This window comes from Stenotrophomonas sp. STEN087 (genome assembly GCF_056759115.1).
This window is the reverse complement of record NZ_JBRRCR010000012.1, coordinates 1-57,671: the sequence shown is the minus strand read 5'-3', so window position 1 is coordinate 57,671 and position 57,671 is coordinate 1. Positions and strand designations below refer to the sequence as shown.

Genomic DNA, 57,671 nt, shown 5'->3' with positions numbered 1-57,671 from the left:
CACCTGGGCCAGCGACTCTTCGCCGGTTACATAAAGGACCGGCAGCACCGCCGCCATCTTCGCCACCGCCTGCAGCAGCAGGGTGGACTTGCCGATGCCCGGGTCGCCGCCGACCAGCACCACCGCGCCTTCGACCAGGCCGCCGCCCAGCACGCGGTCGAACTCACCGATGCCGGTACTGACCCGGCGATGCTCGGTCTGCTCGACGTCCTTCAGAGCGGTGATCTTCGGCGGGTCGATCTTGCCGGCCCAGCCAGCCCGGCGCGACGCAGGCGCCTTGGCTGCCGCTGCGCTCTCCAGCACGATTTCCGACAAGGAGTTCCAGGCGTTGCACTCGGTGCACTGCCCCTGCCACTTGCTGTACTCGGCGCCGCATTCGTTGCAGACATAGGCAGTGAGGCGGGCTTTGGCCATGGGGCAGGACTTCGGTGCGGGGAGGTGAAGGAGGATAGCCGAGCCCAGTCGCAGGCGCTGCGACCCCCGGCATGAGGGCGCCCCGGTCATGACATCTCCTAATATGAGATGAACATCACACTTTGATGCACTAAAGTGCAGCACCCCGCGGCCGCTATAGTCCGCGCCTCCGTGCCCCCAACTCCGCCCCCGAAGGACGTTCAATGACTGGCACCTACAGCCAGAGTCTGGTTGTTTTCTCGCTGCTGGTCGCCATGCTGGCGTCCTATACCGCACTGGACATGGCCGGCCGCCTGGCCACGACCGAAGGCCGCGTGGCCCGGTGGTGGCTGACCGGCGGCGCCCTGGCCATGGGCCTGGGCATCTGGTCGATGCACTTCGTAGGCATGCTGGCGTTCAACCTGCCGATCCCGATCGGCTACGACCTGGCCATCACCCTGTACTCGCTGGCGGTGTCGGTCTGTGCTTCGGCCTATGCGCTGTGGCTGGTCTCGCGCCCGCAGCTGCCCCGCCGCCGCCTGCTGGCCGGTGCGGTGCTGATGGGGCTGGGCATCGCCACCATGCACTACCTGGGCATGGCCGCAATGCGCATGCAGCCGGGCATCGATTACGACCCGCTGTGGTTCATCGCTTCCATCCTGATCGCCATCGGTGCGGCGGGTGCCGCGCTGTGGATCGCCTTCCGCCTGCGCAAGGAGGGTGAGCGCACCCTGCGCCTGCGCCTGCTGGCCTCGCTGGTGATGGGCCTGGCTATCGTCGGCATGCACTACACCGGCATGGCCGCCGCCCGCTTCCCCGATGGCAGCATCTGCGGCGCAGTGATCGACGGCGGCATCGACAGCCGCTGGCTGGCGGTGCTGGTCATCGTCACCACCCTGGGCACCATCGGCATCGCCCTGGTCGCGTCGCTGTTCGACCGCCAGATGCGCGAGCGCACCGGCCTGCTGGCCGAATCGCTGGAAAAGGCCAACGACAAGCTGCTGCAGGCCGCCCTGCACGATCCGCTGACCCAGCTGCCCAACCGCATGCTGCTGCAGGATCGCATCGAACAGTCCATCGAGAAGGCGCGCCGCCGCAACCACGGTCTTGCCGTGATGTTCTGCGATCTGGACGGCTTCAAGGCGGTCAACGATGCCTATGGCCACCAGCTGGGCGACCGCCTGCTGGTGCGCATGAGCGAGCGCGTCAGCAACCTGCTGCGCCCGCAGGACACCTTCGCCCGGCTGGGCGGCGATGAGTTCGTGATCGTGCTGGCCGTGGATGAGCCGGACGATGCGGTGGTGGTCGCCGAGCGCATCATCGCCGCCGTGGCCGAGCCGTTCCTGATCGATGCGGCCGAACTGCAGGTCAGCGCCAGCCTCGGCATCGCCCTGTACCCGGACGACGGGGCCACCGAGCGCGAACTGATGGCGCACGCCGACGCGGCGATGTACCACACCAAGGACGGCGGCCGGAATGGCTATACGTTCTTTACCCCGTCGATGCAGGTCAGCGCCAACCGCCAGCTGCGGCTGCTGCAGGACCTGCGCCGCGCTGCCGACCGTGGCGAGCTGCGCCTGCACTACCAGCCGAAGTTCGTCGCCGCCGGCACGCCCGCGGTGGGCGCCGAGGCCCTGCTGCGCTGGGAGCACCCGGAGCTGGGCATGCTCGCCCCGGATGTGTTCATCCCCATCGCCGAGCGCAGCGGGCTGATCCTGCCGATCGGCGACTGGGTGCTGGACCAGGCCTGCGCGCAGCTGCGCGCCTGGCACGATTCGGGCCACCCCGAATGGACGATGGCGGTGAACCTGTCGCCGCTGCAGTTCTCCTCGCCCTCGCTGGTGGACAACGTGCGCGACGTGCTGGCCCGCCATGCGATCGCGCCGAAGCGGCTGACCCTGGAGATCACCGAAACCACGGCGATGAAGGACGTGGAAGCCAGCCTGGCCATCCTCAACGACCTGACCGCGATGGGCGTACACATCTCCATCGATGATTTCGGCACCGGCTATTCCAGCCTGCTGTACCTGAAGCGCATGCCGGCCACCGAACTGAAGATCGACCGCGCGTTCGTGCGCGACCTGGAGCAGAACGCCGAAGACGCGGCCATCGTGTCGTCGATCGTGGCGCTGGGGCGCTCGCTGCAGCTGCAGGTGGTGGCAGAAGGCGTGGAAACGCGCGAGCAGCAGGAGTACCTGAGCGGGCTGGGCTGCGACTAGCTGCAGGGGTACCACCTGGGCCGGCCGATGGACCCGGACGAATTCCTGCGCAAGGTGGGGTAAGGCGGGGTCGGATCCCTTTCCGCAGGAAAGGGCTCTGACCTCCAAGAGGCATCCACGCACGGCGTGGATCTACCAGGTCGCAGGGGTCGGATCCCTTTCCGCAGGAAAGGGCTCTGACCCCCAAGAGGCATCCACGCACGGCGTGGATCTACTGCCGGCCAGCGGCCGGCACTACCGATCCGCGACCACACCACCCAAACAAAAAGGCCGCCCCGAAGGGCGGCCTTTTAGCGTGTGGCAACGTCGCGAAGACGTCAGTGCATCATGTGCACGTTCATGTTGTGCATGACCCACAGGGTGCCGACCACGATGATGCCGATCACCACGATGGTGAAGGCAGCAGCGTTGACGTTCCAGCGGCTTTCCGAAGAGCGGTCCAGGTGCAGGAAGAACACCAGGTGGACCAGCATCTGCAGCACCGCGGTGACCGCGATCACCACACCGCAGGCGGTGCGCGAGAAATCGCCGGACATCACCATCCAGAACGGGATGACGGTCAGCACCACCGCCAGCACGAAGCCGATCAGGTAGGACTTGACGCTGCCGTGGCTCTCGCCACCCGCTGCGTGGTCATGTGCATGGTTGTCATGTGCCATTACAGCGCTCCATTGAGGTAGACGACGGAGAACACGCCGATCCAGATGAGATCCAGGAAGTGCCAGAACAGGCTCAGGCACGCCATGCGGGTCTTGTTGGTCGGGGTCAGGCCGTACTTCTTCAGCTGCACGAACATCACCAGCAGCCACAGCAGGCCGGCGCTGACGTGCAGGCCGTGGGTACCGACCAGGGCGAAGAACGCCGACAGGAAGGCACTGCGGTCCGGACCATAGCCCTGATGGATCAGGTGCTGGAATTCATAGACTTCCATGCACATGAAGCCGAAGCCCAGCAGCCAGGTCACGCCCAGCCACAGGAACATCTGGCCGACCTGCTTGCGGTGCATGGCGATCATGCCCAGGCCGAAGGTCAGCGACGAGGTCAGCAGCAGCGCGGTTTCCCACGCCACGAACGGCAGCTCGAACAGGTCCTTCGGACCCGGGCCACCGTCGGTGCCACCGGCCAGCACCACGTAGGTGGCGAACAGCGAGGCGAAGATGAGGCAGTCGCTCATCAGGTACACCCAGAAACCGAAGACGGTATTGCCGCCGGTGTCGTGGTGCTCGTGGTCGTCATGGCCATGGGCCGCCGCGTGCGCGGCGTGCCCGTGGCTCAGGGTCGAGGTATTGGTGCTCATGCCTTCAGCTCCGACTTCACCAGGCCCTGGGCTTCCAGGTGCTTGCGGTGTTCGTTCTCGATGCGTTCCACCTCGGCGGCCGGGACCCAGTAGTCCACGTCCTGGTCGAAGGTGCGGTAGATGAACGTGGCGATCATGCCGACGAAGCCGATGATGGCCAGCCACCAGATGTGCCAGATCATCGCGAAGCCGAAGACCATGCTGAATGCGCCGATCACCACGCCCGTGCCGGTATTGCGCGGCATGTGGATGTCGGTGTACTTGGCCGGCTTCGGCCAGGCTTCACCACGCTGCTTGCGCTCCCAGAAATCGTCCAGCTCAGTGACTTCCGGCAGGGCGCCGAAGTTGTAGAAGGCCGGCGGCGAAGAGGTTTCCCACTCCAGCGTACGGGCATCCCACGGGTCGCCGGTCAGATCGGCCGTCTTCTTGCGGTCGCGGATCGACACGGCCACCTGGATGATCTGGCACAGGATGCCGGCACCCACGATGAAGGCGCCCACGGCAGCAACCAGCAGGAACGGCTCGTAAGCCGGGTTCACGGTGCTCTGCAGACGACGGGTCATGCCCATGAAGCCCAGCACGTACATCGGCATGAAGGTCACATAGAAGCCGATGAACCAGCACCAGAAGGCGCACTTGCCCCAGAACTCATTGAGGCGGTAGCCGAACATCTTCGGCCACCAGTAAGTGATGCCGGCAAACATGCCGAACACCACGCCGCCGATGATGACGTTGTGGAAGTGGGCGATCAGGAACAGGCTGTTGTGCAGCACGAAGTCGATGGCCGGGATCGCCAGCATCACGCCGGTCATGCCGCCGATGACGAAGGTGACCATGAAACCGATGGTCCACAGCACGGGCGTGGTGAAGTGCACGCGGCCACGGAACATGGTGAACAGCCAGTTGAAGATCTTCACACCGGTCGGGATCGAGATGATCATCGTCGTGATGCCGAAGAAGGCATTGACGTTGGCACCCGAGCCCATGGTGAAGAAGTGGTGCAGCCACACGATGAACGACAGCACGCCGATGCAGGCGGTGGCGTAGACCATGCCCTTGTAGCCGAACAGTGCCTTGCGCGAGAAGGTCGCGATGACCTCGGAGAACACGCCGAAGGCCGGCAGCACCAGGATATAGACTTCCGGGTGACCCCAGATCCAGATCAGGTTGATGTACAGCATGGCGTTGCCGCCACCATCATTGGTGAAGAAGTGCGTACCCAGGTAACGATCCAGGGTCAGCAGCACCAGGGTGATGGTCAGCACCGGGAAGGCAGCGACGATCAGCACGTTGGTCACCAGGGCAGTCCAGGTGAACACCGGCATCTGCATCAGCTTCATGCTCGGGGTGCGCATCTTCAGGATGGTGATGAAGAAGTTGATACCACTCAGGGTGGTACCCAGGCCCGCGACCTGTAGGCCCCATATGTAGTAGTCCATACCTACATTGTTGCTGTACTCGATACCCGACAATGGCGGGAAGGCCAGCCAGCCGGTGGCGGCGAATTCACCGATCCACAGCGACAGCATGATCAGCACCGCGCCGGACACGAACAGCCAGAAGCTGAGCGAGTTGACGAACGGGAACGCGACGTCGCGCGCACCGATCTGCAGCGGCACGGCCAGGTTCATCAGGCCGGTGATCAGCGGCATCGCCACGAAGAAGATCATGATCACGCCGTGGGCGGTGAAGATCTGGTCGTAGTGGTGCGGCGGCAGGTAACCCTCGGACCCGCCGACGGCGATGGCCTGCTGGGTACGCATCATGATGGCGTCGGAGAAACCGCGCAGCAGCATGACGAAGGCGACGATGAGGTACATCACGCCGATCTTCTTGTGATCCACCGAGGTGAACCACTCCTTCCACAGATAGCCCCACAGCTTGAACTTGGTGACCAGGGCCATGACGCCCAGGCCACCCAGCACCGCGCCGACCAGGGTGGTCAGTACGATCGGATCGTGGGGGATCGACTCAAGAGAGAGTTTTCCCAGCATGTTCATTCTCCCGAACCCATGTGGCCTTCATGGCCACCGTGTTCGTCTGCGTCAGTGGCATCCAGGTTCTTCCCGGATTCCTTGGAATCATGCGCCTCGGTCGGGGCGTGCCCCTCGTGCGCTTCATGGGTAGACGCATCGGCGGCTGCGGCACCCGCGTGGGAATGCTTCATGCCGTAGTGCTTGTTGTCACCCATGTGCTTGGCGAGGACCCAGTCGAACAGGCCTTCTTCCACGGTGCCGTAGTAGGTCACCGGGTACCACTCGGAGTTCTTCGCTTCGCCCAAGGCCTTGAAGGAGGCCTGGTTCAGCGTCTCCTTGCCGGCGCGGACCTGGTCCAGCCACTGGCGGTATTCGGCATCGGTGACCGAATAGGCGGTGAAATGCATCTTGGCGAAGCCCAGGCCGCTGTAGTGCGAGGACATGCCCGGGAATTCACCAGTCTCGTTGGCGATCAGGTGGAGCTTGGTCTCCATCGCCGCCATCGAATAGATCATGCTGCCCAGGTGCGGGATGAAGAACGCATTCATCACCGTGTCGGACGTGATCTTGAAGTTCAGCGGGGTGTTGACCGGGAACTTGATCTCGTTGACGACCGCAACCTTCTCTTCCGGATAGATGAACAGCCACTTCCAGTCCAGCGAGATCGCCTCGATGGTGACCGGCTTGACGTCCGATTCCAGCGGCTTGTACGGGTCAAGCGCGTGCGAGGACCGCCAGGTCAGCACCGCCAGGACCAGCACGATCATGCAGGGGATCGACCACACCACCACCTCGATCGCCGTCGAGTGGGACCACTTCGGCTCGTAGCGGGCCTTGGTGTTGGAGGCGCGATACTTCCACGCGAAGGTCAGGGTCATGATGATGACCGGGATGACGACCAGCAGCATGAGCACGGTGGCCGTGATCAGCAGGGTCTTCTCATCCTGGCCAATCTGGCCCTTCGGACTGAGGATGGCCACTGCATCGCAACCGGTGAGCATCACCAGCAACGACAGCAGCAGGCCCGGGCGCAACCAGCGCCCAAGGGTTTTCAACGGAATCATCGGTCGATCCAATTGCGAGGGAATGCCGTTCCCCGTCCTGCCCGCTCCGGCCAAAGCCGGTTCCGCCTGCGGTTGAGACAGGCAGTGAGGTGGGGTCGAGTCAGCCTTTCAATTTTAGGCCGTCACGCATCATTTAAGAAGAGCATTGACAATGATCCAGCGCAGGAAGTGGCCGGATATCGCTGCGACACGTTGTCGCACCGGGTGCGCAGGGTGCGCGGATGCCGGAATCGGCAAAGCCCGATGAACGTATTCAGGAATGGAGCCAGGGGGTGCCTGGCAGCCCCGCGAAGTCCTGGTCGTGCGCCTGCACCGCCTTCTCGATCGAATCGAACCAGGTGCAGCGCTGCAGCGGGCACTGCTCGCGCAGCAGCTCGACGAACTGCCGCTCGAACCGGGTGAACGCCGCCGGGTCATCATCGGTGAAGAAATCGGCACTCTGCACCGCGTACCGGCCGGTGCCCAGGTGGTGCAGCACCGTGTAGCGAACACAGGCGCCGTGCGGCAGGCGCTTCCAGAGGGCGTGGTGCATGTAGAGATCGTCCGGCTGCATGGCTGGCACCCCTACTGTCCCGCCGCGTCATGGACCGCCGGGTACTCGAAGCGCAGCTCGCGCTGGCCCTCGCCCACTACCGGCAGCAGCGGATCGGCACCCACGCAGCCCATGCGCAGCCACAGCTGATCCGCCGCAGGCGCCCCGCCGCAACTGCCGAAGCTGGTGATCTCAACCCGCGACAGCAGTGTCCTGAAGAAGGTTTCCGCCTCGCGGCGCGCCTGCTCGCGGCTGGCCGCGGTGGCCTCCACGCTGTAGCGCAGCTTGATGGCGTACATGCGGTCGATCGCGAAGACCATCACCGAGCTGTAGGCCGTGCCCTCGTGGCTGTAACGGAAGTCCAGCACGTTCGCATCCACCCGTGCAGGCCCACCGGGCCCGAGACTGGCGACCGGCACCACCATGGATTGCAGCGGGGACATGTCGCGCTCGCTGGCCATCTTTTCCCTGCGCGCGTCCAGCAACGCCTCGCGCTCGCCTTCGGCCGTCTCCCGCCGCTGGGCCGGTTCCTGCACGCCGGCGGGATAGAAGTACAGGTCGATCCAGCCGGTTTTGTCGCCCGGCCGCTCGAAGCGGACCGAAGCGCCACCCAGTACATCGTCGTACCGGCGCTCATTTACCGCCTGCCACTGGCCCACCTGCATCGGATAGACCACGCTGGTGCCGCGCAGGAAATCGCCCAGAAACACCGTGAGGTCCGACGGCGCTGCATCCTCCGCGTCCAGACTCAGGGTTTCCCGGGGAGCATCGGCGCCGCACTTCTCCTCGATGACCGCCGCCACATGCGCACGCAGGGTGCCAGCCTTCTTCAGCGCAGCCAGGTGATCCACGCCCGGGATCTTCAACGAGGGATCAGCCTTCATGAACACCGCGTAGGCCTTCAGCGCACTTTCCACGCCGGCCAGCTGCCGATCCAGCTCGTCGCCGTCGCTGCCTTCGGCGATCTGGTACGCCAGGTTTCCGAATGTCTGCTGCGCGAGTACTTCCGGCGCGATCGAGGTTTCCTCATCCACGGTCTCGGGCAGCCCGAGGACCGGGCAGATAATCGCCTGATAGTCCGGGGTTTCCAGCGCCCAGTTGAACAGCCACCGCCGCATGTCATCCGCGCCGGGCTGCAGCGGAGAAACTTCCAGCTGACGGGTTTCGCGCACGAAACGGGCGGTCTCGGCTTCCGGCGCGGCCCCTGCCAGCGCAGGCAGTGCAGCCGCAACCACGAGGGCTGCGACGAGGATGGACCGGCTCAACACATTCCCTGATGCCATGGCACACAATCCCTGGGGCCGCGCGGCGCGGCGTGCAGACGCAGCGTATCAGCTTGGCCTGACTTCCCTGCACACCAGTTCGGCCAGTTCGCGGCAGGCGAAGAACAGCCCCTCGACCACGCCCTCATCCAGATGGCGCTTGGGCGTCGCCACCGACTCGCAGCGACTGGCCGCGTGCAGCATCTCCACCGCGGTGAGGATGGCAACGGCCGCGCGGTCGATGCGCGCCAGCGACTGGCGCCGGCCTTCGGACAGGTTTTCTTCCGGCCAGAGCATGCCATCGGAGCCTTCGCCATCACGGATGCGCCGGAGGCAGCCCTGGAAGGTGCTCAGTTCGTCGGCCGGGTTGGCGTCGTCGTTGATGGGGTCATCGATGGGGAACGGCGGAGTCTTGCGGGTGGTCATGGCGTCGGCTTCCGTGGCTGTACTTAACAGCGCCACCGCGCGGAGGCGGGTGGCGGACGGTGCGGGTTCCAAACCGGGACGTTTAGCTGAGACCGGCGGATCCGAAGATCCCCACGCACCGCCCGCCATAAAGGCCGACGGATTGCCAGCCGGCACCGCTTCAGGACGGTGCCGACTGGCAAGCGTAAAAAACTAAACGTCTTCGGGTTTGGATGCCCGGCCACCCTTTTTCGGTGGCGCGCCATGTTGTTTACGCCTGCACGTTCGATTCAATGAGAAAAATCCGAAAGGTTCGGATGCGTCGAAGGAGCGGGAAGCAGTGTCGCATGCAACATTGATGGCAGTTGCGACAACGGAAGACGCGCATGGATCGTCGCGCGGGTTCGAACGACGCGCTATGGCGTTAACAGCCTGAAAGTCCGTGAGGCGCGTGACGTTCTCCGCTTAGTAGTAGTTGTATGGAATGCTTCGACCGAACGCGTGGTCGCCGCAAAGACTTGAGTGATATGACGCGACTGGCCGATCTAGGGTGCTGGAAGCGACATGTTGCTGGCTTCGATGCTGCCAGCCATGGGCCGGCACTGCCGGGCGCTGCTACCGATTGGCCTAAGGCCGTGAAGCGTCCGTGCAACGGCGCCGGAAACACGTGCTACATGCGGGCGGTAGTAGCCAACAGCATAAGCTCTATCAGATCCAGCCCTTCGTCCAACCAGCCCTCATCCAGCATCTCCATCGCAACAAAAGCGACGGCATCGCTCTCATGATCCAGCCCTAGGCGCGACAGCAGCGCGAGCAGCCCCAGCAAATCGGATCGGGCCAGGCGATCTTGCACAAACAGCCAGCGGACCGCGCGCATGTGCAGCGCGGGATGGGCACCAGACCTCGACAACTGGACTGAGAGATTTCCACGGACGCCGCCTTGTCCGGCACTGGCTTGGCATGCAGAACAACCGCGCTATCAACGCCACCGTTATCGCCCCGTACCTAAGGGACATAACCCTCAAATTTCCAGTTACTTCCACCAGCCTGCCATCCATTTCATCCCAACTTCTACGCGGCAGAGCGACGTAGTGGAGCGTCGACGTCAATAAGGGGACCGGGAAGGATCGTAAGGATCTCGACGCACGGCGGCCAGTGCGGCAAACGCCGTCGGGGAGTACATTACTCGTCCCCATCAATCGGCCAGCAAAAGCTACAGGGACTCGGCCGCCGTCCACCCTTGCTCGGTAAGCTCGTACGTCCCTTTTCCAACCGCTCTGACTAGGGACCACTTAAGTAGCGATTCAAGCGCACTTTCGTATCGCAAGAACTCGCGCGTACTGCTCCGCCCAAAAACTAGCCCACCGGCCTGCAGCTCACGCCCGCCAATGAAGTCACGACGCATGATGCTTCCGGAACCATCTTTAGCTGCCTGCTTCAGAAGCTCAACTTCCGCGGGCGAGAGCCGAGCGAACCAAGGCTCGCTATCCTGGCTCCTCGACTCGAAATCACGCCTCTGACGCAGGGCCTCCAGTTGAGCCTCAGCACGCTCCTTAACCTCAGCATCGCTGATCTTCTGGACTTCAACGTCACGCTTTGCCCGCTCGATAACTTCCGCCTCTTGTGTCGCCAAGAGGGCCGAGCGAGATTGTTCCAGCTCAGTTTTCCTGACGGTTCGACGATGCTCGGATTCAAGCTGAAGATCGTCTATGTGCTCGAACGGCCTCTTAGCTAGCCACGCGAAGACAAATCTGGTCCATGGTGTAGCTGCAGTAGCGGCGATCCCTACCGCCAAAGGCAAAGTGAACAGAGTCCAGTGGCTCGTGGCTGCGTCGAATGCAGCGAGCCGCATCTGGGGTGCACCTTCCGTCGTTGCCAGTAAAAATATGCCTCGCCAGTTGAAGGCAATGAATGCCAAGACGGCGTAGCCGAACCAAGGCGCTTTAATTCGAGCGCTCACTGCATCAAGAATGTCGTTCATCCCCCCCTCCGGCAGTACCGGTCCCGCCAGAGAAAGTACAGTAAAGCGCGGGGAGGCGCCACGCCCCTCAGCTGTGAGCCAGTGCCGCGCACCCGTAGCCGTAGCCGCAGCCGTAGCCGTAGCCGTAGCCGTAGCCGTAGCCATTAACAGTACGGGAGATCGGTGATCGATGTAACAATCCATGGGCAAATCCGGTAGGACAGCCTACAGATACCGGCGACGATAATCATCGTCAATCTCACCCTCAACCGTGGCACACATGGACCTTGCAAGAGCCTACAAACCGTACTAAACGCATTCAGCGGCGACTTATCAAACCTAGTTGCAAGGGCGATCAAGCGTCAGGTGTTCCGCCGAGCCAATGACCCAAATCTTGCCTTGTGCGTAAATCACGATCCAAGCCTTGAGACTCGATAGCTGCACGCAAGTACTTGGATCTCGAACCTGAGGTCTCATGCGGCCGATCTTCGGGCCCAGATGTAAAATTACGGCTTGGCACAAGCGATGAGATTGGCCGGACTGTTCATTATGTGCAGCAAGGTCAATTTAGAACAGAAAGTAAGCTTGCGTCTGGATGAAGATCGTCCCGCGGCCTCAAGAAGCGGCGGAACGCGGAGAAGATGCCCGATCCACTGGCTACACTTCAATTGAGCTATTGGGCATATCCATAATCACAACCTTTGAGTGTAATTCGCTATCTATCAACGGAAGGATCCACCACTTGCATTACGTCTCGAAACACAACTACTCGAAGTCGGTGAAACGCCTCTCTCGCGCCCGAGGGAAGAATCCCGACTCGTTCCAATATTGGGGACACCAAGGTCCGGCTCGCCATTGAGATTCTTGAAAAAAATACATCGAAATTCTTGATGGGAATGCACTGGGCACCAGGCTTGTCACAGGCGACCCGTAGCCGCTAGCGAGAGGCATGTTCTCGCGTCATACTAAGTTCTGAGCTTAGGGAATAATTCATTGGGAGCTAAAGGATGGTCAACGCCGCAAGTGTGTCCAAGGAAGATGTCCAACGGAGGGTGCTTGACAAGATGTCGGAGTACGAGGGTCGCCCACTTTTCGAGCAATACGCAATTTTCATGGGGAAGGCGCAACTTCTGGAACTTGCACTAAAAGGCCTTCTCACGCGCTTGTTCGACGTTCCCTTTGATAGCATGGAACGCTGGACACTCGGGCACACCAAGGGAGAGCTTGAGAGAAAAGGGCTTCGTCCCGATTTCATACATTTCCTAAAAAGCGTCGTGAGCCACCGTAATGGCATGGCTCATGAGTTTTTGGCTGACATGACCATATCAAGATCGATAGCTAGCTTCAGTGATCGCAAGATCCAAGGAGAGCTAAGCAAAGCCCTTTACGAACTAGAACAATTGATCCTTTTCTTCGACTGGTGCGAAGAACATGACGCTTGGCTCTCTAGAGCTTAATCGCCCCTTCAAGATCCATCTCCTTTCTTTTGCGATAACGGTGCCGATGCGAACACAGGCGCTGTCGCAAGAAGCACCCAAGTGCCGCGCCCACATTGGTCAAACTCGCTCTAATTCATGCACGCCTGACTAGGACATGACTGCTCTCGCATGCACAAAGGCTGTAGTTTATGCGATTCGCGCCCATGGGACCGAGTTGCTGCCCGCAGCCTCGAACAGAGCAATCAAGGCACGAAAGGTTAACTCCAGTGAGAATCAGCTCTGCAAAACTTTGTCTAGCATGCGCGGCCTCGTACCTGACGAGTTCCTTTTCCTCTCCAACAAATTCCACTGAAAACCAAATAGAAGGCTCCAATCAGGGCCAGGGCACCCTGCTATTTTGGCGGCGGGACCAAAATGTTCGGCTGGCGGGATCCTCCTACGCGGCCTCCCATTATGGGCGGATCTCGTCGGACCACCGAGGGGATACCTGCACCAACGGCAAAGCAGGCCCGTGCGTGAGCCTCCCGCGATTCCACTGGGGTGATCGGTGACGCGAGACTTGGACTAATTGGATGCACCAGCCGCCAAACCGCCAGCTTATTGCAACCCCCGCATGGCCGCCTTGAACTTTCGCCGCCTTAGATGTAAAAAGCGTAGACGCAATCAGGAAGGGAGCAAATGGCAAGGATCCTTGAGTTCGCGATTCGTAATTTCAAAGGGGCCGAAGACCTTTCCATTGATATGGAGGGCAAATCTACCAGTCCAGTCCTGACGCTCATCGGACTTAACGAAAGTGGCAAAAGCACGATCTTAGAGGCCATCTCTCACTTTGCTACTGGCGACAAATCCATTGCCAGCCTGTTTGACGGCCAGTATGCGCAAGCCTCGGCACTTAGCCTGATTCCGCTACACAGGAAGGCGGCATTTACCGGCAAAATTGAAATTTCAGCGACCGTTATTCTTGATGATAAAGATGTAAAGGAAATCGAGAAGATCGGAAGAATCCAGAAGCACACGATAAGTACCGCACATATATCAGAGCCTTTCCAAGTGACACGCACATTCGTGTTTGAGGATAGTGCGCTCAAACAGTCGGTGAACTATTGGAACTTCGATTTTCGCGTCAAGAAGGGAAAAGAGGCAAAGTTCAAGTACTACCGGCGACCGGCGTCCGGATCAGATAATGTAGACCTATGGACACTGGTTCAGCGCTATATAAATGAACACCTCGAACAAATTGCATACTTCCCAACATTTCTCGTAAATCTCCCGGAGCGAATTTACCTTAGGGAGCACGACGACGAAACCGGCGTAAATCGCCACTATCGCTTTGTCCTTCAAGACATTCTTGATAGCCTGGGTGAGGGACTAGACCTAGGAAAGCACGTATGCAAACGAATCGATGAATTTCAGGCGAAGGAGGCGAACGCATTTTGGCTCTCAAATCTTCTCGGCAGCGCCAGCAGAAGCCCGATCGATTCATTGTTTCAAAAACTATCAAACGCGATAACCAAGGAAGTTCTCGGAAGCTGGCAAAAAATTTTCCAGCGAGCTATCTCCGCCAAGAGCATTGCCGTCGAATGGAACATTGACGCAGAAAAAGGCGGCCTTCCTTATGCATCATTTTACGTTTCAGACGGTGAATCGCGATACGCAATCAACGAACGTTCACTTGGCTTTAGATGGTTCTTTTCTTTTTTACTTTTCACTGGCTTCAAACAGGCCAAGCAACGGAAGACTATATTCATCTTCGATGAACCAGCAGCGAACCTGCACGCAAAGGCCCAGGCAGAACTATTGACCAGCTTCTCTAGAATCGCGTCGAACGGCAACAAGATCATCTATTCGACGCATAGCCATCACATGATAAACCCAAGCTGGCTTGGGGCAGCATATATAGTAGAAAATGCCGCGCTCGACTATGAAAAGGAAGATAGCTTCGGCTTAGACACAAAGCCCACGAAGGTCTCGGCGACCCCCTACCGAAGGTTTGTCGCGGACTACCCGACTCGCTCGAGTTACTTCCAACCGGTAATTGAGAAGTTAGAGTACGTAGTTCCCGCCGTAATTGGTGCCGGTCCATATGTAATCATCGAAGGAATTTCCGATTATTACGCCCTAAAGATCGCGGAAAGAGAGAAAAAAATTAAACCGAAATTCAGCCTGATCCCGGGAAGCGGATCGGGCTCATCAGGCCCACTAATCAGTCAGATGCTTGGACAAGGCGTTCCCTTCGTTATTCTCCTTGACGACGATAAGGAAGGTCGAAAAGCGAGAGATAAATATATCAATGAGTGGTTCCTTCCGACCTCAGTTGTTTTGACTCTTGAGGACATTTCTGGTGAATTCAAGGGAATGGCATTAGAAAATGTTCTCGGGAAGGCCGCAATGGCGCACATACAGGAGGCACTCTCGATTGCCAAGGAACCAACCAAGAAGCAACTTGGATGGTATCTCGCAGAATCATTGGGTTCCGCCAAGGCAGACTCCCTGCCCAGTGAAACGATTGATCGGCTGTCTTTGGTACTAAAGGAAGCCGAGCGGCACCTACTCAACCTTCCTTAGCGACTGTTTCGATTACTCTTGATTAATCGAGGAAAAGCGCAATGGCCCTCAGCTAGCTTGGCTCAAAATCAAGATCAAGATCAAGAATCACTTGACCTCAAACCGCATCCTCGCAATTTGCCGGGATTTCTACTCAGAGACCCCGCGCTAAGAGCGCAGGCTCGATTCAAGTGTTGTCGTAAGCGATAGAGAAGCCAAGCGACTAGCCATGGCTAGTGACCTACCCCAGGTACGGAGAGTTCACAACGATAGATTGTGCTACTCATCCATATGGCAACAGGGATAAGCACCTTTTCCATCAATCGTTTACCACCGCCGCAAACAAAAAGCCCCGACCTGGGCCGGGGCTTTTCTACAACTGGTGCCGGAAACAGGAGCCGTTAAGACAAGTTCGGCAAAGCGTTGAGGCTACTGCCACAAGGCTTTCAGCTGTACCCTTTGTGCCCGCACCTTGTACCCGCACCACAATGCCCCTCCCCTCCGGCATCAAGCGCCGTGGCAACAGCTACTCCGCTCGCTATGTGCTTCCTCGCTCTGTGCAACGCATCGTAGGCAGGCATGACCTCGTGCAGGCGCTAGGCACCAACTCCCTATCTGACGCCGTGGAACTGGCTGCACCAATAATCGCGGGATGGAAGGCGTGGGCAGTCGCCATCGGCAAGGGAAATGCTGAGCATGGTCCTGAGGTCTACATAAGGCGCGCTGAGGTGGCCCAACGTTTGATCCGAGACGGCATCGACCAGTGGTCGCCAGAACTGATCGTTGAGCGGGCGCGAGAGAGCTACGCAATGCGTCAATCGGGCGAGGTCAGCGCCAACGACGTGTATGCCCAGGTATCGAACGACGTGGAACAGTATGTCAGCCAGCAGGAACAGGCAGGCCACCCCATCGACACAGACGGCCTAAAGCGCGCGCACAGGGCTGCGCTAGGCCAGCTTGGGACAACTGTAGCGGACAGCCTAGAGAGCTTCCTTAAGGAGCGCTCGGGAGACCTCACGACGCAGTCTCTGGCTGAGGTGGAGAAGCGGTGCAAGGCGTTCGTCCAGTGGGTCGGACGCAGCACCGAGATTGCTACCGTGACCCGTATCGTTGCCGGGCAGTTCGTTGCCAAGGTAATCCAGCCCCGCGACGTGTCGAGGGTGACGAAGACAAAGGAAGTATCCGCCTGCCGCGTATGGTTCCAGTGGGCCATGCTTCGCGGCCAGATTGACGCCAATCCTTTCGACAGGATGCAGGCGACGCTGAAGAAGTCGAAGCGCGGGCAGGAGGCTACACGCAGAGTGTGGACTGAAGGGGAACTGCTGGTCGTGCTGAGAGGGCTGAAGGATGATCGAAGGGAACCTCTGCTGTACCCCTTGACTCTGCTGGCGCTGTATACGGGGATGCGATTGAACGAGGTCTGCAACCTCTCTGTGTCCGATTACGATCCAGCAGCCCAAGTGCTGCACGTCCGCGAAGGCAAATCACACGCGGCGGTGCGTATGGTCCCGATTCACCCGGCCATCGTGCCCACCGTCGCAGCGCTTGCGGACGCCACACCTGATGGCTATCTGCTGCCGGGACTAGTGCCAGGCGGCCCGGACCGTAAGCGAGGTCATGGCATCGGCAAGACGTGGGGCCGACGCATCCGTTCCCTCGGCATCACCGACCGTCGCCTAGTGTTCCATGCGCTGCGCGCCACCTTCATCACATCCGCCCTCAACGGCGGGGCTCCCAAAGAAGTGGTGCAGCAGGTGGCAGGCCACGAGCGGGAGGGCGTGACCATGACGAGCTATGCGCGGATATTGAGCCTAGACCTGTGTCGCGCGGCAGTGGCAGGGGTGGCCTTCAGGGCAGTTGAGGCGTACACCCAAACAGGCGGCAGTGACCCCGAGCTCCCTGTCTAGGCTACATCGCGATCCATAGGGCTACCGCGCACCCGATCAAACTACCCCTCCCTTCCATCTCAAAAAATTCTTACTTTCCCGCCCCGAACATCTGCATAACTCGCCATACCATAAAGAATACTGCCCCCGCGATTAGCAGGTAGAACTGCGCCCTCATAAGCCGCGCGTTCTTAATGTTGAACTCCTCCATTTGTTGCGATGCGATTTGCTCTGTCTGCGCAATGTGGTTCCCTGAAATTTGCGTCTCTCGCTCTGGCGTAAGAAAAGCGGCCAGTTCAGCATTAATTCGCACGACCATCATCACCGTCTCGATCCGCTTTAACCCCAGATAGAAGCTCAAAACCCACAGGCCGACCGCTGCCACACAAACGAATGAGGCAATGCTTGGCGCAAGCCCATCAAGCTTTTGCAGTCCGAACCCAATCGCTGTACCCGTCGCCGCCAATAAGAAATAAGCGTACTTGTCGTACATGTCATTGTGCTGCTTCCGCAGTTCCATGGACTCTTGACGCGAGAAAGCCATCGCAACCCCCTCCCCCTTTGATTACGACAATTCTATGGCATCTCGCACACGGTCATTCATCAGGACCTCCAAAGCGACCTGTCTAGGACCCGCGCTGACTACGACCGATGATCCCGTCACCTTTTCCAGAGGATGCGCTAGAGAGTTGACCAGCGTTTCTCGTCGAGGCATCGTTTGCCCTGATTGCGCAAGGAAGCCCATCCGTGAACTCAATCCCACTCACTCTCTTAGTTGGGCTTTCGATTCTGACAGCCCCCAGTCAAGCGGTAGCCCAATCGCCATTGAGTACCGCGCTACTGACGGATGCGGGATGGCACGGGGTCCGAGGGGGTGGGCAGGTGCATCAACCCTCCCTGTCCGCTACGCCGCCCTGGGTGGACGTATGGCAGCGAATCCCGCTGGGGAATCAGTACGGTGTGTGGTCCTACCGCAAGATACTGATCGACTGTGCAGCCTGGACGCAGGTCCCCTTCATGACCATGGATGGCACAGGAAGGTTTGCTTATTGGGGCAACACCAGCGAGACCATCAAGGCAGCTTGGGCAGCACCGGGGCTGGACGCTAACTCAATCATCGGGCCAGTGTGCGGCCTGTACGGCTACACGAAGCCGCGCAACGGCAGCAGCCAGCCCGCGTCGGATCAATCCAATTACGTAGAACGAGTGGATAAGCCAGCGGAGAAGCGGCCCTCACCTACCCCCGCGCTGAGGCCACACCCGCAGCCTGAGGGGTGACCTTAGGTGGCCGCTGGTGGGTGTTATGCGGTCCTGTTAATGTGCGCCCAGCGCGACGCGGGGGCGTCGGGAGAGCATCGTCATGGATATGGAGACCGTCGAGACTTGGGCAAAGCTGATTGCGCCCTTCGTCTCCGCACTGCTGATCGCGGGTTTCAAGTGGTACACCGAGGGGAGACCTCGTGTTATCTCCTATCTCGTCCAGTCATGGGGCGTGAAGATTGACGACAGCGCCGACGGTACGCCCGGCGCAATCGTGCACTCTCATTCAATAGTGGTCGCAAACACAGGCCGTAAGCCAGCTACAGGCGTGCGCGTTACCCACGCCATCAAGCACCCGCTGCCCTCCCACGCCATCCATCCGCCGATTCAGTACAGCATCGAGACCAACCCTGAGGGCTATCAGCAGATCGTCTTTCCGGTGCTGGTCCCGAAGCAGCAGGTAACCATTTCCTACCTGTACTTCCCGCCCCTCTTCTACAACCAGATTATGGGGGATGTCGTTAGCAACGAAGGCATGGCCAAGATTCTGGATATCGTTCCCCTGCCCCGGCCCAACCGCATCGTGTACATGGCTACATGGCTGCTGACAGTTATTGGCGGCTCTGTGGTTCTCTATTGGGCGTTCCGCCTGGCACTCTGGCTCGCCCAGCACGCATAGAGCCGAGGCAGCCTGAGGTTGCCTGAGGTGTGACCTTTGGTGTCCTAGAGTGTTCCGCCGTTTTTGCTGCAATTTTCCGAAGCGGCATCGATAGGTCATCGCGGTCCAAATCCCCCCTTGGGGGGGCAGGCGAAGACATTGGAGGGGCTGGGGTGCCCCGGCCTGCGCCACGTTGGCGAGCCAACACCATTCGCGACGGTCGCCCAACCCACGGGACAAAATCGGACAGTCTGTCCCCGCAACCTCTGATACCTGCACACGTACGCGTTACACATGGTCAGTGATTCACCGCTTGTCATAGCCTTGGCACATGATTACAGTTCGTCACACGAACGAACGACTATAAGTGCGACGGGCCGCCGCCCCGCCCGCTGCACCAGCGAAACTGACTTAAACCAGCTTGGGAAGACGAAGTAGCGCTGGCTTGCCTGTCCTCAGCGCCAGCTGCCGCTTGAGGCGATCCAGAAACCCGCGAGTGCGAATAGAATTCCGTGGATTCGTCGAAAAATCGTCACCACTCATAATGTTAACCGCCAATTCGGTATAAAGCTCAAGTGCTTTTACCGCATACCTGTGCAGCGGCGCATCAGCTTCATCAGATGCCAACCAAGCGAGAGAAACCCTACTAAGGTCACCACCGACCTTCTCGAGCAATTGATTCGCGACATAGAGGCCCCAAGGGGTGCCATGGATGCCGAGTATCGCCGCCATGATAGGATCATCATCATCATCCCCGATTACCGACTCTAGAGTTTCTATTCTGTGCTCTTCGACAGCGAGCGCCAACTTCCAGACAAGAAGAACGCGCTCAGCCGTAATCCCTCTTGGAAAGATGGCCTTGTAAAGCTTGTCATACAAATCTGACTTTCGCGCCACTGAATCCAGGACAGTTTCATCCGACAGTGCCGCGAGATACTGAGTGATGCGCTCGAGCTCAATACGCTTCACGCTCCGAAGCAGTTTCGCACCCTCTTGTTTTGGCGCATAAACATATTCATGCGCCGCGAGACGCTGCCTGAGGGACTCCTGCGTCGGATCCAGAAGACGTACAGCAGATAGCTTTACCGGATTCTGGGTGTTGTTGTAACGCACAATCTCCGTCAGCAGCGCTTTCCTCGCCCCAACGACGCGCACTAAAACTTGGGATTCACCAGCCTTTTCAGATCGCTCAATCGCGCGACACAGACTTACCGTCGTTTGACAACCATTAACGATTGAGAACCTTGACAGTTTGAAGCGGCGCTCAGAGAGCTGCTCATAACTATCCGCAACAATAGTGATCCCGTTATTCAGCGCCCAGAATACACCCGGCTTAACCTCAGCCGTTTCAATAATCTTCTCATTTATCCCTCCCTTTCGCGAACCCACGAAAAGTCGGACATTTCCTTCAAAAAGCTTGTTCTGATGCGCCTTAAATAGGCGACTGAGCTCTTTAGCGGCCAATGTGCCTACGACCGCCTGACCAAATTCGCCTTTCAGAGAGATTACCGGGGTACTGAAAGAGAGAGTGTCACTATCAACGGATCGATCCGCCGCTTTAGCGACCACGTAGTTCTCGTAAAGCTTTTCCTGCGCTTCGTACAAGAAGGAAACGTTCGGCCCGTAGGCCTGACTCTTTCTGGCAGCTTCAACGTGGCGACCTATTTCTGCATTATTTGCCGACACGGATACGACGCCGAACAGAAGACTGTAGTCATCCTGATTCAGATCCTTCAGCCGCTCATAGATATCGGACCGCCCGCCGTGCTTAAAGCTCGACGGATCCCGGACGCTACCCACAGCGGCAGTGAGTGAATTCCACTTTTTTACTGGCGTAGCACGATCGATTCGATCAGCCACATACCCTTGCAACACGACAATCTGGGCCTGCTCCTCATCAACGTAGATGAAGTCGCATCCGTTGTCTCCCGGGCCATCAACGGACGCTGCGTCGATTGCTTCGTCTTCATCAACCCCGAGGAGGGTCGTCGCATACCATGCAGCCAGAGCCTTTTCCCGACTCATGCCGCCGCGCTTCGCCAGCCCATCAATCGCCCCTAGGAGCTCCTTTCGCTGTTCTGCAAGAGACTCTGCCGCCACACTTCCCTCCATTGGATTGACCTACGCCGTCGCCCGTCGCCCGCCTCCGAACATGTGAAACCTATCACAGATCGCATCAGTTGCAACGCTGCCCAGAACCCCGAATGACACCCTGCAATTCTTTCTGAACTTTGGGGCACGAGGCGTTTCACCTGGACACGCTGTTCTTGACCCGGGTAGGTGCCGTTCGAAGGAGCGCGCATTGGCGGACGCACCTCTGGCTAACCGAGTGACTCATTTAGATAGCATGTGCGGACCGTGAGTCATACTATCTGGCAGGCCCCTCCATTCGCTCCCGATGAAGAAGAAGCTCCTCTCAAAACGCGCTAAACGCCACGTCCGCGTGTCTCCCATTACAACGGATACAGACGAGGTGTTAAGCAAGCAACTGACCGAAGCTCAACGACTCGACTCGGTGCTAGGGCAAGCTCTAAGGTTCTTATTGGGAGCAATGTTCGCCAGCGCGATTCTGTGTGCCTTGTTGGCATTCGCCAAGTGAACCGCAGGAAAGCGGAGCGTCCTACTCTGGATCACTTGAGTGGGCCTGCTTTTCATTGAAAAAATTCGAGGCACCACTCATCGACCGTAAATGGGCAAATCCCCCCTTGCCCTCCCCCGCGTTCCCCTGCGCTGCTTACTCGCCACGCTTCGCGTGAAGGCTGGACTTCGCAGACCGCCCAGACGCACGCAACTCCCCATTGTCATCGGCGCCACATTTCTCCTTGATGGTGCATAGCGATCCTTTGCCTTCACTCGACCTGGGCTAGACGCTTTGCGAATGACATGTATCATTCCGACTATCGAACGTTAGGTACTTTGATACAGCATGCCTGTCACCCCCCGCTTTATCGCCTACTACCGCGTGTCCACTCGCTCTCAGGCCGCATCCGGCCTTGGCCTTGAGGCTCAGCGCACAGCCTGTGAGGCACTTTCTACGCAGCGCGGTGGCGTGATCGTTGAGACGTTCACCGAAGCCGAGTCCGGCAAGCACAACACCCGTCCTGAGCTACTAAAGGCGCTGCGGCTATGCGCACTCACTGGAGCAACATTGCTCATTGCCAAGCTGGACCGGCTTAGCCGTAACGCCGCCTTCTTGCTGACGCTGCGTGACTCTGGCGCACGATTCATTGCCGCTGACATGCCCGATGCCTGTGAGCTGACGGTCGGCATCCTCGCGCTGGTAGCAGAGCAGGAACGGGTAGCCATCTCAAACCGTACCAAAGCCGCCCTACAGGTCGCCAAGGCGCGTGGCCAGGTGCTGGGCAACCCCAATGGTGCCGAAGCGCTGAGGCGCGCCGGGAAGGGCAATGCGGCGGCCATGAAGGCAGTGCAGAGCAAGGCGAACGCTTTCGCACGGAGACTTGAGGACACGGTAAGGGAACTTCAGAACACCGGCGTCACCACCTTGGGCGGCATCGTGTCCTCACTCAATAGTCGCGGGATTCTGACACCTAGAGGTGCTGAGTGGACCCGTGCGGGTGTTTCGAGATTGCTAAAGAGGCTGGAAGGGCAAGCCCCAGGTTGAACCCCATACCTCCGCGTCCGAGGCGGGCGCGAAGCCGCCACGTGGCAGACAGAGGTGACGCGCGACGGTCACTGGCTGGCACCACCAGAGGCAGCAACGGCGCGGCTGAAGGGGTGTTGATGCGGTTGGCCGCGAACGGGCCGCTGAGCGCGTACAAGGCCGAGTAGGAGCACAAACCGCAACCATCGAAGCCACGGCGCGCATGATGATCGCTTAAGGCCAGGAAAACCCACGAAGCTTGCGACTGAAGCGCCGCAAGTTGGGCTCCCTTCCCAGCGGCGAGCGCAAGCCATGGACACCCACAGCCGCCATGCGGTTGCTTAGGAAGCTGCGAGAGCGCGAACAGGGGTGACCTGAGCGAACCGTATGCGGACAAGTAGATCGCCAGTCGCTGTGTGAGGCTCCCCTGAGCAGCTTCAACTCAAAACACGTTGCCTGCAAGATCGCCGACGTTCAATTCGCCCGGACCCTTGTAAGCGGGAAGCATTTTTTAGCCGACGTTTTAGCACAACATCGCACCCTCAACATGAGGTCAAACCTCGCACGTCTCATCTACCTACCTTCAGTCGCGCCCAGAACCTCTCACCGCCTCCATACCATTGCTATGGACTATAGGCACCGCTGAACCGAGGTCTGAGCCTACCCTCGGAGAGATAGAAGGGACGAGCGAGCTTTGCGTAATAGTGTTCGACCAATGACCAGGCAACTACCACATCAACCAGGGCAGACAGTACGCTATCGAAGACGATCACCCGATCTCGAAGAGCTATCCCTCAAAGTCAAACTACTGAGCATTTCCTGCCAATCTCCCGATGAGCAAGACGAGCATTGGATCTGCCCTCTCCTGCCCTGCCCTACTTAGTAGATGCCAGCTCCTTTGATGTATACGCATAAGTACACCTCTCCCTTCGACGGAACGGACTAGCCCCTTAGGTGTATACGCATAACTACACCCCTCCCTTCGACGGAACGGACTAGCCCCTTAAGTGTATACGCATAACTACACCTCTCCCTCCGACGGAGCGGACTAGTCCCTTAGGTGTATACGCATAACTACACCTCTCCCTCCGACGGAACGGACTAGCCCCTTAGGTGTATACGCATAACCGCACCTCTTTCTCGCCACAACAGACCAGCCCCTTAGGTGTATACGCATAAGCGTTCACTGATCGGGTGACCACTCTTGCCGGTCCAACCCGGCAACACCCAGGACTACTTTCATGCCGTCTGCGCCCAACCTGCGTGGAGCTTCCGCGCACCCGATGTTCACCGACGAAACCCAGGAAGGCCCCAGGTTGCAGGATGGGCGCTTCTATCCACCGTCCCCCATGGAGAAAGCGGAACACACCTCTGCGGCCCTACGCCAACTGCACAGGGAGAAAAGTATGGCGTTCATGGCGGCACGCGCACCCCTGAAGAAGGGTCGGAAGCTTCCGCCTGACGCCCCTCGCAAGCGCGCACCCAAGAAGCCGCGACTGCCTGCTGATCTTTCCACAATCGATCCAAAGGATTACCGGATGCGCCTTAAGGCAGAGGGTTTCGTCACTGCATCGGGTGTCCGCTACTTCATGGCCCTTCTCAAGATGCAAGGCGAAGGCACACAGGTGACCATCCCCGCATCCACCAACCTCCCCGCACACACCATCCTAGAGAAGGTAGGCAAGCTCTCTCGGGCCGCTGGCTGGAATCCCAGCCTCCACCTATCCTGCTGCCCTACAACACTCGGCCTGGTCGTGCGATGGCAGCGCCCCAACGAACCGGCCCCTCCCCCCTACTCGTCGCGATTCGGTCTGGACCAACTCGCAGGCTGCGGGGAGTTCTTGGACATTCCCTTGTCCATGTTCCCCAACGGTATGAAGCGCTCCGTGCAGGTCCGCGCGGTATACCTAGACCATGCAGTCAGCCGCCGCAATGTGAAGCGCGCCAAGTACCCACAGATCGACGTACTTCCAGACGACGAGTGCCGCCCAGGCATCCTGACTGCCGTACTGAAGTCCGCCGACCACGACCTCCAGGTCAATGGGCGGAGTCTCCAACCACACTCCTAGGAATGCTCTGAATATCCGCCCGCCGACCACTCACTCGCCCGGCTTCTCGCTTAATCCTGCTAGAAAGCAGCGGCGAGACAACTGCGAGATCAAGACCACTTTCTCCTGAGACAAAGCCATGTCCATGGACCAGACTGATGCCAAATTCTGTTGCACCAACTACATAGACGGCGTCCAAATCACACTTCTAAAGCTATGCTTGGACACAGTAGGCTGCCTGAGCATTCGCTATAGAGACAGACAGATCATGTGGAGGCAACGACGTCTCAGTGAGCTCCCTTGACGTTTGACCTGCTGAGAGCCGCTCGACCATCTTACTCATCACACCCCCCCCGCAAACACGCATTCAACCAGTCACCAGCTGAAACGATTGACGCTTCGGCACCGATGCCCTGAATGACTTGGTCAGGGGTAAGCTTGCCTCCATACCGATTGCCGTTCCGATCCTCAAATACAGCCGTGGTGAGATAGAGTCTGGATCCATCTGCAAGTTTGTATGTTGTGTTGGATGTAGAGTAGCCAGAGGTCGCAGCGCCGAAAGAGCGTGTGAGAGGCCTCCCACGAAAAGCCACTGCGACGGCCTCACCAGAGCTTGCTGTCCGACCTGACGTCACCACCGCGACGGGCAAATTTCTTAAATCCGGCACGTCGATAGCTCCTTCATAGCCTTTAAGAGTCCAAGAACTGGAAGAACCGTCTCTGTAACGAAAGCTCCCCATCCCTTCCGAACCCAGCAAAGGCGAGAGGCCGTCAAGCATCGGCCACATGTTTCCACCCCTGTTTTTGCTGAGGTCAACGATCCATGATCTAGCTCCGGCCTTAGTCCCGTTGCTAAGAGCTTCGCGGATGCTGTTCGCAAAGACGCGCTTAAGGTCATCGTCCGTTCCACGGAACATCGGCACATGAATTACCGCGACCCCAGGGCGAAGCATGCGCCAAGTAGCAAGCTCCATTTCGGCTTTAGATATCATTTCCGCCTCCTGAACGCCATCAGGCGAGTTCAGAAAGCTATGGCCGTCACCCAAATCCCGCAGAATTGCTTTAATGGCCGAGCGCGCTTGCCAAAGCGTGGCATCCGACGCTGGCTGCCGCGCCGTGGTGACCCCTGGATCTAATGCGTCGTAAGCCAAGGCATGAGCCTTGATGAGGCCCACTGCCTCGGCATAGATCGCCTGCGCGTGCGCTTCTCCAGCGCTGCCGGGCTCAGCCGATTCCACCCTCAGGCCCTTCGCCTCTAGTCGGGCTTCATTCTCGGCCACAAAAGAAATGACGACAAGATCATAGGACTTTGGCAGTTCCATCTGGATCAGGACTTCATCATCGGACGCACCACCCTCGAGCCGTCTCGTTGCACGTCCGACCGTCTTCTTGCCATCGAAAGCGCGCAATTGAACCGACGCGACGCCCTCTGAAATCAAGTGACGCGCCGACAGCTTGAGTGTCTTTGAAGCGTAGTCTTGACTGTCCAATGCATACGTCGCCCGACAGGTCGAACCGATGTTGGCGTAGACGAAAACCATGACGCTCTCCCCAACATGGAGATTACCTTGATGGTCAACACGGCAATCCTGCTGCCCTTCCTCTCTCGTGCTCCAACCCAAGGGGGGAAAGCCAGCGAGATTGCAGGCTGCAAGAACGCCGCAAACCACAAATACGAACACCATGCGCAGACACTTCATGAGGACTTCTTCTTTGTTGGATGAAGACTTCTCTTGTAAGAGCGGCGCAACAAGTCCCAAAGTGCTGCTTCTTGTCTACGACGAGCGCTACTAAGCAAACGATCACACTGCATGTGAAACAGGCTCCACAACATGTTCCAACGACGGCCTCAGGAGAGGCTACCAATCGAAGCGACGAGAGCGGAGATCAGGCCTGCTAGGAATGCTCTGAGTGGTCGCCGCTGAGTACTGAATTCCCGGCACCGGGGTGATCCAGAGCCATCAGACACAAGAGGTTACATTGTTTTTCCGCCCTCGGAGCGCCCTTGCTCGCCTCTTGGTGAAGGCCAAGTGGGGAGGAGCACGTAATCCGAGCAATGAAATTACGCCCCCCCCCGTCCAGCAGACAGCCTTAACCAGAAGGTCTAGATTTTCTCGGCATCTCGCCGCCCCTATCTGTCTTTTTCTCCTGCTCACAAGGCACCAAGTCCCGCAGACTGGTCATGAATGACCGACCTAGTGGACTTAGTCGAGTCAACCTGATCCTACCGTCGTGCGGTGCCAAGAAGACTTCAATCAACCCCAACTCCCGAAGTATGCGTAGGGATCTACTAATGGTGCTTTGGGCAACAGGGACAGCCCTGCTCATCTGCTTCTCGATACTACGCGCAGACAATCCCACGGCATCTACGCGCCATAGCGCCATAAGGAAGTAAATCTGGCGTAGCGTGGTGTCGGGCCCCATCAGATCAGAGAGACGCCGTATCGGAAGTTCTAGCAAATGCGATTGACGTGAGACCGGCCCATAGGGCGCGTCATTGGCTACGACAGCGTCGCGCTGCGCTTTAGAGGGGCGCGGTGACCTCATCTCCGCTTGCCCCTGAAAGTCGTTCCAGAGCGCGTCCGGAGGTCCACTATAAGCCGGGCCCGAAAGGGAAGACAGATCATGAGGTATCGGCCGTATGCCGTCTTCCCTGCTGCGGTACTGGCAATTTCGCCAGGAAGCAACCGTTCTAGTGCAAGTTTTAGCATTGCGTCAGCCTGATTGTGGGCAGACCAGAACTAAAGCACAGCCCCGCAGATATCGAAAATCCAAACTATCGCCAATCAACGATGCAGTTCGGCTGGCGGATACAGTCGGAATCGACACGGGAGCCGTTGCTGGCGACGCACCCACTCTTCGCAAGTCGCCCGCTACCAGGTGACCTATCGATCTCTCGAAGGGCATGTAGCCGAGCGAATCGCCAACGAGGTCGTCGTACCTAGCTCCCATCGCGAGAGTTGCAGGTATCCCCGCTAGACCACAGGTTGTGGCAGATCTTGACCAACTCGACCACACAGCGCGTCCAGCCGGGAAATAAGAATCGAGGGATCGAACAGCCAGCAGAGAATCTGCGCAAACAGCAACGCAGCGACCACAAGTGGGGCTCTCAGGATCGTACCGTCGTGCTTCCAGTTGTACCCCACAGGTGTACCGCAGGGGATCGTAAATCGCTGATTTGTAAGCGATAGGGAAGCATGGTGCCGGAAACAGGAGTCGAACCTGCGACCTACGCATTACGAATGCGCCGCTCTACCAACTGAGCTATTCCGGCTGAGCAGGCGATTTTACGGGCAGCCTACCCCGCTGGTCAATCCGCCCCTACCCGGTTGGCACACGGCCGCCCGGCGGCGAAGTCGGCCAGGTTGCCCAGGGTGATGGCCGAGATCTCCTGCAGCGCCTCCACGGTGAAGAAGCCCTGGTGGCCGGTCACCAGCACGTTGGGGAAGGTCATCAGGCGTTGGAAGGCCTCGTCGTCGATGATCTCGCCGGACAGGTCCTGGAAGAACAGCGCGCTTTCCTGCTCGTAGACGTCAATGGCCAGGTGGCCCAGCCGCCGCGATTTCAGCGCGCGGATCACCGCGTGGGTATCCACCAGCCCGCCACGCGAGGTGTTGACCAGCATCGCGCCGGGCTTCATCCGCGCCAGCGAGGCGTCGTTGATGAGGTGCTGGGTGTCCGGCGTCAGCGGGCAGTGCAGCGAAACGATGTCCGCGCGCGCCATCAGTTCGTCCAGCGCCACCCGCTCGCCCACTCCGTCGAAATCCGCCGACGGGTACGGATCATGGCCAAGCACGGTGCAGCCCATGCCACGGAAGATGCGCGCAGTGGCCAGGCCGATCTTGCCGGTGCCGACGATGCCCACGGTACGCCCGTGCAGGGTGCGACCCAGCAGGCCATCCAGCATGAAGTTGCCTTCGCGCACGCGGTTATAGGCGCGATGGGTCTGCCGGTTGAGGGTCATCACCAGCGCCAGCGCATGTTCGGCCACGGCTTCGGGCGAATAGGCCGGCACGCGGGCGACGAACAGGCCCAAGCGCGCGGCCTCGGCCAGATCGACGTTGTTGAAGCCGGCGCAGCGCAGCAGCACGGCGCGCACGCCCAGCGCATGCAGCGCCTGCAGCACGGGGGCATCGAGGCGGTCGTTGACGAATACGCAGACGGCGGCGCAGTCCTGCGCCAGTGCCGCGGTGTGCACATCCAGCGCGGCGTCGAAATGGACGAACTGGAAGCCCTGCCCGGCGCCGTCGCGCGCGTTGGCTTCTTCCAGGAAGCGGCGGTCGTAGGGACGGGCGCTGAACACGGCAATCTGCATGGCGGGCCTGCACGGGAAACCTGCGCAGACCATAGCGCACCGGCGGCGGTCATGCCGCCGGTGCGCCCTTTACTCAGAACGCGTAGCCGAGGCCCAGCATCACGCCGTTCTGCACCTGGCCATCGCGGCGCTCACCCACGTAGTCGACCATCACCGACAGGCGGTCGCTGGCGCGGCTGGTGACGCCCAGGTTCCAGGCCAGCACCTGCTCGCCCAGGGTCTGGCTGCTGCTGCCGAACACCAGGTCCGGGGCCGCGGCAAAGCCGGTGCTGTAGCGGGCCTGGGTGTCGCCCAGTTCCTTCTGCCAGACCACGCGGGCGCGCGGGGTGATGCGCTCGCCGTTGTTGCCGTCGAAGGTCTTGAACAGCTGCAGGCCGGCACCCACGCGGATGCTTTCCAGGCTGTCGCCACGGCCGGCCAGTGCGCCGGCGCCCTGCCCTTCGTTGAAGCGCGTGGCCGAGGTGCGCGCGTAATCCACCACCGGCAGCAGCGGCTGCACCACCAGGCCGTTGCCGGTGGTGAAGCTGAAGCCGTGCTCCAGGCGCGCGGAGATCGCATCGTTGTTGTACTTGGCGCGCAGCGGATCGCCCAGACCGTCGATGCCGGCAATGCCGCGACGGGTGTCGTGGCGCAGGTCGGTGTAGCGCACGGCCGCCGACAGGTAGCCACGCGCATAGGTGGCATCGATGTAGCCACCGATATCCAGCGCGCGCACGTCACCGGTGAAGCCCGAACCATCGCGGGCCTTGGTCGACATGTCCGCCGCGGCCACGCTCACGCCCAGGCTGACGCGGTCATCGGCCACGCGCGTATCGGCACCCAGCACGATGCCGCCCACGGTGTGGGTCAGGCCGGCCACGCTGCCTTCGCCATCGATGCGGCCGTGGCTGCCGAAACCGCGACCCCAGAAGCCGTGGTTACGCGCGGTGCCACCGAAGTCGGCACCGCCAGCGACGCCCTCCGCGGCCGGCTCGACCAGATGCATGGCCAGCTGGTTGAACAGGCTGCCATTGGCCATGCCCGGCTGTGCCGACGCCGCCTGTGCTGCCTGCGCGGCCAGACCACCGGCATCACCGCTGCCGCTGCGCAGGCCGGCCTGGTGCTGGGTGACCACGTTGCCGATGCTGCCCAGCAGGGCGTTGTCGGCCAGGCGCAGGCTGGCGTGCGCATCACCGCGCAGGGCACCGGCCTGCTGCGCGATGACATCGCGGTCGGCAAACTGCAGCGCGCCCAGCAGCGACTTCAGGCGCGCGTCCTGGCGATCCCCTGCGGCGGCCAGGGCGATGCCCAGGCTCTGGTTGCCGTTGCTGGCGGTCAGCTGTGCCAGCTGGTCGAAGCCCGGGTTGGCGGTCAGCGACAGGCCGTCTTCGCTCTGGTGGATGTTGAAGCTGAGCAGCGAGTTGTGGCGCGGGCGGAAGACTTCGTTGTCGGTGATGCTGGCGCTGTAGCCGGTATCGCCCAAGCGCACTGCGTCGGCAAAGCCATCCTCGTAGATCGGGCCGGTGACCAGTTCGCGCTGGTAATTGCCGGCGTAGAAGCCCTGGGCGACGTTCAACTCCAGGTGCGCACCCGGCGAGATCACCAGCGCGCCATCGGTCTGCCCGCCATCGTAGAAGCTGCCCACGCGCAGGCGACCGGCGGCACTGCCACCGGCTTCGGTGACATCGAACAGCACGTTGCCGCCCGGCATGATGTTGACGTAGCCGTGGGTGACCAGGTCGCCACCGCGCGGCATCAGCGTGCCGTACACGCGCAGGCGGTTGAAGCCGTCCTCGCGCAGCGACGGGCCGGTGGCGTCGAGCAGTGCATCGGTGTCGGTTTCCAGCGAGGCGATGTCGCCGTGGCCGACCACCAGGCCGCCGGCCATCACCCGCACTTCCGGTGCGCGCAGGGCGCCGCCTTCCAGGGCGATGGTGCCGCCGTCGACCAGCATGAAATCGGCACCCGTGGTGGCCGAGGTGCGCCAAGTGCCGCCCTTGGCAACGCGGATCACGCCGGCCGAGTTGGCCAGCGCGGAGGCATCCAGGTCGGCCAGGCGCAGCTGGCCCTGCAGGAACGCCTGGTTGCCCGGATTGTTGAGGTAGTCCTGCAACGAGAACTGGCCGACGCCATTCGGACCGTTGGACGCCAGGTTGTAGAGGGTCACCGCATAGTTGATGTAGGTGGTGTCGTACTCGTCGTCGTTCCAGCGCGCGAAGTCATCATCCACCAGCGCCTGCAGCTGGCGCGCGGTGGCCATGTAGCCCGGATTGATGTCACCGCTGACGTTGCCGGTGACGCTGAGGGTATCGCCCGGGTCGCGGTAGCCGGCCTCGGTGATGATGTTGTTGCTGCGGATGTCCTGGCCCGGGAAGAGCTGCAGGTTGCGGCCGCTGCCATCGGGATCGAAGCTGACCGAGGTGCCGGTGGTGCGCGACGGGTCGCGGAACACCAGCAGGCCGTTGGGCGCCACCACTTCATACATGGCCTTGTGCAGCAGGCCGGCATCCATGCCACCGCCGTAGTTGCCGGTGTAGATCTGGGTCATGCGCGGCGACGGGCTGTAGGTGATGCGGCCGCCGCTGCTGGCGGCGTGGATCTGCACCGAGTCGACCACCGGCAGGTCGCCGGCCAGGTAACGGTTGACGCCGCCGGACTGCATGATCGAGCACGACGAAATGCAATGGCCGGACACGATGGTATCCAGGCCCTGGGTGCGGATGATGGCCTGCAGCCACTCACCGGCGATCAGCGCGCCACCGTTGGAGGTGCGCAGCACGACTTCGCGGATCGGGCGGCCTTCTTCCTGTGCCTTGGCCAGCAGCGCCGGCAGCGCGACGACGTCGGCGAAGGTCACGCCACCACTGAGAACGACGCGGTCGTCCTGCACGTGGTAGTTCATCGCCGCTGCGTCGCCGATCGCGCCCAGCGTTGCCATACCCACCAGGCCGGCCAGGGCCAGGCTCAACTTCGAATGCTTCATTGCGGTCTCTCTCTCCAACCCGCACCACGCGGGATGAAAGCAGAACGCCGCAGCGCACCGAACACCCCCAGTGCGTCGCACGCGAAAATCTGAACTCATTCATCCAAGCATGTCGCAAACGACACGCACTTCCCCCTGCGGTCATGGTCTTGTAAAACTCGATGACGCGTTTGTCGTTCGAGGCCTTCCCCCTGTCCGCCCCCTCCCCCCTGCCCCAGCGCGCGCCGGACCCGGCCGGGGTTCCGGATGCCTTCATCGCCTTCATACGTGAGGAACGTGCGCCGCTGTGTGCCTTCCTGCGCATGCGCGGTGTCGGCCCGGAGGATGCCGAGGACATCGCGCAGGACAGCATCGAGCGGCTGATCCGCTACCGCGGCCATGGCACCGACGAGCTGCGCCTGCTGCTGTACCGCATCGCCCGCAACCGCCTGGCCGACCGCGGCCGTTCGCCACACGCGCGCGGTCACCTGCCGCTGGGTGAACGCGACGGCAGCGAGGAGCCGCACGGCACTTCTCCCGACCCGCTGCGTCAGGCAGAATCCGGCCAGATGATCGCGCTGCTGCGACAGGCACTGTTCAAGCTTCCCGAACGTGCCCGCGAGGTGTATCTGCTCAACCGCATCACCGGCATGAGCTATGCACAGATCGCCCGGCACTGCGGCATCACCGCCAAGACGGTGGAAAAACACATCGCCCGTGCCCTTCAGGGCCTGCGCAAGGAGCTGGGCAGCAATCCTCTCCACACTGATGGAGATAGTGAGTGACCCGCGACGCATACATGGATGACACGTTGCTGTTCGAGCGCGCAAGCGCCTGGGTGGCCCGCCTGGAGGCCCCCGACTGCACCTCGATCGAGCGCGAAGCGTTCGAGGACTGGCTGGCCGAGCACCCCTCCCACGTTACCGCCTGGGCGCAGGCCGAGAAGCTGCACCTGCGCAGCGCTGGCCTGTCCGGCGACCCGTGGCTGCGCACCGCCGCTGCCCGCGCCGCGCGCACTCCCAAACGGCGCTGGCTGCCCTCGGTGGCGGCGGCGGCCGGCGTCTGCCTGGCCGTGGGTATCGGCTGGATGGTCTACACCGACGGCAACCCGACGCCGCAGATCTACGCCAATGCCAGCCACCTGCCGCAGGTGCGCACGCTGGCCGATGGCAGCGTCGCCACGCTTGATGCCGGCACCACGCTGAGCGCCCGCTTCGGCTGGCGCAAGCGCGAACTGGAACTGGAACGCGGCCGCATGCAGCTGCAGGTGGCCGCCTCCCTGCGCCCGCTGCGGGTGCAGGCCGGCGGCAGCAGCATCCGCGACATCGGCACCACCTTCCAGGTCGAGCGGTTGAGCGATGGCCGGGTGGAAGTGGCCCTGCTGGAAGGCGCCGTGGAAGTAACCAGCGGCAGCGCCCAGCACACGCTCGCCCCGGGCCAACAGCTGCAGGTGTCGCCGTCCGGCCGCATCCAGCCGGGCCCGCAGCTGGCCACCACCGCCGCGGCCGAAGCCTGGCCCGAGGGCCGCCTGGTGTTCGATGCAACGCCCCTGTCCACCGTGGTCGAACGCATGAACCGCTACGGCAGCACGCCGCTGGTGATTGCCGACCCGGACATCGCCGACCTGGCCGTGAGCGGCAGCTTCCGTGCCGGCGATCCGCATGAACTGCTGTCTGCCCTGGAACTGGGGTGGTCGATCGCTGGCCAGCCGCGCAAGGATGGCGCGCTGGAACTGCGCCGCACTTACTGAGGCGGCGCGGATGCCCAGCCCCGGGGCACTGCGGCAGCGTTTGATGGTCCTGCTGTGGCTTGCCCTGGCCGGTGCCACGGCCGCTGCAGAATCGCCCACCGCCGCCTCGGTCGAATACCACATCGCCGCCGGCCCGTTGGCGCCGGCGCTGCAGCAGTGGGCGCGGCAGAGCGGCGTATCGCTGGTGTTCGATGCCCGCGAGCTGGCCGACCTGCGCACGCCCGGAACGCAGGGACCGCAGGAACCTGCCGCTGCGCTGAAGGCGCTGGTGGCCGGCCGGCCGGTCAACATCCTGCGCACGCCCGGCGGTGGCTACGTGCTGCGTCGCCATGCCATGGCGGCAGCAGCGCCTGCGGTGGTTGCGCCGGCCCCGCCGCCGCGACCGCAGCGGCCGGCACAGGTGGACCTGGCACCGATCCACGTGACCGGCAGCCGCCTGCCGCGCACCTCCGTGCAGACCACGTTGCCGGTGACGGTGATCGAGCGCGAGGACATCCTGCGCAGCGGCTACGGCACCCTGTTCGATCTGCTGCGCCACCTGCCCGGCATGAACGGCCACCCGCCGCTGAGCACCTCGCGCGGCGGCGATTCGCTGTACCTGCCGGTGGGTGCGGCCGCCACCACCAGCCTGGATGGCATGGGCCCGCGCGCCACGCTGTTTCTGGTCAACGGCCGCCGCCTGCCGCGCTACCCGATGGTGTCGCTGGAGGAAGGCGGCCTGACCGACCTCGGCGGCATTCCGCTCAGCTTCGTTGAACGCATCGAACTGGTGCGTGGCGGCGCCTCGGCCATCTATGGAGCCGACGCGATGTCCGGCGTGGTCAACATCATCCTGCGCGACCAGGCCGAGGGCCCGGAAGCCACCCTGCAGACCGGCGTCAGCGGCCGCGGCGATGGTGACCAGCACCGCGTGCAGGCCGCCACCGGCGGTGTGCGTGACAACGGCGACCGCTGGTTTGCCGGCCTCGACCTGCACCGCCTGCGCCATGTGGCCGGCGACCGCCGTAGCTGGCATGCCGACAGCGAGCTGTACCCGATCGGCCTGATCCTGGCCAACGGCGATTACTACCCGGCCAGCGAATGCCATGCGCCGCTGCAGGAGGACGAGGATGGCTGCTGGTACGACAGCGTGCGCCCGCGTTCGCTGCAGCCGGCCTCGGACACGCTGTCGGGTTATCTGCGTTACCGCCATGAGCGCGGCGAAGGCCGCTACGCCTATGTGGAAGCGCGTGCCAGCCACAACCGCCAGCGCTTCGAACTGGGCCCGACCGCAGTGGCGCTGGATTTCAACCGCAACGCCCTGCTCAACGTGGTGCTGCAGGAGGGCGGCGAGGTACAGCCGCGCGTGCGCGCCAGCGAAGGCGACCTGACCGTTGGTATCGGCCGCGACCAGCGCGGCCGCAGCTGGGAGGCCGGACTGAGTGCGCAGCGCAGCCAGGTGGACCTGCGTACCGGCGGCGCCGTGCGCAGCGAACGCCTGTTGGAGGCCGCGCTCGCGCTGGACTTTCTGCCCGGTTTTTCCACGCTGCCACCGGGCCTGGCCGACGAACTGTTCCCGACCATCCGCAATCGCGGCCGCACCACCCAGCTGCAGGGCTGGTGGGGCGTGCAGCGCGAACTGATGGATCTGCCGGGCGGCAAGGCACAGCTGGCTACCGGCCTCGACCTGCGCCAGGAGCGCTGGACCTCGCTGCCCGATCCGCTGCTGGGCAAGGGCGAACTGGCGCTGGGCCTGCCGCTGGAACAGCGGCGGCTGTCGCGGCCGAGCAGCGCGGCGTATGCCGAACTCGGCCTGCCGCTGGCCTCGACGCTGCGCCTGGACCTGGCCGCGCGGCTGGACCGCGATGATGGTGACAGCGCGTTCTCGCCGCGTGCCGGCCTGCGCTGGAGCCCGAGCCCGCACTGGTCGTTCCTGCTGGCCAGTGGCCGCGGCTTCCGCGCACCCAGCCTGTTCGAACGGCGGCGGCCACCGGCCTACTTCGGCCTGCTGGCCCTGCCCGCGTCGGACACCCTGCCGCCGTGTGCACGCACGCTGCGCGGTGGTGGCTGCGCGGTGGAAGTGGACGTGGTGGAGAACGACGCACTGCGCGCTGAAACCTCGCGCAGTCACTCGCTGGCGGCCAGCTGGACGCCCACCGACGCGTTCTCGCTGTCGTTGACCCACAACATCGTCGAGCTGCGCAACGAGATCCTCGCGCTGCAGCCCAGCGATGCGCTGTGGAACCCCGATACGTGGGAACTGGATGAGCAGGGCCGCCTGCGCGACCTGCGCCTGTCCTTCGACAACATCGGCCGCACCACCTCACGCAACTGGGTGCTGCGCGGCGAGTACCGCATCGATGCCGGCCGCGATGGCCAGTGGCTGTTTTCGCTGGATGGCCTGAAGCAGCAGGAGCTGCGCCGCGACCGCGCGCACGGTGCATCGGTGGACCTGCGCGGCCACGCCACGCCTACCTTCGCCGGCATCATCAACGTGCAGTGGCAGAACCCCTCGTGGGACATCGCACTGCGCGGCAACCGCGTGGGCCGCACGCGTGCGTGGCTGGCCGGCGAGGACTGCCCGGTGGAGCAGCGCGAGGCGCATCGCTGCATGAACCCCGCGCAGCTGCGCTGGAACCTGCACGTGGCGCGCAAGCTGAGCCCGCGCGTGGTGGCAGCGCTGGACGTGCACAACGTGCTGGATACCGCGCCGGTGAACTACCTGGTGGGCAGCGGCGGGCAGATGGCCGGGCTGGATGATCCGCTGGGGCGTTACTTCCTGTTGACGCTGCAGTTCCGGTGAAGCGTAGTACGCTGCGCCCCCTGTTTCGCCAACACCTGCTTCCATGAAAGGACAACTCTGGTTCTGGGGCGCCTTCCTGCTGTTCTTCGCGCTGCCCTTCCCCTGCATTCTGTATTTCGGCGCCGATGGCTCGATCCCGCATGCTGCGCGCACTGCGCCTTGGCTGGCGCTGGCGCTACTGGCCGCTTCGCTGAGCTTGTGGCTGATATTGCTGTACGTCTTTCTGCATTTCCTGATGCTTGCGCCACTGCGTGCGATCCACCGTGTACGCGATATCCTTGCCCACGGCGAGCCACGCAACGCGCGTGTCGAACACGCCGAGCAGACCGGGGTGCATGTGCGGGGTTTTGCGCAGTGGAAACTGCAGCTCTCGTTCGACAATCTTTCCGGCACGCCGATCACCGATCCGCTGGTGCTGGTCGACAGCAAGCCGCACCTGCAGCGCTTTGCCGTTGGCAAGGCGCTGGAGGCGCGCATAAGCCGTTCGCCCGGCGTGTTTCCCAACCTGGTCCTGGCCGGTGCGGCCCCGGAAGTGGACGTGGCCAGCCTGTGCCGTCGTGCGGCGGCCGGTCTGCTTGGCGTTGCTGTTGTGGTGATGGCTTATGTCCTGTGCTGGCGCCTGCAGAACGAGGGCCAGGGCTGGACCTTTCTTTCCCTCGGCCATCCGCTGCTGGTCTGCCCGCTGGTGCTGTGCGCGTATGTGGGCGGCCTGCGCCTGCTTGGCCGCGCGTTGCAGATGGATGCACGTGGCGAGGCGCTGAAGTACCGCGGCGTCGGCGTGCGGGCCGACGTGCTGGCTGTGCGCCAGACCGGCACCTACATCAACGAACAGCCGCAGCTGGAATTCCAGTTGCAGTTCACCGACCGCGACGGTGCCGTACACCAGGTCAGCGTACGCCGCATCGTATCGCTGCTGGACCTGGCGACGGTACCGCGCGACGCGGTCACCCTGCTCTACGATCCGGATGACCGCACCAACGTGCGGATGGAGCTGCCATGAAGCGCCCACCTTCCACCGCCCTTATCTTTGCACTGACCGTGCTGCTGCTGGCAGCGGTTGCGGTAGCAGGTGGCGCACTGGATACACTGCGCGAGACGCTTGCCGGCCAGCCGCTGTCCGGCGCACCCGGCGAGTACACCCGGCAGCGGGCCGCCGCCTCACCTGCACCTGAACCTGTGCAGGCTGCACCGCAGTCATCCAACCTGGTGTTCGATACCGAGCGTCTGCAGGCCGCGCGTGACGCGCTGGAGGCCATGCCTGCCCTTCAGGGCAAGTCCCTGCGCATCTATGGCGGCATCAATGTCTATGGCGATGGCCGCATCAACCTCGACCTGATCGATCCGGACGTGGCCGGCAACGTGGACAGCTACCACTTCGCGGATGGTGCGTGGCGCAAGGGCGAACCGGTCAATCTGCACCGGATGGGCAGGTTGTTCAATCTGCAGGACAACAGCGCGGCCCTGGATGACATCGACTTCACCGCCGTGGCCCGTGTCGCCAAGGCTCTGCAGGAACAGCGCGGAACCGTGATGGCCACGCCGGAGAAGGTCGACTACGTGTATCTGGTCATCCGTAGCAACGCACGCCTTTCCTGGCGCCCAGATGAAGTGCATGGTGACCGCAGGAGCATCAGCCTCACCTTCGACAAGGCCGGCACTCTGCTGAAGGTGGCTGAAAAGAACTGAATCGGAACGGCGACCTGGATGCGCAGTCTCCGTCTTTTCACAGCGGGCAGCCTAGAGTGCCCGTTGGCGAAAACGGAGTCTCCCATGCGTCACCCCGGATGCAGTTCCGCCTGGCTGATGCTGCCCGCACTGCTGGCGACATGGATAACGGAGGCAGCACAGACGCACGCTGCCACTCCACCCGCGCCGGACCAGCAACTGGCGCCGCTGTTCCAGCAGGTGCAGCGGGCACATCTGTTTGCCGACCAGAAGACCTTCGCTGACGCCGTACCACGCCAACCAGCTGCGGCCGTACTGGCCGACTGGCAAGCGGCACAGCGGCAACCCGGTTACACGCTGCGCGAATTCGTCGCGACCCGATTCAACGTCCCCGGCGATGCACCGGCCTACGTGCCACCTTCCGGAGAGACGCTGCGCGCGCACATCGAAGGCCTGTGGCCGGTCCTGCAACGGCACACCGCCAACGTCGATCCGCACGGTTCGCTGCTGCCGTTGCCGCATCCCTACGTAGTGCCCGGCGGTCGCTTCCGCGAGGTCTATTACTGGGACAGCTATTTCACTCTGCTCGGTCTGGCGTCCAGTCAACGCTGGCAGCAGGTGCGCGACATGGTCGACAACTTCGCCTGGCAGCTGGACCAGTACGGCCACATCCCCAACGGCAACCGCAGTTACTACCTCAGCCGTTCGCAGCCACCGTTCTTCAGCCTGATGGTGGAACTGCTGGCCAGCCACGAAGGTGACGACGCGTACCGGCGCTACCTGCCACAGCTGCGCATCGAACACGCGTTCTGGATGCACGGCGCGGAAGGCCTTGCACCAGGCCAGGCGCGCGAACGCGTGGTGCGGTTGGCCGATGGCCAGCTGTTGAACCGCTACTGGGATGCGCGCGCGGTGCCGCGGACCGAATCCTGGACGGATGACCTGGCCACGGCGGCGCAGGCATCACAACGTGCGCCCTCGCAGGTCTACCGGGATCTGCGGGCCGGTGCGGAATCCGGCTGGGATTTCAGCTCGCGCTGGCTGGATGACCCGGCGCAGCTGTCCAGCATCCGCACCACGTCCATCGTGCCGGTGGATCTGAACAGCCTGCTGTTCCAGCTGGAACAGACGCTGGCGCGCGCCAGCACGGCATCGGGTGCGCGTGACGATGCGCGCCGTTTCCAGCAGCTGGCGGCTTCACGCCGCGCGGCCATCAACACGCAGCTGTGGGATGCGCGCCAGGGGTACTACGTCGACCGCGACCTGGACAGCGGCCAGCAGCGCCCTGCCCTGACCGCCGCGACGCTGTTCCCGCTGTGGCTGAAGATTGCCGACACTGCGCAGGCGCGACGTACCTCCGATGCCGTGGAAGCCGGCCTGCTGCGCTCCGGTGGCCTGCTGACCACCCAGCGCGACACCGGACAGCAATGGGATGCGCCGAACGGCTGGGCGCCGTTGCAGTGGGTGGCCGTGGACGGACTGCAGCACTACGGCGAGCAGACGCTGGCGCGGACGCTGGGCGTGCGCTTCCTGCGCACGGTGCAATCGGTCTACGACCGCGACGGCAAGCTGGTGGAGAAGTACGTGGTGGATGGCTCGGCCAGCGGCGGCGGTGGCGGCGAATACCCGCTGCAGGATGGTTTCGGCTGGAGCAATGGCGTCACCCTGGCGCTGCTCGACCGCCTGTGCGCACCAGAGCGCACCTGCGAAAGCGCCGCCGACGTCGAATAAGCACGTTGTAGAGTCGAGCTTGCTCGACTGCGCCTTTTTGTAGAGTCGAGCCATGCTCGACTGCTGTTGGCATAAGCAGTCGAGCATGGCTCGACTCTACAGAGGAGCAAAGTCGACCAACGGTCGACTCTACAGAAATCACCGCATCATCGCGCCTTCCACAGCTCAGCAAGGCGGTCCGGCTTGCCGGCGATGCGTTCCAGCACCGGGTACTGCAGGCCACCGTGGTAGTCGATGCGCATCGTGTCGATGCGGTCGAACTGCTTGACCAGCAGCACGATCGGCGCCTTGTCCTTGGCCGCGGCCGAGATGGCGTCCTTCAGGCGCTCGCTGCTGTACTCGCGGCCACCTACGGCAATCACCTTCATGCCCGGTGCCAGGCCGGCGTTGAAGGCCGGGCTGTCCCAGATCACGTCACCAACCACGCCCGTATCGAGCACGGTGGCACCCAGCGAGTAGGCCAGCAGCGCGGCCTTGGCGCGCTTTTCCTGCGCCTTGTAGGCCTCGTTCGGCGTATCGCGGTAGGCCAGCTTCCAGCCGGCCAGTTCCAGGCCACCGGTCAGCGAACCGTGGCCGTCCAGGCGCTGCCGCAGGAAGCCGGCCCAGTCGTACGGTGCGATGCCATCGAGGGTCGCCACCACATCCTCGAAGGTGTACGGCTTGACGTTCCAGTCGCCATTACCGACGCCGAAGAACGCGCGAGCGAAATCATCCAGGCTGCGGCGGTTGCCGCTCAGCTCGCGCAGCTTGCCTTCCACTTCCAGCCACAGCATCTGCCCGCCGGAGTAGTAGTCCTCGCTCATCTGGTAGTTGCGGTAGGCCAGCCCGCGGCGCTGGGCGATGGTCGGGTCGTTGGTGGTGTCCTGCAGCGCGCGCCAGGCCAGGCCCGGGCGGCCACGGTCATAGGTTGCCGCCACGTTGGCCAGCATGTCGCGGGTCTGCTCGTTCGACCACAGGCCCGAGCGCGCGGCCAGCACCTGGCCCCAGAACTGGGTCTGGCCCTCGTACACCCACAGCAGGCTGTCGCCCATCGGCACGTTGAAGTTGGCGGTGGCCAGGTCCGCGCCGCGGCGGTATTTGCCGTTCCAGGAGTGGGTGTACTCGTGCGGCAGCAGGTCGCGCATCCACGCGTTGTTGTCCCACTCGGTGAAGTAGCCGGGCGCGGCGCTGTTCTCGCTGGAACGGTGGTGCTCCAGGCCGATGCCGCCGAGGCGGTCGGTCAGGGCCAGCAGGAATTCGTAGTGGTCGTAGTGGCGCGCGCCGTACAGCTTGTCGGCCTGCTGCACCAATGCGCGATGCAGCTTGATCTGCGCGTCGGTCGGCTTCAGCGACTTGGCGTCGTCGGCGAACACGTTCAGGTGCACCGGCACCTTCGCGCCCGGATCAAGGTCGATGCGCTGGTGGTGCTCGCCGGCAAACAGCGGCGAATCGACCAGGTGGTCATAGGAGATCGGCTTGAACACCACGGTGTCGCCGTCACGGCGTACGGTTTCCAGTGCGGTGGCATAGCCCCAGCCCTTGGGCAGGGTCACGCTGGCCTGCGCCTGCAGATTGCGCGCGTCGACGCCGGCCGGATACAGCGAGTTGGCGTTCCACTGCAGGTTGAGCATTTCCGGGGTCATCACCACCCGGCCCTGGCTGCCGCCCTGCGAGGAGAGGAAATCGAAGTGGGCAACGATCTCGCTGACACCCTCGGGCACGTCCACCTTGAACGCATAGACATTGAACTGGTCGCGCTGCCAGGCCAGCGGCTTGCCGTTGGCGGTCACGCGCAGGCCGGCCAGCTTGTCGATCGGGCCGGTGGGCGAATGGTTGCCGGGAATCCACTGCGGGTACAGCAGGGTGACCGGGCCGGGCGTGACCGGTACGGTGGCAGTCACCTTGAAGATGCGACGGGCAAGGTCACGTGCATCCACATCGATGCGCAGCAGGCCGGGGGCCGCGGCATCGCCCGGCGGCGAGGTCTGCGCCAGCGCGGGCGTGGTAGCCAGCGCGAACAGCACGGACATCACCAGGGCACGGGTCTTCATCAGGCAGGTTCCAGCTACGGTAGAACCTTTGATGCTAGGCCTGTGGCGCGCGTGGCCCTATGGCCAAAGGTCATGGGAGACAGGCTTGCTGAAAGCCCCAAGCAGTCCCTAGCCCCCCCCAGCATCTCTGGGGAACACCGATGCACTTCTTCCGAGCGTTGGCTTGCCAGGCCTATCGACGGTCTGGCAAGCCAACTGGATCGGAAACCTATCTTGATGCTTCTTGCTTGTAAGCGGCTTCAATTGCCCCCTTCAACCTCATCGGATCTTCGATTCTGACGCCTGTCAAACACTTGGAACCCGTTGCATCAAAAAATACAGTCGATGCCGAACCCCCTTGGAAGTGTGCATAACCGAAAACCGGTGCCGGCGAATCGGCCAGCGGCGCCCATACAACCTTGCCAAGTACGAGTTTCGCCTTCGCGACGTCCCGATCGATACACCCGCCCGATGCTTTCACAATTATCGTTGTCTGGCCTGATCGTTGGTCAAGTTCGGTGGCAAGCTCAATACCGCCGAAATTACGGACAGAGCCGGAAGCCGTCCCGACCTCAGCAGGCAAGCCGCTTTTTATACCCAAAGCATCAGCGGCGGCATCCGGTCCCGCACTTCGCGCTAATTCCAGTCGCTCGATGTAATCGAGCGCCTCAAGCTGCGAAGCTTTTGCGGCAGGACTCCATGGCTGAGGGGGCGAGGTTGCCGCGAGGGCGGCGAGCGGAACAATCATAGGCAAGGCCAGCAATGACTTCACTGACGTCCTAACAAAATCACCAAGGATAGTTGGCATCGTAGTAGTCCTCATGCTGCTTAGTGTAGGTTTTTCCCGATGCGACATGATTGTTGTCACAGAAGGCTTTGCCAATATCAACAAGTGATGCACCACCTGACCACATGCCCCATAGCGCAGCGGAATTCTCTGAAATAAGCGGAATCTCGACGGTCCCTTCCGAAAACCCTTGAATCTGATCACTCACGACCGCGTTATTGACGACGGCCTTGGCCTCCCACACACAATTCCTTTCAACGCACTGGGCCTTAGTGATCGGAGCGTCAATACTTGGTACACCAGCCACATGGTGGCCAAGCTCATGACTGAGATAGCCTACCGTCTTGTAGAGCCCAGGAAGGTCAAAGCTTTCACACGAATATGGCGGGACCAGTATTTTTGCGGTAAGCGGATCATAGCTGGGTGGTAGACCATACGCTCTGACGCCCGCATGTGCCTGGATCTGCGAGGTGAGCGTAGTGGATGCAGCGGAGATGAAGTCAATGCACTGGCCCAAACCAGTTACAGGATAGGTTTGCGATTTCGCGTAGGCGGGATAAAGAAGTGAGATGATCAAAACAAGGTATTTCCATACCATTTTTCACCCCTTCTCTTAAGATCACAGCGATCCGACTCAAGAATTAGCGCTAATGGTCCTTTTTCGTTATAGGAAAACTCCTAAAGACTCCGCTATTTGCAGCCGATCACACCCGAAACGAGAACGCGTTAAAACTTTTCGGCATCAGGGGCAAGCGTCATGATTTTGAAGACAAACCGCCATGCGTTCGCAGAGTGAAAGACCTCGGGCGAGACCATTGATGGAACAGCGCATCAAAGCTCGGAGTGTTCAAGTGGCATGATCGCTCATCTGCTCATCTGCTCAGCCAGCAATGAGCTGAGCATGGGTCGCGTGTTTATTTGGCAGCTTCCAGCGATGGTACCCTCGATACTCACCATCGCTGCGCCCATCCACGCTTGGCGTGGATCTACTGGCGCGCGTGGGCGGACAAGATCATGGGCCATGCCCATCCACGCATGGCGTGGATCTACGGGTGTGCCGACCGGATGCAGTAGATCCACGCCATGCGTGGAAGACATGCACCCGGTAGCGCCGGGCCATGCCCGGCGAACCAACTTCCGCGGTCAATCCACCAACCGCAGCCGCAGTTCCTTCGGCAGCGCGAACACCATCGATTCCGGCTCGCCATCCAGCTCGCCCACGCCGTTGGCGCCCAGCTCGGCCAGGCGGGCCAGCACGCCATCCACCAGCACCTGCGGTGCCGAGGCACCGGCGGTCACGCCGATGTGCTGCTTGCCTTCCACCCAGCGCGGGTCGATCTCGTGCGCGCCGTCGATCAGGTAGCTCTCCACGCCTTCACGGCGGGCCAGCTCACTCAGGCGGTTGGAATTGGAGCTGTTCGGCGAACCCACCACCAGCACCAGGTCGCAGCGCTTGGCCAGGTCGCGCACGGCGTCCTGGCGGTTTTGGGTGGCGTAGCAGATGTCGTCGTTCTTCGGGCCCTGCATCTCCGGGAAGCGCTCGCGCAGTGCATCGATGATGCCGCGCGTGTCATCCACCGACAGCGTGGTCTGGGTGGTGTAGGCGAAGTTCGTCGGCTGGTTGATCTCCAGCGTGGCGACCTGCTCCACGTCCTCGACCAGGTAGATCTGGCCGGTACCGGCTTCGCGGTTCCACTGGCCCATGGTGCCTTCCACTTCCGGGTGACCGGCGTGGCCGATCAGCACCACGTCACGGCCGGCACGGCAGTGGCGGGCCACTTCGAAGTGAACCTTGGTCACCAGCGGGCAGGTGGCGTCGAACACCTTCAGGCCACGACGGTCGGCTTCCTGGCGCACGGCCTGGGAGACGCCGTGCGCGCTGAAGATGACCGTGTTGTTGTCCGGCACTTCATCGAGTTCCTCGACGAAGATCGCGCCGCGCTGCTTCAGGTCGTCGACCACGAAGCGGTTGTGCACCACTTCATGGCGGACGTAGATGGGCGCGCCCAGCGTTTCGATCGCGCGCTTGACGATCTCGATCGCACGATCGACACCGGCACAGAAACCACGCGGGTTGGCGAGCAGCACATCCATCAGTTCAGTCTCCCGGCAGCGGCCGGCTTACGGTTTCGGGGTGGCATTATCCGCCTTTTTGGCGGACTTGCCGTCGAACAGGCCAAACAGGGCGATGCCCACGGCACCGACCACGATGGCCGAGTCGGCCACGTTGAACGCCGGCCAGACGTGGTCACCGATATACCACTGGATGAAATCGACCACGTGACCGTGCACCTGGCGGTCGATCACGTTGCCGATGGCACCACCGATGATCAGCGCGTACGGCACGGCCGCCTTCCAGTTGCCGCGGGCGGTGCTGCGCAGCCACCACGCCATCAGGCCGCTGATGGCGATGGCCAGCACGGTGAAGAAGTGCTTCTGCCAGCCGCCGGCGTCGCTCAGGAAACTGAACGCCGCACCGGTGTTGTAGGTGCGGTACCAGTTCCAGAAGCCGTCGATGACCACCACCGGCTGGAACTCCGGCAGGCTCGACAGCACCCAGGCCTTGGACCACTGGTCCAGGCCGATGATGGCGGCCGACAGCAGCAGCCAGACCAGCGCGTTCGGATGCGGACGGGGCGCGGCCATCAGAACCAGCTCCGCACTTCACCGGCACCGGTGATGTTGCCCGCGCAGCGGCCGCACAGTTCCGGATGGTCGGCGTTGCTGCCGACGTCGGCGCGGTGGTGCCAGCAGCGCACGCACTTGCTCTTCTGGGTCGGCTGGGCACTGACGAACACTTCGTCGGTGGTCGCCGGGCGCACCTGCACGTCGCCGCTGATGAACAGGAAACGCAGTTCATCGGCCAGCGGCTGCCACTTCGCGGCCTGCTCTTCGCTGGCGGCGATGGTGATTTCCGCTTCCAGCGCGGCACCGATCGCACCGTTGGCGCGCATCGGCTCGAGCACCTTGGCGACCTGCTCGCGCACGGCCAGCAGCTGGTCGAAATCAGCGGCGTTGAGCTGGGCATCGGCCGGCAGCGGCGCCAGGCCGTCGTACCAGGTGGTGAACAGCACGTGCTCGGCACGCTCGCCCGGCAGGTAGCCCCACAGCTCGTCGGCGGTGAAGGTCAGGATCGGTGCGATCCAGCGGGTGAACGCTTCGGCGATGTGGTACATCGCGCTCTGTGCCGAACGACGGCCGTGCGAATCGGTCGGCATCGTGTACAGGCGGTCCTTGGTCACGTCCAGGTACAGCGAGCCCAGGTCCACGCTGCAGAAGTTCAGCAGCAGCTGGACGATCTCGGCCATGTTGTAGTTGTCGAACGCGGCCTTGATCTTCTCCTGCAATTCCCAGGCGCGATGCACGATCCAGCGGTCCAGCGCGACCATCTCGTTCAGCGGGCGCAGGTGCTGGGCCGGATCGAAGCCATCCAGGTTGCCCAGCAGGAAGCGCGCGGTGTTGCGCAGGCGGCGGTAGGCATCGGCGTTGCGCTTGAGGATTTCCTGCGACAGCGACATCTCGTTGCTGTAGTCGGCCGAGGCGATCCACAGGCGCAGGATGTCCGCGCCCAGCTTGTTCATGATGTCCTGCGGCTCGATGCCGTTGCCCAGCGACTTGGACATCTTGCGGCCGTGCTCGTCCACGGTGAAACCGTGGGTGAGGCACTGCTTGTACGGCGCACGCTGGTCGATGGCCACGCCGGTCAGCAGCGAGGACTGGAACCAGCCGCGATGCTGGTCCGAACCTTCCAGGTACAGGTCGGCCGGCTTACCGAAGCCACGCGCGGCCAGCACGCCTTCATGGGTGACGCCCGAATCGAACCAGACGTCGAGGATGTCGGTGACCTTCTCGTAGTCGGCCGCTTCGGCGCCCAGCAGTTCGGCCGCGTCCAGCGAATACCACACGTCGATGCCCTCGGCTTCGACGCGGTCGGCGACCTGCTGCATCAGCTCCACCGTGCGCGGGTGGATCTCGCCGGTCTGGCGGTGGGTGAACAGTGCGATCGGCACGCCCCAGGTGCGCTGGCGCGAGATGGTCCAGTCCGGGCGACCGTCGACCATGCTCTGGATGCGCGCCTTGCCCCAGCTCGGGAACCAGCCCACGGTATCGATGGCAGCCAGCGCATCGTTGCGCAGGTTGGCCTTGTCCATCGAGATGAACCACTGCGGGGTGGCGCGGAACACCACCGGCGTCTTGTGGCGCCAGCAGTGCGGGTAGCTGTGGCGGATCGGGTGGAAGGCCAGCAGCGCGCCGTTGTCGCGCAGCACGCCGACGATGGCCTCCTGCGCCTTCCACAGGTGCTGGCCTGCCAGCACCACGTCACCGGCCGGCGGGGTCGATTCCAGGTACACGCCACGGCCGTCGACCGGGGTGATCTGGCCGGCGTTGTACTTGTCCAGCAGGCCGTACTTCTGGCTGACCACGTAGTCTTCCTGGCCGTGGCCGGGGGCGGTGTGCACCGCACCGGTACCGTCCTCGTCGGACACGTGGTCGCCGTTGAGCACCAGGATCTCGCGCTCCGGGTAGAACGGGTGCGCCAGCAGCTGGTTTTCCAGCGCCGCGCCGGTGGTTTCACCGTGCAGCACCACGTTTTCGACGCCATAGCGCTGCAGGGCGCGCTCGGCCAGGGCCGCGGCCAGCACCAGCCAGCGGCGCTTGCCGTTGTGCGCCGGGCCTTCGGCCAGCACGTAGCGGATCTCCGCGCCCAGCGACACGGCCAGCGAGGCCGGCAGCGTCCACGGGGTGGTGGTCCAGATCGGCACGGCCACTTCGACGTCGCCCGGCAGGCTCACGCCGAAGGCCTGGGCCACGGCCTGCGCATCGCGCGCGGCGTAGGCCACGTCGATCGCCGGCGATTCCTTTTCCTGGTATTCGATTTCCGCCTCGGCCAGCGCCGAGCCGCAGTCGAAGCACCAGTAGACCGGCTTGGCGCCACGCACCAGGTGGCCGTTGGCCACGACCTTGGCCAGCGCACGGATCTCGTTGGCCTCGAAATCGAAGCTCAGGGTCTTGTACGGGTTGTCCCAGTCGCCGGTCACGCCCAGGCGCTTGAAATCGGCGCGCTGGATGTTGATCTGCTCTTCGGCGAACTCACGGCACTTCTGCCGGAATTCGACGGCGTCGAGCTTGGTGCCGACCTTGCCCCACTTCTTTTCCACCGCGATCTCGATCGGCAGGCCGTGGCAATCCCAGCCCGGCACGTAAGGCGCATCGAAGCCGGCCAGGTAGCGCGACTTGACGATGATGTCCTTGAGGATCTTGTTGACCGCGTGGCCCAGGTGGATGCGGCCGTTGGCGTACGGCGGGCCGTCATGCAGCACGAACAGCGGGCGGCCGGCGGCGTTGTCACGCAGCTGCTGGTAGAGCCCCTGCTCTTCCCACCGCGCCAGAATGCCCGGCTCGCGCTTGGGCAGGTCGCCGCGCATCGGGAATTCGGTGGCTGGCAGGTTCAGGGTGGTCTTGTAGTCCTGGCTCACGCAGTGGCTCGCAATCTATGTTCGGAAAGGATGGCGCGCGCCTGGTCGGCGTCGCGGTGCATCTGGTCGGTCAGTGCCGCCAGATCATTGAATTTCTCTTCGTCGCGCAGCTTGGCGACGAATTCCACTTCGATGTGTCGACCGTACAGGTCGCCCTGGAAATCGAACAGGTGGGCTTCCAGCAGCGGCTCCACGCCTTCCACCGTCGGCCGGGTACCGAAGCTGGACACCGACGGCCACGGCTGGTCGAACACGCCGTGCACCCAGGTAGCGTAGATGCCCGACAGCGCCGGCGTCTTCGGGAAGCGCAGGTTGGCGGTGGGGAAGCCCAGCGTGCGGCCCAGCTGGCGCCCACGCACCACCCGCCCGCTGATCGCGTAGGGGCGACCGAGCAGATCGTTGGCATGGGTGAAATCGCCGGCCTGCAGCAGCTGGCGGATGCGGGTGCTGGAGATGCGATCGCCGTGCAGGTCGACCGCTTCGATCTCACCGGCAGTGAAGCCGAGCTCGCCACCCATCGCCTGCAGCAGGGCCAGATCGCCGCGACGGCGGTTGCCGAAGCAGAACTCCGGGCCGATCCACACTTCGCGCGCGCCCAGGCGCTGGGCCAGCAGCGTGCGGACGAAATCCTCGGCCGGCATGGCCGCCATCGCCGCGTCGAAGCGCAGCAGGCCGATCGCATCCACGCCCAGTTCGCGCAGGATCTCGACCTTGCCGCGGGCCAGGGTCAGCCGCGGCGGCGGCGTGCCCTGGGCAAAGAATTCACGCGGCAGCGGCTCGAATGCCACGGCCACCGCGGCCACGCCCAAGGCGCGCGCGCGGGCGACCGCGTGGCGGACCAGCGCACGATGCCCCAGATGGAGGCCGTCGAATGCACCGATACAGACCACGCTTCCGTTGGGGAACAGCTCCCCGCCCTCGACGCTTCTGAACAGCCTGCTCATCAACTCTCGTTCCGGCCCACCCGGGGCCGCCGCTTCAATGGTGTAACCCTGAAGTATAGCCGCCGTGGGCCCCGATCAATGCCCGCGCAGGTCGCGGGGGCGGAAGCCCATCGCCAGCATGGCCACGCCGTAGGTCGCGCCACCGCCGCCGACCAGCAGCGCCAGGGCGCCGATCCGCTCCCACACGCCCATGGCCGAGAAGGCAGGCAGCCAGTGCAGCAGGGCCAGCAGCACGCCGACCATGGCCACGCAGGCCACCAGCAGGCGTACCAGGTAACCGCCCCAGCCGGGCCGGCGCTGGTAGACATCGGTCTTGCCCAGCCAGTACCAGAGCAGGCCCAGGTTCAGGTAGCTGGACAGCGCACTGGCGATGCCCAGGGCCAGGTGCAGGCCCGGCTGCTTGCCGATGGCTGTCATCACGCCCTGCGCCTTCAGCTCGTCGGGCACCATCACCTGGTACAGCACGGCCAGCAGGGCGAAGTTGAACACCATGTTGGCCACCAGCGCGGCGACGCCGGCACGCACCGGGGTCCGGGTGTCCTGGCGGGCGTAGAAGGCCGGCAGCACGACTTTCAGCAGGGCGAACGCCGGCAGGCCGAAGCTCAGGCCGTAGACCGACAGCGCGGTCATGCGGGTGTCGAAGGCGCTGAACTGGCCGTGCTGGAAGATGGTGGCGATCAGCGGCTCGGCCAGGAACAGCAGGCCCAGCATGGCCGGCACCGAGATCAGCAGGGTCATCCGCAGGCCCCAGTCCAGCGAGCGCGAGAAGCCCTCGCGGTCGGTGCTGACGTGGTGGCGGGCCAGCGCCGGCAGGATCACCGTGCCCAGGGCCACGCCGAACACGCCCAGCGGCAGCTCAAGGAAACGATCGGCCAGCGACAGCCAGGACTGCGAGCCGTCGGTCAGCTTGGCGGCGATGACGGTATCCAGCAGCAGGTTGATCTGCGCCACCGACGAGCCGAACAGGGTCGGCACCATCAGGGTCATCACCTTGCGCACGCCGGGGTGGGTCCAGCCCCAGCGCGGCAGGGTCAGCAGGTTGATGCCCTTCAGCGAGGGCAGCTGGAACAGCAGCTGCAGGATGCCGGCGGCAAGCACCGCCCAGCCCAGCGCCAGGATCTGCTTTTCCGGTGTGCCGCCCAGCCGCGGCGCCAGCCACAGCGCGCCGGCGATCATGCACAGATTGAGGATGACCGGGGTCAGCGCCGGCATCGCGAACTTCTGGAAGCTGTTGAGCGCGCCGCCGGCCAGGGCGGTGAGCGAGACGAACAGCAGGAACGGGAAGGTCAGGCGGAACAGGTCCACCAGCAGGCCCTGCTTGACCGGATCGGTATCAACACCGCTTGAGAACACCGAGGCCAGCTGCGGTGCGAAAATCAGCGCCACGGCGGTCACCAGCATCAGGATGCCGCCGAGGGTGCCGGCCGTGCGCGCCATCAGTTCGCGCAGCTCCGCATGGCTGCGGGTCTCTTTCACTTCCGTGAACACCGGCACGAAAGCGGTCGCGAATGAGCCTTCGGCGAACAAACGGCGCAGGAAATTGGGTACCCTGAAGGCGACCCAGAAAGCATCAGTGATGGCGTTGGTGCCGAACGTGGTGGTCACCACGAAGTCCCGGACAAGTCCGAGAACGCGCGAGACCATGGTCATGCTGCTGAACGACAGCAGGCCCCGCAACAACTTGGGTGAACTCACTCAGCGTCCCTCTTGACAATCGACTTGACGTGCATTTCTTACGCCATCATACTAGCTAGCTTGCTGTTCCCATAACACCGATTTTTTCAGGAAACCACCACCGTGGCCAATATCAAGTCCGCCAAGAAGCGCGCCAAGCAGACCGTCGTGCGCAACGCGCGCAACGTGGCTCAGCGCTCGATGCTGCGCACCGCTGTCAAGAAAGTGATCAAGGCGCTGGACGCCAACGATGCCGCCGGCGCCGAAGCCGCCTTCGCCGTTGCCCAGCCGATCCTGGATCGTTTCAGCGCGCGTGGCCTGATCCACAAGAACAAGGCTGCTCGTCATAAGAGCCGCCTGAACGACCGCATCAAGGCCCTCAAGGCCGCCTGATCCGGCGTTGCCGCCCTGCCCTTCGGGGCTGGGTAGCAGACAAAAGCCCGGCCTCGGCCGGGTTTTTTGTTGCCCGCGATCCGCGCGATCCCCGGGGTTCGCGCAACGAAAAACCCGGCCGAAGCCGGGTTTTTCGTACGGAACCACAACGCCATCACAGCGCGTTGCGGGCTTCCAGTTCGTCTTCCTTCTGGCGATCGAAGAACGCCATGACCCGGCTCATGATCGGGAAGGTACCTTCGCGGCCCAGCGCCGAGACCAGGAACCACGGCTCCTTCCAGCCCAGCTCGGCGACGATCTGTTCGGCCGCGGCCTTGGCCTCGTCCTCGAACATCAGGTCGGCCTTGTTCAGCACCAGCCAGCGCGGCTTCTGCAGCAGCTCCGGATCGTGCTTTTCCAGCTCGCGCTCGATGGCACGCACCTGCTCGACCGGGGAAATGCCTTCCACGCCGCCTTCCATGGGGGAGATATCCACCAGGTGCAGCAGCAGGCGGGTGCGCTGCAGGTGGCGCAGGAACTGCGCGCCCAGGCCGGCACCGTCGGCCGCGCCTTCGATCAGGCCCGGAATGTCGGCGATGACGAAGCTGCGGTAGTTCTCCACCTTCACCACACCCAGGTTCGGGTACAGCGTGGTGAACGGGTAATCAGCCACCTTCGGCGTCGCTGCCGATACGGCGCGGATCAGGGTGCTCTTGCCGGCGTTGGGGAAGCCCAGCAGGCCGACGTCGGCCAGCAGCTTCAGCTCCAGCTTCAGCGTGCGCTCTTCGCCCGGCTCGCCCGGCAGCGCCTGGCGCGGCGAGCGGTTGGTCGAGCTCTTGAAATGCATGTTGCCGAGGCCGCCACGGCCACCCTGCGCCACCAGCAGGCGGTCGCCGTGCTGGGTCAGGTCGCCGATGATTTCGTCGGTGGCCACGTTGATGATCACGGTGCCGACCGGCACGGTGATGGTCAGGTCTTCGCCGCCCTTGCCATAGGCCTGGCGGCCCATGCCGTTCTCGCCGCGCTGCGCCTTGAAGATGCGGTCATGGCGGAAGTCGACCAGGGTGTTCAGGTTTTCGTCGGCGCGGATGTACACGCTGCCGCCCGCACCGCCGTCGCCGCCGTCCGGGCCGCCGAGCGGAATGAACTTCTCGCGACGGAAGCCAATGCAGCCGTTGCCGCCGTTGCCGGCGAACACTTCGATTTCTGCTTCGTCTACCAGTTTCATTGTTTCGATGCCTGCGATGGGCGCGGCCTGCGTGCCGCCGCCTTGCTTGAATGTCGGGCCGTGCCCGTTGTACCACTGATTCCAACGAAAAGCCCCGCCGAAGCGGGGCTCTTCATGCAGCGTGCGGTTCAACCAGCAGGGCCATGCCGGGGCATGGCCGCCAGTCCAGCCTTATCAGGCTTCGACCGACACGACGCTGACGGTGCGACGCTTCTTGGCGCCCTTCACCGAGAACTCCACCTTGCCGTCCACGAGGGCGAACAGGGTGTGGTCGCGGCCGAGGCCGACGCCCGAACCCGGGTGGAACTGGGTGCCGCGCTGACGCACGATGATGTTGCCGGCTTCAATGGCCTGGCCACCGAAGATCTTGACGCCCAGGTACTTCGGGTTGGAGTCGCGACCGTTGCGCGAAGAGCCTACGCCTTTTTTATGTGCCATGACCTATCTCCTTACTTGCTGCCACCGGCAATGCCGGTGATCTCGATTTCGGTGTAGTACTGACGGTGACCCTGACGCTTCATGTGGTGCTTGCGGCGACGGAACTTGATGATCCGGACCTTGTCAGCACGACCCTGGGACAGGACGGTGGCGGTGACCGCTGCGCCGCTCAGGGCGTCGCCGATCTTGATGCCATCGCTGTCGCCGAGCAGCAGGATGTTGTCGAACTTGATCTCGCTGCCGACTTCGACTTCGAGCTTTTCAATGCGGAGCTTTTCGCCCTGCGCCACGCGGTATTGCTTACCGCCGGTGACCAGTACTGCGTACATGACCAGACTTCCTCTGTAGTTATTGTGGTCTATGGACTGCCGCCATCGAGGGCGGACAGGAGCGGAATTGTACGCAGATCAATGGGCGCCGGTCAAGTCAACCCCTGGGCGGGGTCTACCGGAACGGGGTCAAATCCCTTTTCACGGCGTGAAAAGGGATCTGACCCCTTCATAAAGCCTTGTCTCACAAGGTGAGACACCGGGCTGGCATTGTCGCCCATTGCCCCCATCTGGTCACCTCGGTAGGCTGACCGATTGCCCGTCCCCCCGCTGGCCCGGCACCCAGCCAACGCCCCCCATAACCGGATCCCCCATGGCGATGGATTTCATCCGCATCCGCGGCGCGCGGACGCACAACCTCAAGAACATCGACCTCGACCTGCCCCGCGACAAGCTGATCGTGATCACCGGCCTGTCCGGCTCGGGCAAGTCCTCGCTGGCGTTCGACACCATCTATGCAGAAGGCCAGCGCCGCTACGTCGAGTCGCTGTCGGCCTATGCACGGCAGTTCCTGAGCGTGATGGAAAAGCCGGACCTGGACCACATCGAGGGCCTGTCCCCGGCCATCTCGATCGAGCAGAAGTCGACCTCGCACAACCCGCGTTCGACCGTCGGCACCATCACCGAGATCTACGACTACCTGCGCCTGCTGTACGCGCGCGTCGGCACTCCGCGCTGCCCGGACCACGGCTACCCGCTGGAAGCGCAGACGGTCAGCCAGATGGTCGACCAGGTGCTGACCCTGGACCCGGAACAGCGCTACATGCTGCTGGCCCCGGTCATCCGCGACCGCAAGGGCGAGCACGCGCAGGTCTTCGACCAGCTGCGTGCGCAGGGCTTCGTGCGCGTGCGTGTGGACGGCGAGCTGTATGAGATCGACGCGGTGCCGCCGCTGGCCCTGCGCCAGAAGCACACCATCGAAGCGGTGATCGACCGTTTCCGCCCGCGCGAGGACATCAAGCAGCGCCTGGCCGAGAGCTTCGAGACCGCGCTGAAGCTGGGCGACGGCATGGCCTCGGTGCAGAGCCTGGACAACGCCGGGACCGCGCCGACCCTGTTCTCCTCCAAGTACTCCTGCCCGGTCTGCGATTACTCGCTGCCCGAGCTGGAGCCGCGCCTGTTCTCCTTCAACGCGCCGATGGGCGCCTGCCCCGGCTGCGATGGCCTGGGCATGGCCGAGTTCTTCGACCCGGCGCGCGTGGTGGTGCACCCGGAACTGTCGCTGGCCGCCGGTGCGGTGCGCGGCTGGGACCGTCGCAACGCCTACTACTTCCAGCTGATCGCCTCGCTGGCCAAGCACTACAAGTTCGACGTCGATGCGTCGTGGAACTCGCTGCCGGACAACGTGCAGCAGGCCGTGCTGTACGGCAGCGGCGATGATGCGATCACCTTCACCTACTTCACCGAGGCCGGTGGCCGCACCCAGCGCAAGCACCGCTTCGAAGGCATCATTCCCAACCTGGAACGCCGCTACAAGGAAACCGAATCGGCGGCTGTGCAGGAAGAACTGGGCAAGTACATCAGCGAACACGCCTGCCCCGAGTGCAAGGGCGCGCGCCTGAACAAGGCCGCACGCAACGTGTTCGTGGCCGACCGCCCGCTGCCGGACCTGGTGGTGCTGCCGATCGACGAAGCACTGAAGTTCTTCAGCGAGCTGAGCCTGCCGGGCTGGCGCGGTGAGATCGCCTCGAAGATCGTCAAGGAGATCGGCGAACGCCTGGGCTTCCTGGTCGACGTCGGCCTGGATTACCTGACCCTGGAGCGCAAGGCCGACACCCTGTCCGGTGGCGAAGCGCAGCGCATCCGCCTGGCCAGCCAGATCGGCGCCGGCCTGGTCGGCGTGATGTACGTGCTCGACGAGCCGTCCATCGGCCTGCACCAGCGCGACAACGAACGCCTGCTGGGCACCCTCACCCGCCTGCGCGACCTCGGCAACACGGTCATCGTGGTCGAGCATGACGAGGATGCGATCCGCCTGGCCGACTACGTGCTGGACATCGGCCCGGGCGCGGGCGTGCATGGCGGCGAGATCGTCGGCCAGGGCACCCTGCAGGACATCCTGGATGCACCGCGTTCGCTGACCGGCCAGTACCTGTCGGGCAAGCGCGCGATCGAGATCCCGGCGCGCCGGCACAAGCCGAACCCGAAGATGACCCTGCACCTGCGCGGTGCCAGCGGCAACAACCTGAAGGGCGTGGACCTGGCGATTCCGTCGGGCCTGCTGACCTGCGTGACCGGCGTGTCCGGCTCGGGCAAGTCGACCCTGATCAACGACACCCTGTTCTCGCTGGCCGCCAACGAGATCAACGGTTCCTCGCACCCGATCGCCCCGTACAAGGAGATCGATGGCCTGGACCTGTTCGACAAGGTGGTGGACATCGACCAGTCGCCGATCGGCCGCACCCCGCGTTCGAACCCGGCCACCTACACCGGCCTGTTCACCCCGCTGCGCGAGCTGTTCGCGCAGGTGCCCGAAGCGCGTGCGCGCGGCTATTCGCCGGGCCGTTTCAGCTTCAACGTGCGCGGCGGCCGCTGCGAGGCCTGCCAGGGCGATGGCCTGATCAAGGTCGAGATGCACTTCCTGCCGGACGTGTACGTGCCCTGCGACGTCTGCCACGGCAAGCGCTACAACCGCGAGACGCTGGAGATCCTGTACAAGGGCTACAACATCAACGACGTGCTGGAAATGACCGTCGAAGATGCGCTGAGGCTGTTCGAGCCGGTGCCGTCGATCGCCCGCAAGCTGGAAACGCTGGTGGACGTGGGCTTGAGCTACATCAAGCTGGGCCAGAGCGCGACCACGCTGTCCGGTGGTGAAGCGCAGCGCGTGAAGCTGTCCAAGGAACTGTCGCGCCGCGATACCGGCCGCACCCTGTACATCCTCGACGAGCCGACCACCGGCCTGCACTTCCACGACATCGAAGCGCTGCTGGGCGTGCTGCACAAGCTGCGCGACGAAGGCAACACGGTGGTGGTGATCGAGCACAACCTGGATGTCATCAAGACCGCCGACTGGATCGTCGATCTCGGCCCGGAAGGCGGCCACCGCGGTGGCACCATCCTGGTGACCGGTACGCCGGAAGACGTGGCCGCCTGCCCGCAGTCGTACACCGGCCAGTTCCTGGCCCGCATGCTGCCCTCCACCAGCGCGCGCCCGGAGCAGCCGGCCGCCGTGGCCAACAAGCCCGACGCCCGCCCGCCGCGCAAGGTGAAGCCTGAAAAGCCGGCCAAGGTGGCGAAGAAGGCCGTGGCCGCCAAGAGCACCGGCAAGGCCAGCAAGAGCACGACGAAGAAGAAGGACGCCTGATGAGCAGCGAACACACGATCCTGGCCCGCATCCCGATCAGCGTGCGCTGGCGTGACATGGACAGCATGGGCCACGTCAACAACGCCAAGTACATTTCCTACCTGGAAGAAGCGCGCGTGCGCTGGATGCTGGGCGTGGAAGGCGTGTCGATGACCGACCGCATCGCACCGGTGGTGGCCGCGACCAACGTCAACTACCGCCTGCCGATCGTGTGGCCCAACGACATCCTGGTCGAACTGTTCGTCGAGCGCCTGGGCAACAGCAGCGTGACCATCGGCCACCGCATCGTCGACCAGCAGGACGACACCAAGCTGTATTCGGACGGCAACGTGGTGGTGGTGTGGATGGATACACAGACCGGCAAGAGCGCGCCGCTGCCGGACGCGATCCGCAACGCTTCCACCTGAAGGTAGTGCCGGCCGCTGGCCGGCATTCCCGATGCGGCGTGAGGTTGCCGGCCGGCGGCCGGCACTACCGACACCATTCAAAGGACTGAAATGATCCACCCCACCGAACTGCGCGACCTGCTGCCCGGCATGGTGCCCTTCCCCGCCGATGTCTTCCCCGCCGATCAGGCCTGGCTCGGCCAGCACCTGCTGCCGCTGCTGAAGATCGACCTGGGCATGCTGCGGCCTGAGCTGGCGGGCCAGGTGGCGACGATGCTGTGCCCGATCGAGCCGTATGAAGGCTGCATCGGTGACGACACCACCGCGCACCACAACGCGTTCACCGGCATCAACTGGATCGCCTTCGAGCTGACCGCGGACGACCGCATGCGCTTCCTCGGCACGCAGGAGTACTTCCTGGGTGAAGCCGTGGATGGCGAGGAGGCCCGCGCCCATATCGTGGAAATGCGCGAGAGCCATGCCAAGGCGCGTGCGTATTTCCAGCAGCACGGGCGCCTGGCCAGCTGCTCGCGCTACGGTGACGGCGAGCTGGACGAGCAGGCATGGCTGCAGCAGCTGGGCGGCCCGATCTGGTTCGGCAACTGGTCCGGCTATGCCCCGCTGCCTGCGGCATTCCAGCTGCAGGATCTGGCCGGCTACCGGCAGCGTGGCAGCCTGCGTCTCCGCAATGACAGCAGCCAGCTGGCCGACGATGGCCTGCAACTGACCCGCGACGGCCAGGCCTTCTTCCATGTGGCCAGCGTGCCGGCCAGCAACTGGGTCGCGGCCGGCGCCGATGCCATCGTGATGTTCTACGAACCGCACAGCCGCACGGTCCTGTTTACGTTCGACTGGTCGTAAAACCCCGCCGGGGGGGGGGCGGCGGGGGCCGGGGGGGGGGGGGGGGGGGCGGGGGGGGGGGGGGGGGGGGCGGGCCGGCGGCCGGGGGCGCCGGGGGGGGGGGGGGGGGGGGGCGCGGCCCGGCGCCC

44 protein-coding genes and 1 tRNA gene (1 of these 45 running past the window's edge) are annotated in these 57,671 nt (G+C 62.9%); 16 read left to right on the top strand and 29 right to left on the bottom strand.

Features of this window, described 5'->3' with window-relative positions; all coding sequences use genetic code 11:
* Positions 1 to 414, bottom strand: partial view of a DNA repair protein RadA gene (radA, locus tag ACVOK1_RS05340; RefSeq protein WP_108768204.1) — the 5' end (the start) only. 966 nt of this gene lie to the left of the window's left edge; the window shows 414 of its 1,380 coding nt (coding positions 1-414); the start codon lies at positions 412 to 414; the stop codon falls past the left edge of the window.
* A gap of 203 nt (positions 415 to 617) precedes the next feature.
* Between radA and ACVOK1_RS05335 the strand changes: the two genes are divergently transcribed.
* Positions 618 to 2,612, top strand: coding sequence for a putative bifunctional diguanylate cyclase/phosphodiesterase (locus ACVOK1_RS05335; RefSeq protein WP_481561349.1), 1,995 nt, complete (start codon positions 618 to 620; stop codon positions 2,610 to 2,612).
* A gap of 317 nt (positions 2,613 to 2,929) precedes the next feature.
* Here the strand turns inward: ACVOK1_RS05335 and cyoD are convergent, their stop codons facing one another.
* The 9 genes from cyoD to ACVOK1_RS05290 form a co-directional block, all read right to left on the bottom strand.
* A complete protein-coding gene (gene cyoD, locus ACVOK1_RS05330) occupies positions 2,930 to 3,271 on the bottom strand; it encodes a cytochrome o ubiquinol oxidase subunit IV (RefSeq protein WP_481561348.1) in 342 nt (113 codons plus the stop codon).
* Positions 3,271 to 3,909, bottom strand: a complete 639-nt coding sequence (gene cyoC / locus ACVOK1_RS05325; protein WP_481561347.1) for a cytochrome o ubiquinol oxidase subunit III — start codon at positions 3,907 to 3,909, stop codon at positions 3,271 to 3,273. Before cyoC ends, cyoD begins: the two co-directional genes overlap by 1 nt.
* Complete coding sequence (cyoB, locus tag ACVOK1_RS05320) at positions 3,906 to 5,903, bottom strand: cytochrome o ubiquinol oxidase subunit I (RefSeq protein WP_481561345.1); 1,998 nt, start codon at positions 5,901 to 5,903, stop codon at positions 3,906 to 3,908. Before cyoB ends, cyoC begins: the two co-directional genes overlap by 4 nt.
* A gap of 2 nt (positions 5,904 to 5,905) precedes the next feature.
* Positions 5,906 to 6,949 carry a ubiquinol oxidase subunit II gene (gene cyoA / locus ACVOK1_RS05315; RefSeq protein WP_313051376.1) on the bottom strand — a complete coding sequence of 348 codons (1,044 nt, stop codon included), beginning with the start codon at positions 6,947 to 6,949 and terminating at the stop codon, positions 5,906 to 5,908.
* A 253-nt stretch (positions 6,950 to 7,202) separates the two neighbouring features.
* Complete coding sequence (locus tag ACVOK1_RS05310; protein WP_481561344.1) at positions 7,203 to 7,481, bottom strand: hypothetical protein; 279 nt, start codon at positions 7,479 to 7,481, stop codon at positions 7,203 to 7,205.
* 32 nt (positions 7,482 to 7,513) lie between these two features.
* Complete coding sequence (locus ACVOK1_RS05305; RefSeq protein ID WP_481561343.1) at positions 7,514 to 8,746, bottom strand: hypothetical protein; 1,233 nt, start codon at positions 8,744 to 8,746, stop codon at positions 7,514 to 7,516.
* Between the two features lie 66 nt (positions 8,747 to 8,812).
* Positions 8,813 to 9,169, bottom strand: a complete 357-nt coding sequence (locus tag ACVOK1_RS05300; protein ID WP_108768197.1) for a hypothetical protein — start codon at positions 9,167 to 9,169, stop codon at positions 8,813 to 8,815.
* A 649-nt stretch (positions 9,170 to 9,818) separates the two neighbouring features.
* On the bottom strand, positions 9,819 to 10,025 hold the full coding sequence (locus tag ACVOK1_RS05295; RefSeq protein WP_481561342.1) for a hypothetical protein: 207 nt from the start codon (positions 10,023 to 10,025) through the stop codon (positions 9,819 to 9,821).
* 336 nt (positions 10,026 to 10,361) lie between these two features.
* The gene (locus ACVOK1_RS05290; protein WP_481561341.1) at positions 10,362 to 11,129 is read right to left on the bottom strand and encodes a hypothetical protein; all 768 of its coding nucleotides are present in this window, start codon (positions 11,127 to 11,129) and stop codon (positions 10,362 to 10,364) included.
* Positions 11,130 to 12,115: 986 nt separating this feature from the next.
* Here ACVOK1_RS05290 and ACVOK1_RS05285 point away from each other — a divergent pair.
* The 3 genes from ACVOK1_RS05285 (at position 12,116) to ACVOK1_RS05275 (ending at position 16,998) form a co-directional block, all read left to right on the top strand.
* The gene (locus ACVOK1_RS05285) at positions 12,116 to 12,565 is read left to right on the top strand and encodes a hypothetical protein (RefSeq protein WP_481561340.1); all 450 of its coding nucleotides are present in this window, start codon (positions 12,116 to 12,118) and stop codon (positions 12,563 to 12,565) included.
* 660 nt (positions 12,566 to 13,225) lie between these two features.
* Positions 13,226 to 15,112: an AAA family ATPase gene (locus tag ACVOK1_RS05280; protein WP_481561339.1), complete on the top strand. Its 1,887-nt coding sequence runs from the start codon at positions 13,226 to 13,228 to the stop codon at positions 15,110 to 15,112.
* A gap of 467 nt (positions 15,113 to 15,579) precedes the next feature.
* Positions 15,580 to 16,998 carry a tyrosine-type recombinase/integrase gene (locus tag ACVOK1_RS05275; RefSeq protein WP_481561338.1) on the top strand — a complete coding sequence of 473 codons (1,419 nt, stop codon included), beginning with the start codon at positions 15,580 to 15,582 and terminating at the stop codon, positions 16,996 to 16,998.
* 70 nt (positions 16,999 to 17,068) lie between these two features.
* On the opposite strand, the gene ACVOK1_RS05270 is transcribed toward ACVOK1_RS05275, so the two are convergent.
* Positions 17,069 to 17,470 (bottom strand): hypothetical protein, encoded by a 402-nt coding sequence (locus ACVOK1_RS05270; RefSeq protein ID WP_197617012.1) that lies wholly within the window; start codon positions 17,468 to 17,470, stop codon positions 17,069 to 17,071.
* 867 nt (positions 17,471 to 18,337) lie between these two features.
* Here ACVOK1_RS05270 and ACVOK1_RS05265 point away from each other — a divergent pair.
* Complete coding sequence (locus tag ACVOK1_RS05265) at positions 18,338 to 18,916, top strand: hypothetical protein (protein ID WP_197617010.1); 579 nt, start codon at positions 18,338 to 18,340, stop codon at positions 18,914 to 18,916.
* A 390-nt stretch (positions 18,917 to 19,306) separates the two neighbouring features.
* Here ACVOK1_RS05265 and ACVOK1_RS05260 read toward each other — a convergent pair whose 3' ends face one another.
* On the bottom strand, positions 19,307 to 20,995 hold the full coding sequence (locus ACVOK1_RS05260; RefSeq protein ID WP_481561337.1) for an AIPR family protein: 1,689 nt from the start codon (positions 20,993 to 20,995) through the stop codon (positions 19,307 to 19,309).
* An 826-nt stretch (positions 20,996 to 21,821) separates the two neighbouring features.
* Between ACVOK1_RS05260 and ACVOK1_RS05255 the strand changes: the two genes are divergently transcribed.
* A complete protein-coding gene (locus tag ACVOK1_RS05255; protein ID WP_481561336.1) occupies positions 21,822 to 22,520 on the top strand; it encodes a recombinase family protein in 699 nt (232 codons plus the stop codon).
* Positions 22,521 to 24,882: 2,362 nt separating this feature from the next.
* Here the strand turns inward: ACVOK1_RS05255 and ACVOK1_RS05250 are convergent.
* The 6 genes from ACVOK1_RS05250 to ACVOK1_RS05225 all read right to left on the bottom strand — a co-directional run bounded on the left by ACVOK1_RS05250 (position 24,883) and on the right by ACVOK1_RS05225 (position 31,824).
* Complete coding sequence (locus tag ACVOK1_RS05250; protein ID WP_481561335.1) at positions 24,883 to 26,247, bottom strand: S41 family peptidase; 1,365 nt, start codon at positions 26,245 to 26,247, stop codon at positions 24,883 to 24,885.
* Positions 26,244 to 26,381 carry a hypothetical protein gene (locus ACVOK1_RS05245; protein ID WP_404830573.1) on the bottom strand — a complete coding sequence of 46 codons (138 nt, stop codon included), beginning with the start codon at positions 26,379 to 26,381 and terminating at the stop codon, positions 26,244 to 26,246. The genes ACVOK1_RS05250 and ACVOK1_RS05245 overlap by 4 nt, the downstream gene beginning before the upstream one ends.
* Before the next feature lie 257 nt (positions 26,382 to 26,638).
* Positions 26,639 to 26,875 (bottom strand): ArsR family transcriptional regulator, encoded by a 237-nt coding sequence (locus ACVOK1_RS05240; protein ID WP_404830572.1) that lies wholly within the window; start codon positions 26,873 to 26,875, stop codon positions 26,639 to 26,641.
* A gap of 870 nt (positions 26,876 to 27,745) precedes the next feature.
* Positions 27,746 to 27,821, bottom strand: a tRNA-Thr gene (locus ACVOK1_RS05235).
* Between the two features lie 36 nt (positions 27,822 to 27,857).
* Entirely contained in the window at positions 27,858 to 28,862 is a 1,005-nt protein-coding gene (locus ACVOK1_RS05230; protein WP_481561334.1) for a 2-hydroxyacid dehydrogenase, read from the bottom strand.
* A 73-nt stretch (positions 28,863 to 28,935) separates the two neighbouring features.
* Positions 28,936 to 31,824, bottom strand: coding sequence for an autotransporter domain-containing protein (locus ACVOK1_RS05225; RefSeq protein ID WP_481561333.1), 2,889 nt, complete (start codon positions 31,822 to 31,824; stop codon positions 28,936 to 28,938).
* 302 nt (positions 31,825 to 32,126) lie between these two features.
* On the opposite strand from ACVOK1_RS05225, the gene ACVOK1_RS05220 reads away from it, so the two are divergent.
* The 6 genes from ACVOK1_RS05220 to treA all read left to right on the top strand — a co-directional run bounded on the left by ACVOK1_RS05220 (position 32,127) and on the right by treA (position 39,731).
* Positions 32,127 to 32,588: an RNA polymerase sigma factor gene (locus ACVOK1_RS05220; RefSeq protein WP_406236496.1), complete on the top strand. Its 462-nt coding sequence runs from the start codon at positions 32,127 to 32,129 to the stop codon at positions 32,586 to 32,588.
* A 14-nt stretch (positions 32,589 to 32,602) separates the two neighbouring features.
* Positions 32,603 to 33,553, top strand: coding sequence for a FecR family protein (locus ACVOK1_RS05215; protein ID WP_481561357.1), 951 nt, complete (start codon positions 32,603 to 32,605; stop codon positions 33,551 to 33,553).
* A gap of 10 nt (positions 33,554 to 33,563) precedes the next feature.
* A complete protein-coding gene (locus tag ACVOK1_RS05210; protein ID WP_481561332.1) occupies positions 33,564 to 36,335 on the top strand; it encodes a TonB-dependent receptor domain-containing protein in 2,772 nt (923 codons plus the stop codon).
* Between the two features lie 43 nt (positions 36,336 to 36,378).
* Entirely contained in the window at positions 36,379 to 37,335 is a 957-nt protein-coding gene (locus ACVOK1_RS05205; RefSeq protein ID WP_481561331.1) for a hypothetical protein, read from the top strand.
* A complete protein-coding gene (locus ACVOK1_RS05200) occupies positions 37,332 to 38,021 on the top strand; it encodes a hypothetical protein (RefSeq protein WP_481561330.1) in 690 nt (229 codons plus the stop codon). Before ACVOK1_RS05205 ends, ACVOK1_RS05200 begins: the two co-directional genes overlap by 4 nt.
* A gap of 84 nt (positions 38,022 to 38,105) precedes the next feature.
* Positions 38,106 to 39,731: an alpha,alpha-trehalase TreA gene (gene treA / locus ACVOK1_RS05195; protein ID WP_481561329.1), complete on the top strand. Its 1,626-nt coding sequence runs from the start codon at positions 38,106 to 38,108 to the stop codon at positions 39,729 to 39,731.
* A gap of 146 nt (positions 39,732 to 39,877) precedes the next feature.
* Here the strand turns inward: treA and ACVOK1_RS05190 are convergent, their stop codons facing one another.
* The 8 genes from ACVOK1_RS05190 to murJ form a co-directional block, all read right to left on the bottom strand.
* Complete coding sequence (locus ACVOK1_RS05190; RefSeq protein WP_481561328.1) at positions 39,878 to 41,761, bottom strand: M61 family metallopeptidase; 1,884 nt, start codon at positions 41,759 to 41,761, stop codon at positions 39,878 to 39,880.
* Between the two features lie 208 nt (positions 41,762 to 41,969).
* Entirely contained in the window at positions 41,970 to 42,548 is a 579-nt protein-coding gene (locus ACVOK1_RS05185; RefSeq protein WP_481561327.1) for a hypothetical protein, read from the bottom strand.
* A complete protein-coding gene (locus ACVOK1_RS05180) occupies positions 42,529 to 43,125 on the bottom strand; it encodes a hypothetical protein (RefSeq protein ID WP_481561326.1) in 597 nt (198 codons plus the stop codon). The genes ACVOK1_RS05185 and ACVOK1_RS05180 overlap by 20 nt, the downstream gene beginning before the upstream one ends.
* A gap of 545 nt (positions 43,126 to 43,670) precedes the next feature.
* Complete coding sequence (gene ispH, locus ACVOK1_RS05175) at positions 43,671 to 44,621, bottom strand: 4-hydroxy-3-methylbut-2-enyl diphosphate reductase (RefSeq protein ID WP_481561325.1); 951 nt, start codon at positions 44,619 to 44,621, stop codon at positions 43,671 to 43,673.
* 27 nt (positions 44,622 to 44,648) lie between these two features.
* Entirely contained in the window at positions 44,649 to 45,173 is a 525-nt protein-coding gene (gene lspA, locus ACVOK1_RS05170; protein WP_200753139.1) for a signal peptidase II, read from the bottom strand.
* Entirely contained in the window at positions 45,173 to 48,004 is a 2,832-nt protein-coding gene (ileS, locus tag ACVOK1_RS05165) for an isoleucine--tRNA ligase (protein ID WP_481561324.1), read from the bottom strand. Before ileS ends, lspA begins: the two co-directional genes overlap by 1 nt.
* Complete coding sequence (locus ACVOK1_RS05160; protein ID WP_108768181.1) at positions 48,001 to 48,948, bottom strand: bifunctional riboflavin kinase/FAD synthetase; 948 nt, start codon at positions 48,946 to 48,948, stop codon at positions 48,001 to 48,003. Before ACVOK1_RS05160 ends, ileS begins: the two co-directional genes overlap by 4 nt.
* Positions 48,949 to 49,023: 75 nt before the next feature.
* Positions 49,024 to 50,628 carry a murein biosynthesis integral membrane protein MurJ gene (murJ, locus tag ACVOK1_RS05155; protein ID WP_481561356.1) on the bottom strand — a complete coding sequence of 535 codons (1,605 nt, stop codon included), beginning with the start codon at positions 50,626 to 50,628 and terminating at the stop codon, positions 49,024 to 49,026.
* A gap of 117 nt (positions 50,629 to 50,745) precedes the next feature.
* Between murJ and rpsT the strand changes: the two genes are divergently transcribed.
* Positions 50,746 to 51,015: a 30S ribosomal protein S20 gene (gene rpsT / locus ACVOK1_RS05150; protein ID WP_005408560.1), complete on the top strand. Its 270-nt coding sequence runs from the start codon at positions 50,746 to 50,748 to the stop codon at positions 51,013 to 51,015.
* 154 nt (positions 51,016 to 51,169) lie between these two features.
* Here rpsT and cgtA read toward each other — a convergent pair whose 3' ends face one another.
* From cgtA to rplU, 3 genes are all read right to left on the bottom strand, one after another.
* On the bottom strand, positions 51,170 to 52,222 hold the full coding sequence (gene cgtA, locus ACVOK1_RS05145; protein ID WP_079221070.1) for an Obg family GTPase CgtA: 1,053 nt from the start codon (positions 52,220 to 52,222) through the stop codon (positions 51,170 to 51,172).
* A gap of 174 nt (positions 52,223 to 52,396) precedes the next feature.
* Positions 52,397 to 52,660: a 50S ribosomal protein L27 gene (gene rpmA / locus ACVOK1_RS05140; RefSeq protein ID WP_004148333.1), complete on the bottom strand. Its 264-nt coding sequence runs from the start codon at positions 52,658 to 52,660 to the stop codon at positions 52,397 to 52,399.
* An 11-nt stretch (positions 52,661 to 52,671) separates the two neighbouring features.
* A complete protein-coding gene (gene rplU, locus ACVOK1_RS05135) occupies positions 52,672 to 52,989 on the bottom strand; it encodes a 50S ribosomal protein L21 (RefSeq protein WP_004148331.1) in 318 nt (105 codons plus the stop codon).
* Positions 52,990 to 53,302: 313 nt separating this feature from the next.
* Between rplU and uvrA the strand changes: the two genes are divergently transcribed.
* The 3 genes from uvrA (at position 53,303) to ACVOK1_RS05120 (ending at position 57,543) form a co-directional block, all read left to right on the top strand.
* Positions 53,303 to 56,296, top strand: coding sequence for an excinuclease ABC subunit UvrA (gene uvrA, locus ACVOK1_RS05130; RefSeq protein WP_200753142.1), 2,994 nt, complete (start codon positions 53,303 to 53,305; stop codon positions 56,294 to 56,296).
* Positions 56,296 to 56,703 carry an acyl-CoA thioesterase gene (locus tag ACVOK1_RS05125; protein ID WP_481561323.1) on the top strand — a complete coding sequence of 136 codons (408 nt, stop codon included), beginning with the start codon at positions 56,296 to 56,298 and terminating at the stop codon, positions 56,701 to 56,703. The genes uvrA and ACVOK1_RS05125 overlap by 1 nt, the downstream gene beginning before the upstream one ends.
* Before the next feature lie 90 nt (positions 56,704 to 56,793).
* Positions 56,794 to 57,543: an enolase gene (locus ACVOK1_RS05120; RefSeq protein ID WP_481561322.1), complete on the top strand. Its 750-nt coding sequence runs from the start codon at positions 56,794 to 56,796 to the stop codon at positions 57,541 to 57,543.
* Positions 57,544 to 57,671: the final 128 nt, after the last annotated feature.

Excerpts from the sequence above, each read along its gene's own strand:
- treA (WP_481561329.1), top strand. The coding sequence starts at position 38,106 with ATGCGTCACCCCGGATGCAGTTCCGCCTGGCTGATGCTGCCCGCACTG.
- ACVOK1_RS05295 (WP_481561342.1), bottom strand. The coding sequence starts at position 10,025 with ATGCGCGCGGTCCGCTGGCTGTTTGTGCAAGATCGCCTGGCCCGATCC.
- cyoA (WP_313051376.1), bottom strand. The coding sequence starts at position 6,949 with ATGATTCCGTTGAAAACCCTTGGGCGCTGGTTGCGCCCGGGCCTGCTG.
- uvrA (WP_200753142.1), top strand. The coding sequence starts at position 53,303 with ATGGCGATGGATTTCATCCGCATCCGCGGCGCGCGGACGCACAACCTC.
- ACVOK1_RS05285 (WP_481561340.1), top strand. The coding sequence starts at position 12,116 with ATGGTCAACGCCGCAAGTGTGTCCAAGGAAGATGTCCAACGGAGGGTG.
- ACVOK1_RS05220 (WP_406236496.1), top strand. The coding sequence starts at position 32,127 with ATGCGCGGTGTCGGCCCGGAGGATGCCGAGGACATCGCGCAGGACAGC.
- ACVOK1_RS05335 (WP_481561349.1), top strand. The coding sequence starts at position 618 with ATGACTGGCACCTACAGCCAGAGTCTGGTTGTTTTCTCGCTGCTGGTC.
- ACVOK1_RS05225 (WP_481561333.1), bottom strand. The coding sequence starts at position 31,824 with ATGAAGCATTCGAAGTTGAGCCTGGCCCTGGCCGGCCTGGTGGGTATG.
- ACVOK1_RS05290 (WP_481561341.1), bottom strand. The coding sequence starts at position 11,129 with ATGAACGACATTCTTGATGCAGTGAGCGCTCGAATTAAAGCGCCTTGG.
- cyoC (WP_481561347.1), bottom strand. The coding sequence starts at position 3,909 with ATGAGCACCAATACCTCGACCCTGAGCCACGGGCACGCCGCGCACGCG.
- ACVOK1_RS05275 (WP_481561338.1), top strand. The coding sequence starts at position 15,580 with ATGCCCCTCCCCTCCGGCATCAAGCGCCGTGGCAACAGCTACTCCGCT.
- ACVOK1_RS05255 (WP_481561336.1), top strand. The coding sequence starts at position 21,822 with ATGCCTGTCACCCCCCGCTTTATCGCCTACTACCGCGTGTCCACTCGC.
- ACVOK1_RS05210 (WP_481561332.1), top strand. The coding sequence starts at position 33,564 with ATGCCCAGCCCCGGGGCACTGCGGCAGCGTTTGATGGTCCTGCTGTGG.
- ACVOK1_RS05215 (WP_481561357.1), top strand. The coding sequence starts at position 32,603 with ATGGATGACACGTTGCTGTTCGAGCGCGCAAGCGCCTGGGTGGCCCGC.
- ACVOK1_RS05250 (WP_481561335.1), bottom strand. The coding sequence starts at position 26,247 with ATGAAGTGTCTGCGCATGGTGTTCGTATTTGTGGTTTGCGGCGTTCTT.
- rpmA (WP_004148333.1), bottom strand. The coding sequence starts at position 52,660 with ATGGCACATAAAAAAGGCGTAGGCTCTTCGCGCAACGGTCGCGACTCC.
- ACVOK1_RS05300 (WP_108768197.1), bottom strand. The coding sequence starts at position 9,169 with ATGACCACCCGCAAGACTCCGCCGTTCCCCATCGATGACCCCATCAAC.
- ACVOK1_RS05265 (WP_197617010.1), top strand. The coding sequence starts at position 18,338 with ATGGATATGGAGACCGTCGAGACTTGGGCAAAGCTGATTGCGCCCTTC.
- ACVOK1_RS05240 (WP_404830572.1), bottom strand. The coding sequence starts at position 26,875 with ATGAGCAGGGCTGTCCCTGTTGCCCAAAGCACCATTAGTAGATCCCTA.
- cyoB (WP_481561345.1), bottom strand. The coding sequence starts at position 5,903 with ATGCTGGGAAAACTCTCTCTTGAGTCGATCCCCCACGATCCGATCGTA.
- ACVOK1_RS05120 (WP_481561322.1), top strand. The coding sequence starts at position 56,794 with ATGATCCACCCCACCGAACTGCGCGACCTGCTGCCCGGCATGGTGCCC.
- ispH (WP_481561325.1), bottom strand. The coding sequence starts at position 44,621 with ATGGATGTGCTGCTCGCCAACCCGCGTGGTTTCTGTGCCGGTGTCGAT.
- lspA (WP_200753139.1), bottom strand. The coding sequence starts at position 45,173 with ATGGCCGCGCCCCGTCCGCATCCGAACGCGCTGGTCTGGCTGCTGCTG.
- ACVOK1_RS05310 (WP_481561344.1), bottom strand. The coding sequence starts at position 7,481 with ATGCACCACGCCCTCTGGAAGCGCCTGCCGCACGGCGCCTGTGTTCGC.
- ACVOK1_RS05160 (WP_108768181.1), bottom strand. The coding sequence starts at position 48,948 with ATGAGCAGGCTGTTCAGAAGCGTCGAGGGCGGGGAGCTGTTCCCCAAC.
- ACVOK1_RS05125 (WP_481561323.1), top strand. The coding sequence starts at position 56,296 with ATGAGCAGCGAACACACGATCCTGGCCCGCATCCCGATCAGCGTGCGC.
- ACVOK1_RS05245 (WP_404830573.1), bottom strand. The coding sequence starts at position 26,381 with ATGTTGTGGAGCCTGTTTCACATGCAGTGTGATCGTTTGCTTAGTAGC.
- ACVOK1_RS05230 (WP_481561334.1), bottom strand. The coding sequence starts at position 28,862 with ATGCAGATTGCCGTGTTCAGCGCCCGTCCCTACGACCGCCGCTTCCTG.
- rplU (WP_004148331.1), bottom strand. The coding sequence starts at position 52,989 with ATGTACGCAGTACTGGTCACCGGCGGTAAGCAATACCGCGTGGCGCAG.
- cgtA (WP_079221070.1), bottom strand. The coding sequence starts at position 52,222 with ATGAAACTGGTAGACGAAGCAGAAATCGAAGTGTTCGCCGGCAACGGC.
- ACVOK1_RS05270 (WP_197617012.1), bottom strand. The coding sequence starts at position 17,470 with ATGTACGACAAGTACGCTTATTTCTTATTGGCGGCGACGGGTACAGCG.
- ACVOK1_RS05205 (WP_481561331.1), top strand. The coding sequence starts at position 36,379 with ATGAAAGGACAACTCTGGTTCTGGGGCGCCTTCCTGCTGTTCTTCGCG.
- ACVOK1_RS05180 (WP_481561326.1), bottom strand. The coding sequence starts at position 43,125 with ATGGTATGGAAATACCTTGTTTTGATCATCTCACTTCTTTATCCCGCC.
- ACVOK1_RS05200 (WP_481561330.1), top strand. The coding sequence starts at position 37,332 with ATGAAGCGCCCACCTTCCACCGCCCTTATCTTTGCACTGACCGTGCTG.
- ACVOK1_RS05280 (WP_481561339.1), top strand. The coding sequence starts at position 13,226 with ATGGCAAGGATCCTTGAGTTCGCGATTCGTAATTTCAAAGGGGCCGAA.
- ACVOK1_RS05185 (WP_481561327.1), bottom strand. The coding sequence starts at position 42,548 with ATGCCAACTATCCTTGGTGATTTTGTTAGGACGTCAGTGAAGTCATTG.
- ACVOK1_RS05190 (WP_481561328.1), bottom strand. The coding sequence starts at position 41,761 with ATGAAGACCCGTGCCCTGGTGATGTCCGTGCTGTTCGCGCTGGCTACC.
- cyoD (WP_481561348.1), bottom strand. The coding sequence starts at position 3,271 with ATGGCACATGACAACCATGCACATGACCACGCAGCGGGTGGCGAGAGC.